Origin of the sequence: Rickettsia endosymbiont of Thecocarcelia acutangulata, assembly GCF_964263195.1 — a bacterium.
GTDB classification, from domain to species: Bacteria; Pseudomonadota; Alphaproteobacteria; order Rickettsiales; family Rickettsiaceae; genus Rickettsia; species Rickettsia felis.
The window spans coordinates 288,123-345,793 of the sequence record NZ_OZ181652.1 but is presented as its reverse complement, the minus strand read 5'-3'; the positions used below and the strand labels follow the sequence as shown (position 1 = coordinate 345,793).

The window sequence follows — 57,671 nt, the reverse complement described above, 5'->3', positions numbered from 1 at the left end:
CTTTTTTATTTGTATTATTATTTAGATATTCTTCCGCTCTTTCTTCAAGCAGCTTGTTTTGAGGCCAATCCGGGTTATTGCGTAAAAATCTTATTACATGTTCAAAACTATTATCTGAATATTTATTATCTAAATATTTCTGAGAAAGTACAATTTTTGTTAAAGCTTTACTATTTATCTCTAGAGCTAAATCTTCAGCTTGTGACCAATTTTTTTGATCGATATAGGTAAAAACTTGCTTAACATTATCTACAGAATCAGAATTTACCTCAGTTGTCATCCCGTAGCTTGACCACGGATTCCAGTTCAAAGCTAATAAAAATATAGAAGTTAATAATTTTATTGTGATTTTCATAAGTTTTATGATCTGTTGCATGGATACCAAAACCGTCATTGCGAGGAGATGCATAGCATCGACGTGGCAATCTCAAGAATTTTATATTACCTCTTGAGATTGCCACGCTCCCTACGGTCGCTCGCAATGACGATTAGGGCAATACCCACTCGCAATGACGTTTTTAGAACTCTTAAACACCCGTAGAGCCGAAGCCGCCGCTACCACGCATCGTTTCCGTAAGGCTACTACTTTCTTCCCATAATATGCGTTCGTACTTAGAAATTATCATCTGAGCAATTCGCATCCCTTTTTCTATAACGAAATCTTCTTTACCGAGATTAATAAGAATCACCTTTATTTCGCCTCGATAATCTGCATCAATAGTACCGGGTGAATTAGCAACCTTAATACCGTGTTTAACGGCAAGACCCGAACGAGGTCTTATCTGTGCTTCAAATGAGTCAGGTAATGCTATAGCGATACCTGTTGGAATTAGCTGTATTTCACCTGCTTTTATTGTTATAGGTTGCTCATTTGCGGCTATTAAATCCATCCCCGCACTATGCTCTGTAGCATATTCCGGCAAACTACCTGAAAAATTTTCTAATTTCTTAATTTTAACTTGCGTTATAGTCATACTACCTTATATCAAATTTATCGTTAACAATTTTATTTTCTACTGCATCAATTAAAGAATTAGCAAGATTATCGGTTAATATCTTACTTCCCATGCCAAGTTTCTTTTTAAGCCAAGGCTGTTTAGCACACAGATATTGAAACTTAATATTATCGCCGAATTTTTCTTTCATTACGCTATACATATCACCTATGCCATCAATTAAGCCGTAATCAAGAGCCGTTTGCCCTGCCCAAAATTCGCCGTTAAATAAAATCTCGTCTTGTTGTGTTAGCTTCCCTGCCCTTCTTGTTTTTACATAATCAACGAAGTGCTCATAAACTTGCTGTTGCAAATTTTTAATAATTTTAAGGTCCTCTTTATTAATAGGTTTAAAAGGATCTAAAATTGCTTTATTTTTTCCTTCCGTATAAACTCTACGCTCTATTCCAAGTTTATTAATCGCTTCATGGAAACCGAATCCGCTTGACACTACTCCAATACTACCTATAACCGAACTATAAGAAGCATATATCCAGTCACCGCTGCAAGCAAGCCAATATCCGCCTGAAGCCGCCGTATCTTCAATAAAACTATAAATTTTTATTTTATTTTCTTTAGCAAGGTCACGAATACGTTTCGCAATAAGTTCAGATTGTACCGGAGAACCGCCGGGAGAGTTAATAATTAAACATAATGCTTTTAATTTCTTTATTTTAAAAGCTTTTTCTATTAGTTCATTTAATGATTCTAACGTAAGACCCGATTGCATAGTACTTACTTTACCGATAATACCGCTAAGGCGTAAAACGGCAATCACTTCTTTAGAATCACCAAAAACCGAAGCAAATAACTGTTCTATTTTACTTATCTGACGTTTGGTTATTATCTGATCAAATTTTGCATTCGCCATAGTCGATTTATTTACTTCATTCATTATTTTTCTCATTCTTAATTATATCCTTTTTTACAGGCGGCAAAGGCTTAGCCGGTTTATTCAGAGATTGCTCGTTATAACTATTTTTAGGTTCAGGATAATTTCCGGGAATGGCAGATAAAATAGTATCTCTAACTTTTTCGTCATACCAATTTGTATTGCCGACAAAGCTAGTTATTATTTTGCCGTTTGGGTCTATTAATATACTAGTCGGTAAACTAATAACCCCTAAGGCTTTAAATAATTCATTTCTATAATCATGATAAATCGGCAAATATCTTATTTGATAGCTCTTAAAATATTCTTTAACAACTTTTATGTCTTGATAATCTTCTGAAATCGGAATTACTGAAAAAGGTAATTTCCTAAAATCTTTTTGCAACACATCAAGGTCAGGCATTTCTTTGACACAAGGAGCACTCCAAGTAGCCCAAAACACTAACAATATAGTCTGTCCTTCAAACTGATCAAGAGAATATTGATTTTTTTCTTCATCAAAAAAAATTATATTATCAGGAACGCTTAAACCTCTTGAAAATTCTAATTTATCCTTAGGCTTCTCATAGAGCTTAGCATGAATTTTAGGAATAAAAATTATTATAGATAATAAAAACACTATAATATATATAAGATATTTATTATAATTTCTTAAGGTCATATAATAATTTATAGTAATGAAAACATTTTATTTATTCGTATTAGCACTTACATTATGTAGTTGTGGTATAAAAAAACCTTTAGAAGCACCGTCATCTAATATCATTTCTACATGAAGCAGGAATGACATCAATAGACACCTTGCCTAACGTAGCTAATAAGAAGAAATTTGAAGGAAACACGGAACGCAGAACCGCAGCGTACACGCAAGTAACGTGAGGATTCGAGTACCGGATTGACGTACAAATTACCCTTAGAAGCAAGTTAGGCAAGGTGTCTATTACCTCTTCAGTGTCGTACCTTGTAATACTAAATCAAAACAATAAGACGGCATATTTTCTTGCGGTTCGATTAATATAGGATTTACTTCACCGCACTCATTATCACACATATTTTTATCAGATAAGTCTAAGCGTGTTTCAAGAGTAGTAAGACTGGGATGCTCTATTCTTATGTTTGCACTTCTCAAATAACGAGAAGATTTATAAGGCAACATGCTAATAAAGTAATATTCTCCTTTATTATTAGTAGTAGCAATACCGGAACCGGTAAAGCTTGAATCGCTTTTACTTGTAAATCTTCTTTTATCAACTCTAGTTTTTAAAGGTTCATAAGGGTATTTACCTCCGCTTCCTACTTGCCATAAATAAACTTTAGCATCTGCAACCGGCACACAATTTTGATCTAATATTTTTCCTTTAATTAATATCCTTTCACCGTAAAATTTTGATAATCTTCCTGTTTTACGTAATAAATTATTAGTAGTCTCAAAAACTTTCGGTTCATAATCATTAAATATATTTCTAGTAATTTTACAACGATTAAGCTTATTAGGGTAAGTTTTAGAAGCAGCAAATATGTTTAATGTCCATAAACATAAAAAACAAAATATAAATTTTTTCACTTTTCACCACTATATTTATAAAATTCTGCATCTAAATTTAAATCAATTATTTTTATTAATCAAATTATTTTTATTCTCATTTGATTATTAAGTAATTGATTGTTATAGTAAACTTTGTTGTACTAAAACATATACTCCTGATAAATGACAAAGTGGATAGACGAAGTTTAATTTGGAAAAGAGCAAGGAGTATATAAGGCAAGGAGCGGAACGTAGATAAACTACGTGAGCACCGCAGACTTATAATACGACATAAAGCTTATTTCAGAAAGTTCTAGATAAGATGAATTTCAAGGCGAGCCTGCGGAGCGTATAATAATACGTGAGCAAAGGCGAATCCTGCAAAATTTGCTTGTATTGAGCTTTCTGAAATAGCTGTAGCGAATTTTTCAAATTAAACGAGTATATATGCAAAAATTTTTATCTTTAATAATTGTAATCCTAATACTTTACAATATAGTAAAGTTAAAAATATCTCCCGACAACAATAATCCTACAACTATAGAGCAAACGGCTTCAAATAATTCATCTACCGATGAAAACCAAACTAGTATAAATAATGAACCTCCTATTTCATTAAACGGTAATTTATTTGAACGTACGGTTTCAAAAATAGTAATAAATGCTCTTAAAACCGAAGAAGGGAAAGCATTTTTTGAAAATATTTTACAACCGTTAAATGGACCTATCAATCCTAATGATTACACTATTGAAGTACGTAAGGATTTAGTAAAAACACTGTTCAAAATTAATACGCTCGGTAGTGGTAATATCGGTCCCGCTTCTTGCGGACATGTAGTTACCGTATTTTATCAAATATCAGATATGAACAATACTTTAATATCTGAAGATACTAAAACTTTTACTTTAGGCTCTGCTCCTGTAATGCTTGGCTTAGATAATGTAATAATCGGTATGATGGTAGGAGAAGCACGAGAAGCTATTATTCCGGCAAAATATGCCGTTAATAATAGTAAAAATATTATCTTCGATGATGCTTATAATTATAAAGTTAATGTAATTTTAAAATCCATATTACCGCAAAATTTTGTCAAAAATAATGAAGTAAAAATTTATGATGATGAGATAGCTTATCGTGTTCCTTTATTATGTGGTGAAAAAGTAAGCTTTAATGCTAAAATTACTCGTTTATCAAACGGTAAAATATTATATGATTCTAAAGCAAAAGGACAACAAATAGATATGAAAATCGGCGATATTACATATCCTTTAATTTTTTCTTACGCCTTGCAAGGTAAAGTAACGGTTGGAACACGCAGTGTTATTGCTGAAGGCAAAACTTTTAAAGCTTTAGGTTCTAATATAAATAAAATTATTTCTCATGAATCATTACCGATAAATGAATATCTTTTGCTTGAACTTAATGATTTTAAACAAAATTAAATAAATATGAAACAAACTAAAATATCGGATAATAAAAAACAAAAAAATTATATTTTATTATCTATCCTTGTCATAATGATAATAATTGTATATCTTATAGCATTAATAAAAATTGCAGGATAAATTTTGTAATTATTAAAAATTTAAAACTCAAATTAAATGAGTATATAAGAATCTTACTTTAAACTTTAATTAAGCTAGGAGTTTAGTATGGAAATTATTAAAAAAAACAAAAATATTATTGTACTAGTAGGTTTGATATTTTTAGCAGTAATTATTTATATCTCTACAAATAAGAGTTCCGATAATAAAACAAATGATGATATATTAGAAGTAAAGATAACTATAAAAGATCATAAATTTGTTCCGAATATAGTTGAAGTACCGAAATCTACTAAGATAAGGTTAATTGTTCATAATGAAGATGATACAGTAGAAGAGTTTGAAAGTCATGATTTACATCGTGAAAAAATAGTTATGCCGAATGAGTCAATAAATATTATACTTGCACCGCTTAAACTCGGAAAATATGAAATTTTTGGGGATTTTCATCAAGATACGGCTCAGGGTATTATAATCGTTAATGATTAGATAAAAAATATGTTTAAAATTGCTTTAGTAGTGTTTCGTGAATGTTTAGAAATATCCTTATTACTTGGTGTAATACTCGCCGTAACAAAACAAATAGAAAAATCTCGTCTTTATATTATTGCCGGAGTAATGCTTGGAGTAGTATTTGCTTCAATTTTTGCATTTTTTACCCGTAAATTATCTTTATCTTTTGGCGGAATAGGCGACGAGCTATTCGATTCCGGAATTATGATACTAATAACAATTCTGATTAGCTGGACAATAATATGGATGCAAGGTTACGGTATAAAAGTAAAGCAACATATAAACGACTTATCAGTAAAAATTCATGAAGGTAACGCCAGTTATTTCATGTTGGTTTTTTTAGTTGCCACTACCATATTACGAGAAGGTGCAGAAATTATTATTTTAGTATATAGCATATCTTCAGTTGAAACAATATCAAGCCGTATTTACTTGCAAGGAGTGATAATAGGTGCTACAAGTGGCTTCTTACTTGGTTTAGTAATATATTTCGGTTTAATTAAGATTGCTAATCAAAAATATATTTTTAAAATCTCTACTGTATTATTAATGCTAATAGCAGGAGGATTTGCAGCAAGTGCTGCAGGTATTTTAACCTCTTTCGGTCTAGTTATGTTTTTATCCGATCAACTTTGGGATAGTTCATGGTTAGTGGCAGATAGAAGTATGATAGGTAAAATCTTACATATTGTTACCGGTTATATTGCAAGACCTAACGGGCTACAAGTACTTGCCTATTTTACTACTATATTACTGATAAATATTTTCATACAAATAAAATTAAGATATTCCAAAAATAACTTAATATCAGTACAAAAAAATGAATCAAATTAATTTTATCAAAGAGAACAATTAAATTAAATATGTTAAAACTTTTATCAGAAATTGGTCCGGTACTAGCACTAATTATAGGTTATTTTTATGGCGGCGGTCTACAAAACGCTACGCTTTATATGATTATTACTGCTATTATTTGTACAACTCTTTGTTATTTTATAGAAGGTAAAGTATCTAAACTTTCTATTATTTCTACGCTCGTATTACTTGTTTCCGGTAGCATCACTTTAATTAGCGGAGATTCAACCTATATAAAAATGAAGCCGACTATCTTATATATTATTTTTGGAATAATATTTCTCATGAGCGGTATAAGAAAAAATCCTTTTATCAAATATGCTTTAGAGAGTATAGTACGTCTTAAAGAAGAAAGCTGGATAACTTTAAGCTATAGAACAGCGGCTTTTTTCTTTTTTATGGCTGTAGTTAATGAAATAGTTTGGCGTAATTTCTCAGATGAAACATGGGTAACATTTAAAGTATTCGGAGCAATACCTATTACTTTTATATTTATTTTACTGCAATTACCTCTTTTATTAAAGAATAAATTACCGGATAGTAAGATATAATACCTTACTATTTTTACTCTAATCATTACCGCGTGGCATTATTGCATAGACCGGTAAAATCTACTGTGTCACCTAGTTCGCTTGCTAACTAGGTCCATAAAAACAATAAAAAATACTAATAATTTTAGTATTTTTAACTGGATCCTGTGGAAGGGCCACGGGGGATGACAGAGGTGAAATTGATCCACGCGGGCAATGACGACTCGGTATGTACGCAACAAGGTCTGGTACTATAGGGAATGACATAAACAAACAGTTAATTCTTAAACAAATATAATCTTTTTAAAAATCGTAGGGTACTATATTATGATGTTACGAGTTCTAATTTTTATAGCTCTTTCTTTTAGTCTATCTGCTTGTTTACCTGCTATTTTTACCGCAGCAACCACTACCGGTATTGTTGCTTCAAAAGATCAACCAATGTCTGAAACATTAAATGATTCAAGGATTTCTGCCGGTATTAAAGCTGATTTAGTAAAAAATAATTTTAGAGATTTAGGAGCTAAAATAAAGGTTGAAGTATCACAAGGAAGAGTATTATTAACAGGAAATATTCAAAAAGAATCTGATGCGTTAAAAGCCGTAGAAATTGCTTGGAATCAAAAAGGCGTAAAAGAAGTTATTAATGAGTTAAAAGTAAATAAAAATAGTAATCATTTTGACTTAGCCCAATATACTAAAGATAGTATGATAACCACGCAAATTAAAGCTAAAAACTTAGTCAGAAAAGATATTAAATTTGCTAATTATACTATTCTAACTATAGATAATATTGTTTATTTATTTGGAGTTGCAAGATCAGAAGAAGAGCTAGAAAAGCTTGCTTCTATTGCATCAAAAATAAAAGGTGTTGAAAAAGTTGTGTGTTACGCTAAAATAATGGATAATTTTAATAAGCATGATGATGATACAACGCCATAAACTTATTGTATTAATTTTTTTATTGATTTTTTGTCTAAGCGGTTGTAATACCTCAAAAAGATTACCTTATTCCCATAAATATTCTTACAAAGAATTATCAAAGGATGATCCTCATAATCTAACTTATAAAGGACATTATAAAGTTGGAAAAAATTATAAAATAAAAGGAAAGACGTACAAACCTCACAGTCCTAAATCTTTTACTGAAACAGGTTATGCTTCATGGTACGGGGGACGTAAAGACGGTTTTCACGGTAAAAAAACAGCTAACGGTGATAGATTTAATAGAAATTTACTAACTGCCGCACATAAAACTCTTCCGCTTCCTTGCTTAGTTAAAGTTACCAACAAAGCCAATAATAAATCAGTAATTTTAATGGTTAATGATAGAGGTCCTTTTAAGAAAAATCGTATAATAGATGTTTCTCAAAAAGCAGCCGAAATTTTAGCATTTAAAAATCAAGGTATAACTAAAGTAAAAATAGAATATTTACCTAATGAAACTGAGAAATTTCTAAAAAATATTAATCTAAAAAAACCACAAAGTAAAACTTTAGCTAAAAACTCTAAAAAATCTTCATCTACTAAATGTAGTGTTAATTGTCATATAAAACTTGTAAATTTAAAGTACAAACTGGCAGTAAATCCTTAAATAACTAGTCATTGCGAGCGACTGAAAGTGTTGTTGCATGGATACCCGAATCGTCATTGCAAGGAGCGAAGGACCTTGTTGCATGGCTCGCTTATGTCATTCCCGCGTAGCATTGTTGTGTGGATACTGAAGGTTGTCATTGCGAGGAAAAACTGTAAGTTTTGACGAAGCAATCCAGTTAAAAATTCTGATTTACAGAATTTTTTTAATTATTTTCTAGATTGCCACGTCGCTCCGCACCTCGCAAGGCATTGTTGCGTAGATCGGTAAAACCTACTGTGTCCACCCCGTGGCTTGTGACCTATAGTACCGGACATTTTTCGTTCCATATCATTCTCACGTAGGCGGGAATCCAGTAAAGTAAAGCTTTTAAAAAAAACTATGTAATAAAAAATCTTTAATTTTAAAGATTTTTTAATATAGATCCCCACTTTCGCGGGGATAACATCGAGATTTTTTAAAAACATGTCCGGTACTATAGGCTTGACCACGGGAACCATAAAAACAATAAAAAATACTAATATTTTAGTATTTTTAACTGGATTCCGTGGTCAAGCCACGGGATGACAGAGGTGAAATTGATCCACGCAACAAGGCCTCCTCGCAATGACGACTTGGGTATCTACCAACAATATCGTCTTGCTAAGCGATACATATCAACTACGTATATTCTTTTTCTTTATTATTTTTGATTTAGCTTTTGTAGTAGATTTATTATTAGAGGCAAGTTTGATTGAAGGTTTAGGGACTATAGGCTTAATATTAAAATGCTGATCTAGTAGCCCCATCATTTTTTGATCACGAGATGCAGCACTTTTGCCTCCTGTAACAACGGCAATCAATGATTTACCATTCCTAGAAGCAGTAGTTACTAAATTATAACCTGCCGGTGTATGAAAACCTGTTTTCATACCTTCTGCACCTTGATAATTTTTAGTAACCCTATTATGTCCGTTTACTATGTTTCCACGAAATACAAAACTGGTTTTAGCAAATAACGGATAATATTTAGGATAATCTCTCTTCAAGGCCATAGCAAGTTTAGCCATATCTCTTGCGGTAGTTTGCTGCAATGGATCATGCCAGCCTGAAGCGTTTTTAAAATAGGTATTCTTCATACCGAGCTGTTTAGCTTTAACATTCATTAAATGAGCAAAAGCTTTTTCTGAACCTTTCATGCCCTCAGCAACCGTTACAGCAACATCATTAGCAGATTTTATAATTAATCCATTAATTGCCTCTCGAACGGTTATAGTTTCCCCTGCTCTTAAACCAAGTTTACAAGGCGGCATTTTTGAAGCTTTTGCTGATACAAGTAATTTTTTATCTAAAGGCAACTTACCGGCTTCGATTGCTTCAAACATTAAATATAGAGTCATTAACTTAGTTAAAGAAGCGGGATAAATCCGAATTTGTGAATTATGGGCCTGCAATACTTTACCGCTTTTTGCATCAATTACTAAACTAGTTTGAACAGGAGGTTTAGGGATATTTTTTATAGCTTTCTTCGCTTCGCTTATGGGAGCAAAGAAAAATGTTGCAATAAAAATATAAGGTAATAAAAATTTACTAAACATTTTAAATAAATAAAATATTATTCAAATTAAATCAAGTGGGATTTTTCATCATTGCTCAATAAGTATAGATTTCGTCATTGCGAGGAGCGAAGCGACGTGGCAATCTTATGAAATAATAACAAACTCCTGAGATTGCTTCGTCAATTTACTATTGTAAATTTCCTCACAATGACGTTAAAAACAAAACTTACTACACATTAACCTTCTTATTAAGATACATTAATATAAACAAAGCAGGCAAGGCTAAAATTATAGTAAAGATGAAAAAACCGTCCCAACCCATCATATTTACAAATTTTCCGGCATAAATAGTGACAGTATTGTTACATAAACTACTGCTACTGCTAAGTAAAGCATATTGTGTTGCCGAATATTTTTTATTACATAAATTACCTATATAGCCGACTAAAGCAGTAGCTCCCATAGCAGCAGCAAAATTCTCTATAGTAATAGCAATTAATAAAGCTTCAAAAGAAGGAGGTTGATGATTAAGCCAAATAAATGCAAAATGCGTTAAACTTTGGGCAATACCGGTAATAATCAAACCTTTAAAATTCCCTACCCTATACATTACAATACCACCGGCAAAGCCTCCGACTAAGGTCGCAATCAACCCGTAAAGCTTAGCGATTATTGCTATTTCACCTTTTGTATAACCAAGCTCTATATAAAAAGGTGAGGCAACCGCTCCAAGCATAGCATCGCCTAATTTAAAAAATATTATCGCAAGTAAAATAGTTACGGCAAATTCTCTTTTGAAAAAATCCTTGAAAGGATTAATTACTGTAGAAATCCATGAAGTAATAGAAGTAATATTAATTTTTTCTCTTACTAATTCTTTTTCTTTTACGGTTATTATAAATATCGTTGCAACAGCAAATATTATAGCTATAACAAAGAAAGTTAGTTGCCAATTATTTCCGGTTATTTCTGCGAGGTACAAAGCACCTGCCCCTGTAATAAGCATACCGATTCGATAACCGAATACGGCAGTTGCACTAGCAATAGTTTGAGTTTCCTGATCAAACTTATCTATACGCAACGCATCAACGGCAATATCGAACGTGCTGGATAAAAAGCCTAATACTATAGTCAAAAAATATAAAGAAGTTAAAGAAACTTCAGGATTTTCCTTGCTCATAGCAATTAGCACTAAAACCATTAAAGAGCTACATAATATAAGCCAGCTTTTTCGATGTCCCCACCTACTTAAAAAAGGTATTTTAAAATTATCGACTAACGGCGACCAAAATACTTTTAACGAATATGATAATCTTGCAACCGCAAAAGTAGTAATAACAGCGATATCTATTCCGGATTCTTTTAGCCATACTGAAAGAGTAGAAAAGATTATAACTAGCGGCATACCGCTAACTATTCCTAAAATAAATATTTCAAATAATCGATAGTCTTTAAAAATCTTGGTAATGAGCATTGTGGTGTTCCATTAAATCGTCATTGCGAGAAGAATTACGAAGTAATCAAGGCGAAGCAATCTCAGGATACTTGACGAGATTGCCACGTCGCTTTGCTCCTCGCAATGACGAAAATATTAGTATTACAATAATAGTGAATAAAAATTTAAGAAATATAAACTATTTATTTTATAAGTCAACCGTTCTCCCTTAACTCCTTATTATACAACCTATAATATTCATCCTTATTCTTAAGCAATTGAGTGTGAGTACCTTGCTCACAAATCTCACCGTTTTTCATGACGATAATGTTATCAAGGTCGGTAATACTACTTAAACGATGCGTAATGATTAAAGTGGTTTTTCCTTGGCGTAATTTCTTTAAAGATTCTAGAATTTTCTGTTCGGAAGCTTGGTCTAAGCTACTTGTTGCTTCATCCCAAATTAAAATAGGTACGTCTTTTAAGAAAGCTCTAGCAATAGATAAACGCTGACGCTGACCGCCTGAAAGAGTTGTCCCCTGCACTCCTATTTGTGTGTCGTAACCGTTCGGCAGATGTATAATAAACTCATGAGCATCTGCATATTTCGCTGCTTCAATTATTTCTTCTCTTGTAGCGTTTTCCTGACCGTATGCTATATTTTCGGCAACGCTTGTATCAAATAAATGAGTATCTTGAGTAACTAAGGAAATCTGACCTCTAAGCATCGTCAGCTTAATATCTTTAATATCATGATTATTAATTAAAATTCTTCCTTCATTTGGATCATAAAAACGTACTAATAAATTACTAAGGGACGTCTTACCGCTACCTGAACGTCCAACAAACGCAATCATTTTATGAGGCTCTAGCTTTAAATCTATATATTTTATAGCTATTTTACTCTCAAAACTTAAAGCCAGTTTTTCAAAAGTAATTTGTGGATTATATAAATCTACTTCTTTAGCATCTTCATGATCTTTAATAATAGGTTCGGTATCCAAAATATTAAATACCCTCTTAGCTGCGGCTATTCCTTCCTGCAAATTAATATTTAACGATACCAAACTTTTAAACGGTCTATAAGCTGCAGCAAAAGCAGCTAAAAAAGCAAATAATGCACCGGGTGTTGTTTTACCCTCAAGAACTAAATTACCGCCGTACCAAACCATCCCTCCGACTGCAAGACCGCTTAAACCCTCCATAATCGGTGAAACCATCGCATCTAGCTTAGATGTTTTTTTGTAAAACTCTAAAATATTATTAATAATCAACGATGCTCTATTACTTTCTATTTTTTCGCCTACAAAAGATTTAATAATCTTAATTGACTGAAATGTTTCATCAAGCCTAGAAGTATAATGTCCAAGCTCCTCTTGGGATTGTGAAAATATTTTTCTTATCTTTCTACCCATCCTTTGCACCGGATAAACAGCCAAAGGAAAAACAAGGAAAACTACGCAAGATAATAGTGGTTCTAAATGAAACATCGTTATTATTAAACATACTACAGTTAGAAAATGTTTAGCACATCCGACAAGTAAATTAGAAACAGCCCCACGCATCAAAGAAATATCATTAGTAAAACGAGATATTAAACGTCCTGAAGATTGGTTTTGAATAAAAGAAATATCAGCAAGTAACAAATGCTCATACATTTTTATCTGCAAATCATTTAGTACCCTCTGCCCAACAAATTTTATTAGATAATTCTGATAATACTCTGAAATTCCTTTTATAAAAAAAGTTACAGTAAGCACTATAGGCATTATTATAAGCATTTTCTTATCATGCGTTAAAAAAATCTTATCAATAATAGGTCTAACCGCATGTACAATCACTGCCGTACAAAGTGCTGCAATAACCATGCAAAATATCGAAAAATATATTTTATTTGCGTAAGGTTTAACATGATCTTTTATCAGCCTTTTTATAACATCTGCGGCTGTATAACTATCATTTAAATTATTATTACTCATTCTCGTTAAAAATATTAAATTGATGATGTGATTGATTAGGTATAGGCATTTTCAAATGCTCAAAAGCGGCAATCGTGATTACCCTACCTCTAGGAGTTCTTTGTAGTAAACCTATCTGTATAAGATAAGGCTCTATGGTTTCTTCAAGTGCGTCACGCTGTTCGGATAAGGCAGCAGCAATCGTTTCAATTCCGACAGGACCGCCGTTATAATTATCCGCTATGAATTTCAAATAACGATAATCATTACTATCAAGTCCTATGCGATCAACTTCCAAACGATTTAACCCAAAATCAGAAATTTCTTTATCTACTCTTGATTTACCGTCAACTGCTGCAAAATCTCTTATACGACGAAGCAATCTTAATGCAATTCTTGGCGTTCCTCTACTTCTTTTTGCTATCTCTTCCGAACCTGAATCGGTCAAATCAATATCAAATAATTTACTCGCTCTATTTAGAACTTTCTTCAATTCTTCAGTATTATAAAAATTAAGCCGCATAGGAATACCGAACCTATCACGCAAAGGATTACTAAGCAGCCCAAGGCGTGTAGTAGCCCCGATTAAGGTAAATTTCGGCAAGGTTATTTTCACTGACCTTGCGGCAGGACCTTCACCGATAATTATATCAAGCTCAAAATCCTCCATAGCAGGATATAAAACCTCTTCAACCGCAGTATTTAATCGGTGAATTTCATCAATAAATAATACGTCGTTTTTTTCAAGATTAGTTAGGATAGCAGCAAGGTCAGCTGCTTTAAGTATAGCAGGACCGGAGGTGGATTTGAAATTACCGCCGATTTCATTAGAGATAATCTTAGCAAGCGTAGTCTTACCAAGACCGGGCGGACCGTAAAATAAAGTATGATCAAGATGCTCATTCCGAGATTTTGCAGCCTTAATAAATACCGAAAGATTTTCTTTAATCTGCTGTTGACCGACAAATTCTTGCAAATATGACGGTCTTATCGGCAATTCTTGATCATTTTCAATTTTTTCAGGCGATAATATATTAGTCATTAATTTAAATCGAATATAATGACTAATAATAGCTAAAAAATAGTTTTATGCTATAAATTATTTTAAGATTCTATATCACTTGATTTATTTATTATATTAGATAAATCCCCAATACAAGATGCGATGTAACTAGTTATATCAGTAGGCACAAATAAACCATCAGCATATACCTCTTTTGCAATTCCCACCATCTCAAAAAAATGCTCGTTAATATATTTATCTGCGTTTTCTAGAATAAAGTTTGCATCAGTCACTTTTAACTTTTCTAACTCTTCTATAATACTATCTTTATTTAACTTTTGATATAATTTTAAGTAACTATGAATTGTACCCTTATGCAAATCGTTAGGCGTTTCAGACCAATCTTTGTCCATGCTTTTTTTCTTGTTTCTCTTGTGGTGACATATCATTTGGACCCGTAACCAAACAACTAAGGAGAGCTTTATTATTTTCTATAGAAGTTAATAATTTTGCTTTTGATTCATTACTTATTCCTCTACCTAAAGAAAATGCAAGTGCATTAATTTTGCTATGTTTGATTACTTCACAAAAAATATCTATATCGCTATGGTTTAGATTAAAACCTGCTAAATCTAAAGTATTTAGATTCATTTTTGGTATCGCTTTAAATAATTCTATTTTACTTTCTTGTGTTATATCGGTGCGTGATAGACTAAAGTTTTTAATATTACTTTTTGTAAGAAAATTAATAAAATCATTTCTTACTTTTTCTGACTCTAATTTTATTTTTGTTTTTAAAAAACTTAGAGTTTCTATATTTTCTTTAGATAAATTTTCTAATATTGCAGATAGTGCTATATCTTCCAAATTAGAATTACTAAATGTAATTTCTTTTATAGTATTATTTTTGGAAAATGCTAGTGTAAATAAATTTACACTAGCATTATCACTTAAAATATATTCCCCCTAAATACAATATCAGTGATAAGACATTCCGGATCCGTAAAAAACTCAACAAAATATTTTAATGATTCTGAATTCTCTAAAAAATCCTCCATCTTTAGCGTTTTTACAGTATCACCTCCTTTTAAAGTTTTTAGTAAATTCTTCCAAATGATTTGGTAATACCTCATCGTTGATATTTAATGTAGCTGGATCTTTTTCTAGTTCCGCAATTAATTCATTAGCATTTATACTTGCTAAAAATATTTTTAATTTTGACATAATTTTACCTATTAATTTTAATGATATTTTTTTTGAATATATATTATATATCAAAATTAAAGAAGGTATTAAAAAATCAATATTTGATTTAAAGATCGGCATTTCGATTTTTTAGAACTGTTTTGATTAACTCATCAATAGAGATTTCGGGGTTTTGGATAATGATGCCTTGAACGGCGTTTTGTGCTTCAAATCTAGAAAAGCCTAGATTTACTAGAGCTTTTATTACTTCATTACTTGCAACGGGCGTGATATTCTTGATATTCAAGCTATCTTTAATAATAGCTGAACCACTGGATATTTTCGCTACTTTACCTTTCAGCTCTAACACTATACGCTCAGCAAGTTTAGCCCCTACCCCCGATATTGCTTTAAATATATTTTTATCTTCATTATTTATAGCAATTTGAATATCTGAAGGTGTAAGGCTTGATAAGATAGATAAAGCCATTCTTGTACCGATACCGTTTACTGATTGTAACAAATTAAAAAAATTTTTCTCTTCTAGAGTCAGAAAACCGTAAAGATGAATATGCTCCTCTCTAACATGGGTTTCGATAAATAGTTTATAAAACTCACCTTCAGCAAGTTTACCTAAAGTTTTACCTGAAGCATAAACAAGATACCCTACCCCATTTACGTCAATTATAATGTAATCATCGCCTTGGGAATCAATCTTACCGCTTAATTTACCGATCATATATACCTCTCATAAATAAAGAGTCGGTAGACGAAGCTCAATTTGGAAAAGAGCATGGAGTCTGTAGTACCTCGGAACGGAGCGTATAATTAATATAGTTCGTACCGAAGGGCTACAAAGACGACATAGCCAATTTTTCAAATTTAGCGAGTATACCTACTTTTTCTTTCTACTATATATTAAAATTAGTGCCGGTAAAGCGGTAATAATTGCTGCTAAAATGTAATGAATAACAAGCGGTCTATCCATCATATGACACTGCCCATCATTAGGAATAGTTTGAGCCAAAACCATATAAGCAACTATTATCGTTACTACTATATATAGACCGGTAAAAAACAAATATTTTATAAAATTTTTCATGTTAATTTCCTGTGAATCAACTGTGTCATACACTCATTTCTCTTACAGTATATTTTGTTAGAAAATATTTTTTAATAATTTATACACTTCAGAATCGTTACGTTTTCCAACTAATATTACGTAAATTGTAGTTTCATTAAAACGATAAATTATTCTATATTCTCCAATATCGCACCTATAGAAATCATGGTAGCCTACTAATATTTACTATCATTGGGTACCGGATTATTTATTAAAGAGAGAATCTTGTTTTTAATTTGACGCTAATGCTTTTCGGGATAACGTTCTAATATTTTTATTACCCTTTTTTCTAAAATTATTTCTTTCATTAGCCTTTAAGAAATTTTTCTGATTCTTTTGCTGATAACCATTCCGGCTGTTTTGTAATATTTGTTGCTGCTTTCCCCCAATAATCATCTTCAAGCTTAGTAAAATATTCATAATCTACTAAAACAACGGTAGGTCTACCTTGCTTATTAATTACTATCGGCTCTCGTAGTGCTTGATCAATGATTTTTCCGGGATTTTTATTTAACTCAGTTGCAGATATATTCATATATTTTACGTATTATATTTAATATACCTATAATACTATCTCAAAGGAGTTTATAAGTCAATGAGCGGAGCGTATATTAAACGTTCAGCATCATTGATGCTTATAAAACGACATAACCAATTTTTAAAGTTCTATGTTAGTATACCTATAATAACTCTGATTCTTGTTGCCTTTACTCTCTAGTATCCCCTGCTCTAAACCATATAACAAATCTCTACTAGCTGTTGCCGTAGAAATATTTTTATGTATATTAGTATAATCTTTTCTAGAAAACCATTTATCTATTAAATTAACCTTAGCAAATTCAATTCTATATAATGGAGTACTTGCCTCATATGTTATATTATTACTATATAATCTTAATGCTACAACTATTTTATCAAGCATAAACTCGATAAATAACGTCGATTCACCAAGCTCATCACACTTACTTAAAACACTATAATATTCACTTTGATTTTGATTATTTCTTATCAAACTTTCAACGGAAATATATTCAAAAATTTTATTAGTTTGCATTAGTAATAATTGTTGCCATAATCTACCGATTCGCCCGTTACCATCAGAAAAAGGATGGATAAATTCAAACTCATAATGAAATATACAAGCTTTAATTATTCCAGAAGCACCGTCATTTTGATTTATAAACTCAAATAAATCCTGCATTAATAAAGATATACGACTTGCCGGAGGTGCAAAATGTATAATCTCTGTGCCTTTAAATATAGCGGCATTACCTTTACGCCACTCCCCATTATCTTCCACTAATCCTTGCATTAATATCTCATGTGCTTTTAGCAATGATTCAACTTTAAAAGGATTAAATATAGTCAGATCATTATATAATTTTATAGCATTTTTTACTTCTAAAATATCCTTTTCCGATGCCAGTACCCTTTTTCCATCTATTAAATCTGTTATCTGTTTTATGCTTAAATTATTTCCTTCAATTGCTAAAGAAGAGTGGATAGTTTTAATTTGATTATTTTTGCGAAGTTTTATAGGCTGAGAATAAAGCTTGCTACCGGCTAAAACACCAAGCTCATAAGAAATATCTTGTAGTAATACCAAAATTGTATTAGTTATCTGAAAAGGCGGTCTGTTACTCATTATATGATAGTATCATATGATACTATCATTGTCTACGAAGAAAATTTTTTAATTATTCTAAGCTAAAGTACGATGAGCTGCTAATTTTGCTCACCCTGCAAAAATTAATAACATAGTTTAGAGGTTCGAATCCCATATGGCTAGCCACATAGGACATCTAGTCAAATATTAGGTGAGAAATCCTTATTTTAATCAACTATTCAGAGGTTCAACAAAATTTGACAATTTTAGAGATATTTTCAAAATTTTTTATAAAATACTATATTAGTCCTTGATTTATTAAAGATTTCTATCGCTTATGGTTCGCATTATGTACCATACTCATGCCCTCGAGGACAACCTGAACATAACAAATTATATGAATAAAACTTTGCTTTGTTTAGATAAATCATCTACCTCAATATCCTCAATCACCCCACTTTTACGGTTTTTTAGTTCAACAATATCATCTGCTGCTTTTTTAGGACCGATTATAATTTGATGGGGTGAGCCGATAAGGTCATGCTTTGCGAATTTACTGCCCGGCCGTGCATCATTATCGTCATATAGTACCTCGATGTTTTGAGCAGATAGCTCTTTATAAACTTTTGCCGCCAGCTCTACGCATTTACTATCATGAATATTTAAATTAATTAAAGAAACTTTAAAAGGAGCAACGTTAGAAGGCCATATGATACCTTTCTCATCGCAATTTGCTTCTATGATAGCTGCAACTAGCCTTGAAATACCTATGCCGTAAGAACTCATTTCTACGGGAGTTAGTTTACCGTGTTCGTCATTAATAAGAGCATTCATATTAACCGAATATTTTGAGCCTATATAAAAAATATGCCCGACTTCTATTCCTTTACTGCTAGTTATTTCTTGGGAAGAGGAAGGAAATTTATTCAAATCATGCTTTTCTTCGGCTGCTGCATACCAGCTTTTAATTTCCTCTACATCAATATTAGGATTATCTTTTAAAGTCTTAAATCTTTTATCGTAATAAATAGTGCTTTCACCGGTTTCGGCGATAATATGAAACTCATGGCTTAAATTACCACCGATTGGACCGTTATCGGCAATAACAGGAATAGCAAAAACACCTAAATCCCTGAAAGTATTAATATAAGCCTTATACATTTGATTATAGGTCTTAACGGCATTTTCTTCGTTTATATCAAAAGAATAAGCATCTTTCATAAGAAACTCCCGACCTCTCATAACACCGAAACGGGGTCTAATCTCATCACGAAACTTCCATTGGATATGATAAAGATTTTTCGGCAAATCCTTATATGACTTAATATTATGACGGAAAATATCCGTAATCATATCTTCATTAGTAGGACCGAATAGTAAAGTATTATCGTGACGATCTTGAAATTTCAGCATTTCCTTACCGTAATTATCAAAACGTCCCGATTCCATCCATAAATGTGCGGGTTGAATGCAAGGCATTAGAACTTCCAAAGCTCCCGCTTTATTCATGTTTGAGCGTACTATATTCTCGATATTCTTAAGTACCTTTAAGCCGAGCGGAAGCCATGTATAAATGCCTGCTGCTTGCTGCCTAATCATTCCACTTCTAAGCATTAATTTATGCGAAGTTACCTGAGCTTCACTCGGCTCTTCTTTTAAAACAGGTAAAAAATATTTTGATAATAACATAGAATTTTTTTAGTTTAATATATAAGCTACTCCTATGTCATCCCGTGGTCAAGCCACGGGATGACACCGAATGCGTTTTTTGATCTTCGCAATGACGCTACGGTTATCTTTTAGCAGTAAGGTTTAAAAACTCATGGCGATATTTCTGCTGCTCGGCAAATATACCCGTATAATGCATAGTGTTCATTACGCTATTATCTTGCATCACTCCACGCATCGACATACAACTATGTAAAGCAGAAACCTTAACGGCAACGCCAAGCGGCTTTAAATTCTCCTGTACGCTTTCTGCTATTTGTACCGTCATTTTTTCTTGAATTTGTAGCCTTCTAGCAAAAATATTTACTATTCGTGCTAGCTTACTTATACCGACAATACAATTATCGGGAATATAAGCTATATGTACCGTACCGTTAAAAGGTAACATATGGTGTTCGCAAAAAGAGGTAAATTTTATGCCTTCCAACGAGATAAAGTCTTGAAAATTACAAGTATCGTAAAATTTAGTACTTAATATTTCAGCTATATCTTTTTCATAACCGGAAAATATCTCTTCATAGCTATTAATCACTCTCTCAGGAGTTTTAAGTAACCCTTCTCTATTTGGATCTTCACCAATGAATTTTAGTAATGTTCTTACCGCTTCTTTAGCTTCTTCTCTAGTTGGTTTACTCATGTTCTAGTTTTATACTTTTTAAAAACATTGTTTTACCACAAATATAAACAAACATCAAGCCGCCTACTATAGCAATAAGCCCTCCCCCGCCCATCATACCCATTAATAACTTAGCTGACATTGGCATTACGCTATTTGGGTCTTTACGCATAACCCCGTAACCGCCGGCGAATGCTAGCCCGAGTATGTGCAGAATCTGCCCGAATGTTAGTAGGTAGATGGCAAATGTCATGCCGTCTTTTATGTCATACCGCGGCTTGACCGCGGTATCCATTTTATTATTTTTGGATCCCGTGGTCAAGCCACGGGATAACACTATGCTATACCCCATACAAGCAATACTAATCCCTACTATAGACCCGTGATAATGAGCAGGAATTACTACATTTATACCTGTGATATTCATTGCTATAAGCCCACCAAGTAGAAATAAAGTAATGGAGCAACGGAGGGTGGTTTTGATGATATTGCCATCCGCCCTCAATGTCATTCCTGCGGAAGCAGGAATCCATTCTTTTTTTTCTAGATCCCCGCTTTCGCGGGAATGACATAAAGGCACGTAGAAATAACCCAAAAACTCAAACCCCATACCGATCAAACATAAAACAGGAGCAATACCGCCTAGATATTTCATATGGTTTGTATAAAACTCTTTAAAACTACCGTCAATAATATAATAAGATATATGACCGCAAACTATAAGAATGCCGAAAACAAAATTCAAATAAAGTAAAAAAAGATAGAATTTTTGGAATTTTAATTCTCGACCTATTAGCTCTCTAAATAAAGTAACCCAGATAAATATTAATATTTGAGTGTATATAAATTGTAGTAAATGACCTCCGCTCCAAAAAAGTAATTCATAATAGAATTCTATCTCGATAGGAATAATTTGAATGATATTTTGCAGGGCCTTATAAGACAATCCAAAGCAAACGAAGCTTAAAATAAACATTATAATAGTCGATAATATTGTAAAATTAACTAGACTATTTAAGTTCACCCAATCAAAGAAACATAAAACACTTATAGCGTATAATAAGAGCGTAACGCCAAATAAGCTTAACCCCAAAATAAAGACGATATTTTCAAGCATCGGTATATAATTATTCATCACCGGATTATGCCCCGCTATTGGAGAAATAGCGATTAGAAGAGTAGCTAGAAAAGCGAGTTTATGGTAAAAGCGAAGCACGTCATTGCGAGCGACTAAAAGGAGCGTGGCAATCTCATGAAGCAGTGCAAAATTCCTGAGATTGCCGCGTCGAGGCTTTGCCTCTCCTCGCAATGACGTTTCACACCCCCAAACACTAGCCGTGATAGACAACAACCAAATTAATACCGATAAATTAACATGAATAATTAAAGCAGATTTGAAAATATGCGGGTTTGGAAAAAAGCTCGATAATTGAGGAGTACGTAACACTACCAAAATAACCGAATATAAACCTGCAAACCCTAAGGATAAAATACCGAGTTTGAGCCACGAGATAGTTAAGCTATTATTTTGTGAGTGATTAGTAGAATTCATAACTACAGGTAAATATTAAATATAATCTACAAATAGCTTACGGCATCTAAATAAGCAATATTTTTTACAAAATCACTTTTCTAAAAGTTAAAGATATACGTCTATTACGTATTATTTTATTATCACTCTTTCTAGCTGCAATTCCGTGTTGCCACTTATATCTTGCTTCATTTTTAAAAACTAATAAACTTCTAGGCTTAAGTAAAATAGCGTGTTTTGTTTTATCATTTGTTAATTCCATAATACAGCTCCCCCTAAGCTTAGTGAACATATGGTATCTGAAAAGCAAGGTATACAATCTATATGAGAGGCGATGCCTTGTCCCGGCATATATTCATTTATAATTACTTGATTTGGGATTTCATTAAAAATATTCTTTTTATAAAATTCATCAGCTACAATCTGTAACCATTTAGGTAAAAGCCCTAAATAATATGATTGTTCTATAGAACGGCTTTTATAATCATACTTATAGCCGTAATGCTGAACTCTAAGTTTTAAATCAGTAATCCACGGGTTACTATCTATTAATTTTATGAGCTTATCCTCTTGTTCTGCTGTTATATATTCCTCAATATATTTTAGTCCCGGAATAATTATTTTGTTATCAAAAAGACTAAGCTGATTCATAATTTAAATTCCATTTAAATTCCCAAGTAGCAAATTTAGAATAGCCCTCAATTGCACTTTCATCTTGATTAGTCATAGTGTGTACATATTCCGGGTAATCTTTTGGATCAAATTTATATTTAATAGGGGTAGATATCTTTAATTCTTGTGACAATTTTTCAAATTGAAATATGCTATTATAGAAATAGCTATCCACTATGGTAATTAGAATCAATCCATGTTTCTTTAATACATAAGATGCAGAAATTATAAAATTACGGACAAGTATATAATTTGGATTTAAACTATTTATTTCTTCTCTACTACCGGAATGTGGAAATTGAAAAATTATTGTATCAAAAGAATTATGATTAAAAGTTTTATGTAATTTTATTATACTTTTCAGAAGTGTTAAAAGTTTAGAATCTAAAACTTTTAATGTTGTATTGCGTCGGTAATAGCCTAGTTTTATTTGTTGTAACTTTAGATTTAATATATTTGTTTGTAGTTCTAGTATTTTAAATGCACAGTCAAAATCTTCTTTATTTATCATAATAACCTATATTAGCAATATTACAGGTATAATATCACTATAAATACTTCATACTAAATACATCAATGGAATTCATATAGCTCACGGTATTTAAATAAGCAATATTTTTTATTTGATTTGGAAACTAACATAAGCTATTAATAAGTCAATCATGAGTTAATAGTTAGATATGACTAACCACCCCCGAATTGGAATCGGTATTTTAATCTTTAATAATAGGAATGAAATTTTATTAGGTAAACGTATTAGTTCCCATGGTGAGTCTAGTTATGCTCCTGCCGGTGGACATTTAGAATTTGGAGAAACATTTTAAGAATGTGCTATCCGTGAAGTTTTAGAAGAAACAAATCTGATCATTGAAAATCCACAATTTATAGCAGTGACTAATGATGTCTTTGAAATAGAACAAAAGCATTACGTATCAATTTTCCTTAAAGCTCATTGTTTAAATGAGCATGAATTACAGAATCTTGAGCCTCATAAGGTAGAGAACTGGCAGTGGTTTGCTCTTGATAATCTACCTTCTAACCTCTTCCTACCCTTAAAAAGACTCATTGAAAAAAAATGTTATTTATATAAAGAGATTACTGATTAACCTAATATTTCTTATTCTACTTTAAATATGTAATATAGATTTTAGTGGATTGAATGGTGGGTTTGAGAAGACTTGAACTTCCGACCTCACGCTTATCAGGCGTGTGCTCTAACCAGCTGAGCTACAAACCCACAGTGTAGAAGTATGGTGAGCTCGCCGGGATTCGAACCCGGGACCCTTTGATTAAAAGTCAAATGCTCTACCGACTGAGCTACGAGCTCTTAAATATATTGTAATTAGCAACATGAAGATCAATTTCAAAAAGAGCAAGAAGTCTATAAATCAAGGAACGCAGCGTATACTTAATACGTGAGTACCGCAGACTTTATAAGACGACGTAGCCAATTTTTGAAATTCATCGAATATTGAATATATTCAAAAATTATGTTTTACTTTATCGCCGAAAAAGGCTAATCTGTCAACAATTATTTTTAATTTAATATATAGGAAGTTTATGCAGAATAAGGATGTGGCTATAATTATCCCCTCAAGGCTAAGTTCAACTAGGCTTAAACAAAAACCGCTGCAGCTTATCGGCTCTATAACTTTAATCGAGCGGGTATTCAAACAAGTAAATCAGGCTAACCTTGAGCATACATATGTTGCGACCGACTCGGAAGAGATAGCAAATATTATTAAAAAAGTCGGAGGAAAAGTAATATTCACGGATAGTGCTATCCCAACCGGTACTGATCGTACTTATGAAGCTTTTAAATTAATTCCAAATAATCAAAACATTAATTACATAGTTAATGTACAGGGAGATATGCCTTTCATTGAACCTAGCTCTATTTTGAAAATTATAGAATATTTAAAAAACAGCGAGTACGATATTGTTACACCGGTAGTAAAGGTAGATAGAGAATCAGTAAAAGCTAGTAGTAATGTTACCGTAGCGGTTGACTCGGCGGGGAAAGCATTGTATTTTTCGCGTAGTCTTATTCCAAACGGTGCAGAAGAATTTTTATATCATGTAGGCATGTATGGTTTTCGCAAAAACGCTTTAGAAAAATTTGTATCTCTTAAGCCGATTTTTTTAGAAAAAACAGAACGTTTAGAACAATTACGTGTCCTTGAAAACGGTATGACTATAGGTACATGTTTAGTTGAGAATGTTCCTATTTCCGTAGATACGGAAGACGACTTAAAAAAAGCAGTAAAATTTTACGAAAATATTAGTAAACTAGGTTTATAATAAATAATGGTACGTTTCATTTTTGTTACCGGCGGCGTTGTTTCATCACTCGGTAAAGGTCTAACGGCAGCATCTCTTGCTATGCTATTACAAGCGAAAGGATTTAAAGTTTGCGTACGAAAACTAGACCCTTATCTTAACGTCGACCCTGGGACTATGAATCCTCACGAACATGGGGAAGTATATGTAACGGATGACGGAGCAGAAACTGATCTAGATCTTGGACATTATGAACGTTTTACCGGAGTTTCCTCATGCAAGTTTGATAGCATCACAACAGGAGCGATATACTCAAAATTACTTAAAGAGGAACGTTTAGGAAATTACACCGGCGTTACCGTTCAAATCATCCCGCATGTTACAAATATAATAAAAGATTTTATACTTTCAAACACCAAGGGCTTTGATTTTATTATTTGTGAAATAGGCGGTACAGTCGGCGATATTGAAGGTCTACCGTTTTTTGAAGCTATAAGGCAAATCGGTAACAAATTAAAAAGCGAAAATTGCTTATTTATTCATTTAACATTATTACCTTATGTTAAAACTGCCCGTGAATTGAAAACAAAACCTACCCAACACTCAGTTAAAGAATTACGTGCTATAGGTATTACACCTAATATACTAGTCTGTCGTGCAGAACGTAACATTTCAAAAAGCGAAATAGATAAAATAGCTTTATTTTGTAATATAGAATCTGAGTATGTTATTCCGGCAATAGATCAAAAAAATATATATTTAGTACCGATTGCGTATCATAATTCAGGTCTTGACAATAAAGTACTAAAATTTTTTAATATTAATGTTGTACCGTCCAAATTAGATAAATGGTATGATATAATTGGTAGGCTAAAAGATTCTAATTCAAAAGTAAGAATTGCTATAATAGCTAAATATCATAAATTAAAAGAGGCTTATAAATCAGTAATCGAGGCACTTGATCATGCAGGTATTTATTACAAATACAAAATTGATTTAGTATGGATAAATGCTGAAAATCTAACTGAAGAGAATATTAATAAAAAATTATTAAATATAGACGGGATTTTAGTACCGGGCGGATTTGGAGAACTGGCAACTAAAGGAAAAATTACAGCAATAACATATGCTCGCACTAATAACATACCTTTTTTTGGAATATGTTTCGGTATGCAACTTGCAACGATCGAAATAGCTCAGAACTTAATCGGTATTAAAGATGCAGTAACGGAAGAATTTAAAGTAGAAGGTACAAAAATTATTGAGAAAATAAATAAAAACTGTGAAGACTCAAAAATAACAATTGAAAATGTAAAAAAGACTATGAGACTCGGCTCTTATCCTTGTAGTTTGGTTGCAAGTACCATTGCAGCTAATGCTTATAAAAGCCTTGAAATAAACGAGAGACATCGTCATAGATATAAATTTAATAATGAATTTCAAAATATTTTTAAAAAAAACGGAGTAGTATTTAGCGGTTTTTCAAAGGATGAAGAGATTGTAGAAATAATTGAACTACCGAAACTTCGTTGGTTCGTAGGAGTACAATTTCATCCGGAATTTAAATCTAAACCTTTTGAAGCTCATCCGTTATTTATTCAGTTTATTAAAGCAGCGATTGAGTATACTCCGCGTAAATGAATAGTTGGTATACGAAGATCAACTTGGAAAAGAGCAAGGAGTTCACAAGTCGAGGAGCGGAGCGTATACTTAATACGTGAGCACCACAGATCTTGTAGAACGACGTAGCCAATTTTTCAAGTTCATCGAGTATATAACAAATGTAATTAACAACAATATATGAGACTATTTTAAAAAATCTTGACATAGTTTTTATTATAGTCTAGGTTGCATAAAAAATAATATAGCCGGACAGTTTTTGAAAAACTCTGTGGGTCATCCCTGCAAAAGTCTTGTTGCGTAGAACGGTTTTTCCGTCATTGCGAGCAGCCATAGGCTGCGTGGCAATCTCATGAAATAATAACAAACTCCTGAGATTGCTTCGTCGAATTACTGCGTAATTCTTCTCGCAATGATGACTCTAGTATCCACTCCGGTACTAAAAAAATAAGCTCATAGTAAATCAATGGATGCCGTGGATTCTAACTTCACAATTTGGAATAAAGCCAGAAACAGTAAATTTAGGCATATAGTATGGCCGATTAGATCGTATGAATTAACCAAATTCATCCCGATGGCCTTACTAATGTTTTTTATTCTACTTAATCAAAACTTAGTTCGTAGTATTAAAGATAGTTTTGTTGTTACCTTAATTAGCTCGGAAGTATTGAGTTTTATCAAACTTTGGGGCGAAATGCCTATGGGAATTTTATTTGTTATTCTTTATTCTAAACTCTGTAATATTATGACAACAGAGCAAGTTTTTAGGATAATTACCGGCACTTTTTTATTTTTCTTTGCAATTTTTGGTTTTATTTTATTTCCGTACAGAGAGTTTTTTCATCCCGATCCCGAATTAATTAAGCACTATATCACTGTTCTTCCTCACTTAAAATGGTTTTTAATAATTTGGGGACAGTGGAGTTTAGTATTATTTTATATTATAGGAGAATTATGGCCGGTTATAGTATTTACTCTTTTATATTGGCAGCTTGCAAATAAAATTACTAAAGTCGAAGAAGCACCGAGATTTTACTCATTTTTTACTTTATTTGGACAAACTAATTTACTCATCTCAGGAACCGTAATTATTTATTTTGCTAAGAGTGAGCATTTCTTATTACCTTTATTTTCTCATCTAAACGATACAAATGAAATCCTTTTAAAATCATTTATTACGGTTATTTTAATATCCGGATTAATTTGTCTAGCTCTTCATAAACTTATTGATAAATCAGTCGTAGAAGCAGACAAAAATATTAAATTTAAAAACCAAAGAACGGATATATTAAAATTAAGCTTAGTCGAAAGTGCAAAAGTAATATTAACTTCTAGATATCTCGGTTTTATTTGTCTTCTTGTAATGTCTTATTCTATGAGTATTAGCCTAATAGAAGGATTATGGATGTCAAAAGTAAAACAACTCTATCCTGCTACAAAGGATTTTATATCCTATCACGGTGAAGTGTTTTTTTGGACGGGAGTACTCACGTTAGTTAGTGCGTTTTTAGGAAGTAGTTTAATTAGAATATGCGGCTGGTTTTGGGGAGCTATTATAACACCGATTATGATGTTTGGAGCAGGCGTTATGTTCTTTTCATTCACGGTTTTTGAAAATCACCTAGGAAATATCGTAAATACTCTCGGCTATAGTTCGCCGCTTGTCGTTATAGTTTTTATCGGCGGACTTTGGCATGTACTTTCTAAATCCGTAAAATATTCACTTTTTGATGCTACTAAAGAAATGGTATATATTCCGCTCGATAGTGAAATGAAGACCAAAGGTAAAGCTGCCGTTGATGTTATGGGTACTAAAATCGGTAAATCAATAGGTGCTATTATTCAATTCATATCCTTTAGTATTTTCCCGAATGCCGTACATAACGACATAGCCGGTTTATTGATGTTTAGCTTTGTAATCGTATGTCTATTATGGCTATACGGCGTAAAAGTTTTATCGGAACAATATAATAAGATGATAAAACGTTGATAGTTTTGTGTATCATCCTGCAAGACATTGCCAGCGTGAATACCAAGTCGTCATTGCGAGCGGTCTTGTTGCGTGGATGTTAAATCGTCATTGCGAGGAGCGAAGCGACAATCTAGGAAAATAATAAAAAAAATTCTGATTTACAGAATTTTTTACTGGATTGCTTCGTCAATTGCTATGCAATTTCCTCGCAATGACGGATAAACAGGTCTACGCAACAATGCCTACTCGCAATGACGACTTTATGCCCATGTGGATAACACTAAGCTAGGAAGGACATAAAGGACCTTTCAAAAATTACTTGATACTATGAATTAAACCACTATATTTGAGCATCCTCTCCTATTAATCCTTGATCAAGTAAATCAAAAGCCTCATCCAAGCACTTATATAATGCATTTTCTTGAGCTACTTCCGAATAATCTTCGATTAACCCCAGATTTTGACAAGTAGTAACAAGCTTAGCTTTTAAACTATCGCTCTCTTGATTTTCAATATAATCTAATATTATTTTTGAAACATCTTGGTTTGCTTCTTCATATTTATTTTTTAAGTTCTGCAATCTATCAACATATACTCTTAACGTCTCTACTTCTTTACTTTGATATATTAAGCCCTTTATTTTTTCAATTCGTTTTATTAACCGCTCTGCCTCTTCATGTGCTTCTTTACATTGTCTTACTAAATTTGCTTTTGTAAAGTTGGTATTAGCATTATTATACATTAATAGTGAAAGAATAATTTTGTTTTCTACTGAGTTACGACCACAGTAATATAATACTTCACCCATCTGTTTATAGTCATTCACCTTAGCACCATATTCAAGTAACATTTTGGCTTTTTCAAAATTACCTGTAACCTCTAAAGCAGTATAACCATTCTCATCTTGTATATTAGGATCAATATTTTTCTGAAGCAACTCTTTAAGTTCTACTAAGTCAGTTACATGATGTAGGGTACTTTTGTTTTCTGGGCTATCTACCGTATCAAAGCTTACATCTTTACTATTAAGATTATTGTTAATACTAATGCGTAAATCATGAAACACATCTGGAACGGTTTTACATTCTTTTGAATTATTCCCCTTTCCTATACAAGATTTAAAAATATTTATTAACTTAGAAATTTTTTAGGCGTAGTTATCTTCTTTTTTTTAGTTATTTTATTAAAATTCCATGTTTCATGGTATTTTCGACTCGGCATTATATTAATCTATTTTAATAAAGTCAATGTGAATGGTTAATTTTTATGAATTAACCAATTAATAATATAATTTAAAAATTCTTTTTTCTTGAATCTATTTGTAATATAGTAATAGGCATATTTAATATTTGTAGAGGGAGTAATGAAAAAAAATCCAAAAATCTCATTAATAGGTAGCGGTAACATAGGTGGTACGCTTGCTCACTTAATTAGCCTTAGAGAACTCGGTGATATCGTGTTATTTGATGTGGCTGAAGGAGTACCGCAAGGAAAAGCATTGGATCTCATGCAAGCCGGTACAATAGCCGGATCTGATATCAAAATAAAAGGCACAAACGACTATAAAGATATTGAAAGGTCTGATGCAATAATTATTACTGCCGGTTTACCAAGAAAACCAGGAATGAGTAGAGATGATTTAATTAGCATTAATACCGGTATTATGAAAAATGTTGCAGAGAATGTTAAAAAATACGCTCCTGATGCCTTTGTAATAGTAATTACCAACCCGCTTGACGTTATGGTATATGTCATGCTTAAAGAAAGCGGACTACCTCATAATAAAGTAATAGGGATGGCAGGCGTACTTGACTCATCAAGATTTAATCTTTTTCTTGCTGAAGAATTTAAAGTATCGGTTAGCAATGTTAATAGCACAGTTCTCGGCGGTCATGGTGATGCTATGGTACCTCTTGCAAGATATTCTACAATATCAGGAGTGCCGATACCTGACTTGATAAAAATGGGCTTATCAAGTAATGAGAATATTGAAAAAATAATCGATCGTACTAGAAACGGCGGCGGTGAGATTGTTGCATTACTTAAAACAGGTTCTGCTTATTATGCCCCTGCAGCCTCAGCAATAGAAATGCTTGAAACATATTTAAAAGATAAACATCAAATTCTAACTTGTGCCGCTTATCTACAAGGTGAATATGGGGTTAATGATTTATATGTCGGAGTACCTATTATTATAGGTAAAGAAGGTGTCATAAAAGTAATAGAACTACAGTTAACTCCAGAGGAAAAAGCACTATTTGATAAATCAGTTGAGGGAGTTAAAAAACTTATTGAGACGATAAAATAAATGATAAAATTATATTATTGAAGCACAAATACAACAAGATTTAAAATATTGAATTAATACTAATTATTAGTATTGTTAATTTAACATAAATGGTATTACATTTTGGTTTATTTTTATTAATAGAGGGAAATTATGAAACATAAGAATGAATTAGACCGGCTAATAAGAAATCTTTATTTAATAAAAAATACTAATTTAAATAATATTTTAGAAGCAGATAAACTAGCTATAACACGTACAACTAATTTTATAGAAGCTCTAATAAACAAAATAGACCCTAGAAAGCCTGGACTGTATGTTTCTCAGCAACAAGCTAACTTCAAAGTAGCAAACAAAGTGGCAACTGATAAAAATATACAAGGCACTAGTAAAGAAATTTATTTAAAAAATCTACCTATTAGTATTGGTAAAGTTGAAGGCTTTAAGGAAGACGGAAAAGGTAGAAAAACGAAAGCTCAACTTGATGTCCTAATATCCCCTTCAGATTTTTCAGAATTATTAAGACTAAGTAATTCATTACCGATCACTAATGAGTAAGGAGTAGAAATAAAGGGCAATATTAATCTATTGCAATTGATGGAAGAAGTTGTTCAGAAAGTAGGGAAAAAGAACTTAAATATACAGCAAGATAAAAAAATACTTGCCTCACAAAAAAACGAACAAGCTATAACACACGGTCAACAAAAAGTAGAGCTTAGCCTTAAAGAAGAAATAATAAAGTTAAGGGAAACAGTTCAAGAAACAATCAAAAATCCAACTAATAATGAAGAATTTAATAAGACATCAAAAGAAATTTTAGATTTGATTAATAATATCAACTCTCATCAATCATCTAGATTACAGGCAGCTAGAAATAAAATCCTGAGTAGCGGAGGAAGCCCTAATGCTAAAAATACAAAAATAGAAGAATTTTTTCTTGAACAACATGAATGGGATAAATTTCAAGAATTAATAGAAAGATTACAAAAAATAAAAGAACCTAGAGAAAAACTAGATGAAATGAAAAATTTTTATGATGTGATTAATTCATTAGATAAGAATATCATTCTAAGAGCAATGCAAGAGAAACAAAAAGTTCAACAAGCTTCCAATCAAAAAGCACAAGAGATTATAAGAAGTAAATTTTTATACCTTGATAATGCCGGAGATTTTTCAGACGGTTTACAAAATTTATTTGAAGCGTTAAAAAATAAAGAAGAGAAAGGGCAAAAAGAACTTATAGAAGCTTCTAAAAATATACTCAGCAAAAGTATATCAGTAAATAAAAATTACTTCCGTAATACTAATAATTCAAGCGAATTAGATTTACAATATAAGATGTTATTAATAGATCATGCAGATAATATCTAGCAAAATATAAAGGAGACTCTAGTCTTATATGCCGGAAGTAATAACAATAACCAGATTGATATATTATCTGAAGAATTAGCAAATAAATTTAAAAATATATCAAATTTAATAAGGCAAAATGAATCAGTACTACAGAAAGAAACAAGTAAATATTCTCCTTCTTTAGAAACTATACCTGAAGATTCTATACCTAAGTTATCACCGGCAATAGTACATTCCTCAACAGAACTTTTTGCAAAACTAGAAAACTCATTCAATGAACTAGAACAATTCACTGATAAAATATTAATAGATGCCGGCAAATCTTATGTACAACAAGCAAATATTAATCCTAAATCTAATAATGTTTCTAGATCTTCTTCTATTGATTCAGGAATCGGTTCAAGTCAAGAAGAATTATCTACCACATTTGGAAAAAGCGGGTCTACTAATTTAATTGAAGCTCTTGATTTAGCACAAGCGAAAATTTTATCAAATTCAAATACAACAAAAGATAAGTTAACGGCAACAAAAGAACTACAAAAATCTATCCAACAAAAAGAAGTAAGCAATGAAAGACTTACTCAAGAAGAAATAGATAATATTTATAAGACACTAGGTATATTTGAAGAAATTAAGGAATATGAAAAGAGCGAAAATTCACGTGATCCTCGTTTGTTAAATAAAAACTACTATAAGCTAACTGATCCTCGTGAGGAGCGTAGAAGCGATAATATCGCTTTAGAGTGGGATTACACCGGAATGCTGCCTCCTTCCCAAAATAGTGCCGTTTTAGATAAATTAAAAGAAGCAGTAGATGATTATATATCTGAACTACAAAATGAAAAACTATCTATAGATAATCACCAAAGCAAGTTAATATTGATAATATATTACCTAAAATACGCAATTTGTTTAATGATGAATTAGCTAAAGATACATCACCAATGCAGGAAGCAATACCGGCCCCTCCTCCTCTTTCCTGGAATACTCATCCTATATTCGGTGATACAATAAAGTTCTTAAAGAGATTTAAAGAAGAGATAGATAAATTTTCACAAGATTACACTAAAGCCTCTACCATACCTCTATATTTAAGTAATGTTAATAGAAATTTAGGAAGAAGCGAATTTTTAGCAAGTATGGTGTCGACTTCTCAAAAAGATGAGAGAATTAACGATATATTAGATAAGCTCCAAAAAATTTCTACTAATTGTAGTAAGATAAGTAATAGTGATGATAAGTTTAATAAAGAGATTAAAGAATCTTTTGTAGAAATTAATACTACATTAAAAAATATAATAGAATATAAAGGACCCGAAATAAAATATTTAAATTCCAATATAGAAAAAGTTCAAAAGAACTTATCTCGTTTAGAATCTTTTACTTATGAATTATCTAAAATACATCTACGAAACATACTAAGCAATCAACCCAAGAACAACCTAAAATATCTACAGGAGCAGTTACCGGTATAAAAGATAGAATAGCAAAATTTGAAGCAGACTCTGACAGCAAAATCGAAAAATACTGGACAGAAGAAAAGAAACAGACTGTAGAAAAACAACATGAAAATACTCAATCTGACTATATAACTCCTAAGAAAAATTTTGAGTTTGAAAATCGAGGTAAAGAAATTAAAGAGAATAGCACCAAAAATTTAATAAACAAATTTGAAAAAGGCTTTGATAGTAAAATAACAAGATACTGGACATCACCTGAGGAATGGGATAAATGGGAGGAAGAAAAGCAGAAAGGTAAAGGGAAAGAGAATGAACTAATAAGACCTCGTACAAAATTTTTAATAGAACATTCTAAGCATGCTCAATCTAAAGATAATGCACCTAAAAGGCAAACTAAGAGTTATATAGAAGCTAGTGAAGATACATATATAAAAGAAGGCAATACAAAAAGCTTAAAAGACAAATTTGAAAACTTAGCAAAAGAAGCGAAGCAAATTGGAACACAGGCACAGCAAAGCTCCAAATCTTCAAGTAGCCCTAGCATAAAACCTACAGGTCGCAGTAAAGACGGAAGAGTTATCTAAGACAATTGATATTATTCTTGTTTTTGAGTCTGTTGCATGGCTCATTTATGTCATTCCCGCAAAAACAATAAAAAATACTAATAATTTTAGTATTTTTAACTGAATCCCGTGGTCAAGCTCACGGGATGACAGAGGTGAAATTGAGCCATGCAACAAAGCCTTTAGTCACTTGCAATGACGATTTAGTATCCATGTAAGGATAACATCCTACGTAAAACCAACACTGTACTCATTAATATTATAAGCAAAAATATAAAAAAGCTTAAAGTTAGAGATAGTGACTTAAAATTTTGCCACAACAACATACTAAAGAAAGGAGTAGTTGAGGATAGAATAATACCTCCAAAAGAATGAGATAGACTATAAAGCCTCATTTTAACATTAGTCTTAAACAAAGATTGAACAATAATTTGTAGCGGTACTGCATAAAATGCTGCAAGTCCTATTAATATAACAGGACAGAGAATATTAAATATTTGTTTGTATAACATTATTTGCATTCCTAAAACAGCAATAATGCTAACAAATAAAGCCCATGTAATCTGTCTTAAAGGGTTTATTTTATCGGCAAGCAGCCCTGCAAAAACGGCTGATATTCCATAGGTAGTAGTAAGAGCTATATTCATAAATCTTATTTCAGGATGATTTACAAAAGCTATTTTTGTTAAAAAAACTCCTAAGAAAATTACTAAAAAATGATACACTCCTCCAATAGCACCGTTTATTAGTAATGCTATTATAAAGGATGATTTATTATTCCGTATAATTTCTATTTGCTGTATACAGCTAAATTTAAAAAGCTTCAGACAAGATGAATTTAAGGAGGAGGCTGCGGAGCATACATTAGTACGTGAGTACAGACGAATTCCGTAAAATTCGCTTGTATCAAGCTTTTTAAATGACGCTGTATTTTTATAATATAAAAATTCACTACTTTCTTTAAAAAAATTTCTCATCAAAATAGCAAATAAACCAAATATTGCACCGATAAAGAAATTAAACCGCCATAGATACAGGATACCGGAATTGCTAGCATAATAATAAGCTATAGCCGCAAGTAATGCACCTATTTGGCTACAGCATGAAACTATTCCTATATTTAAATTTTTCCAATTATCTCCTGTTTTTTCAGCTACATAAATTTTTATTCCGTCAACTTCTCCGGCAAGACTTGCTAAAAAAACCATTCGACATAATGTTAGTATTACCGTAGCAAAAATACCTATCATCTCAAAGGAAGGAGCAATAGCAATTAATCCGGTAGAAATGCTACTCATAAACATTGATATCTTAATAGATTTAGTACGCCCGTATTTATCTCCGATAAATCCAAAAATTAAAGACCCTAAAGGTCGTACTATAACGGCTGCACTAAGAATGGCAAAAAAGCCGAGTAGTTGTTTATCCTGTTCTATATTAGGTAAGAAATTTTGTGCAAGAATATTAGCCGATAAACCGAATAGAGCATAATCATAATAACGGATAATTGTTGTAAAAAATGCAACTAAAAAAGCTGAATTAGACATATAGTAATAATTAATTTAATTCTTACTATACACTAAATGTTAGTTTAGAATAAGATTTTTAAAAAAATCTTATTCTAGGCTCTGTGATTGGCATTGCTAAGTAAAGGTTGATAGCTTAAAAATTCAACGTCATTGCAAGAAAAAACTGTAAGTTTTGACGAAGTAATCTCGTACTAAAGTCCTGAAATTGCCACGCTCCTTTTAGTCGCGGCGTTGTTGCATTGCTCGTTTTATGTCATTCCCGCGTAGGCGGGAATCCAGTAAAACCTATAAAAAACTTGTTTTTTAGGTTTATTTTATCAAATGTATAACTTTTATATCGATATTTGAAGTTATTTTTCTGGATTCCCGCCTACGCGGGAATGACATCGAGTAGGTTTTTCGAGCCATGCAACAATGCCTTTAGTCGCTCGCAATGACAACATCTATTTCAAGCACTAGTAAAATCTAGAAATAAAGATAATATATCATTGGTTGATTCCTTAATTGAATCAAGAAGAAAGGAATTTAATAATGAATATTGCCTAAACATGGTCGCTTTGTAAGACACCTTAACCATTCTTAAGTTATTCTTGTAAAGGTGCTGTTTCAATTTCACTCTTGTCATCCCGTGACTTGACCTATAGTACTGGACAATTTTCAAAAAGCTCTCGATGTCATCCCTGCGAAAGCAGGGATCCATGATAAAAAAATCTTGATTTCAAAGATTTTTTTATTAGATAATTTTTTTCAAATAAAGCTTTTAAAAGCTTTATTTGACTGGATTCCCGCTTTTGCGGGAATGACATAAGAGCCATGCAACAACGCCGGCTTGACCGAACTTATTTTTCGATTCATGCAGCAAGTTACGTTCCTCTTCCTGAGTTTTGCTTTTCTATTTTTTTTCTTTGTGCTTCCATAGCTTTTGCCAGTCCTTCTTTATTCTTATCTCTTTCCTGAGGTATTTGTTTACCAATATCTTTAGCCTCTTCTTTTACAATATTTGGAATTGACGGAGGAGGTGGTGGCGGTGGCGGAGGTGGTGGTGGAACAGAAAGACCACTCCCAGGCATTGGAGGCGGCACCAGTATAGCATAGTTGAAGTATTTTTTGAAAGTTGATTAGTAGCTTCTGTTTGCTGCTGCTTTATCTTCTCTTCTTTCATACGTTTTATAGCTGCTAATGCTCCTTGTTGCTGTAAATCTGCAGCTGTCGGTTCTCCTTTCATAGGCGATGAGGGGTTATTTTTATTATCAAACTTTTTTTCTCTATCTGAAGCACTATTAATATTACTACGTTCTTTTTCTATAGCTTTAAATTGATTATTAATAGATTCCAATTCTGCAACAATTTTCCATCTTTCTTCTCTAGTAATATTATAATTAGCTTTTTTTTCTTCAAGCCCCTTTTTCTTATCTTCTAATTCTTTCTGTTTTTGCTTTAATTCTTCTAAAATTTTTGCATGATTATCTGTTTGGATTTTAGATTCTTTATTTTGACTTATTGGAGTATCAACACTTTGCTTTCTTTGTGCATTCTTCCATGCTAACTCTTCTATAAAAGAATTAAATTTTGGCTTTTCTACTGGTTGAGATGAACTCTTTATTAGTATTTCTACCGGCTTTATTCCTATCTCTGCTTGTGTGAGATCTTCAAAACTCTCTTTAGAAGCCAAAGGTTTTTCAGGTATTTGTTGATTTGTTTGCTGTACAATTTCTGTAATTTCTTTAATATTTTTATGTAGTTCTGCAATAGAACTAGCTCTTTCTAATTCTTTTTTAGGATTTCTAATATTCTCATACCGACTCTTTAAATCTTCCTTTAAATAATCATAAGTTGCTTTAATAGATGTTACTTTAGTTTCAAAGCTTGCGGTAATTTGTGCTGCTAATTTTAATGATTGTTCTGAAGGCTGCTTTCCTTCTTCACTTAAAGGCTGAATTATGATTTTAGACTTTTTTCCTAAAAACCATCTTGAAAATACACTTGGTTTATAGACTTGAATTTCTGCTTTACCGCCTTTCTCATCTTTAACTATTACACTCCATTCATAACCGGTAAACTTATTAAGCAATGTTTTAGGATTTTTAAATTCTGCCGTTAAATTATTATTTTGTAATTTAGGAAAGACGTCTTGAATATTTCTTTTTTCTTCTAAGAATTTACTTAATTTTTTAAAAGTTTGATCATTTTGCGAACTTATATTATCTATCTCATAACCAGGACTACTATCTACAAAATTTAGTACGAAAGGTTTGGCTTTTATTCCGTCATATATCTTTTTCAAAAAATTATCATTAAAATTTTGACTTTCATTAGTACCTTTTAAATTATTCTTTAATTGCTCAAAAGTCATTTTTTTCGGTTCGGCAATACTAGGATTATGCAAGTCGGTATTAAGCATAATTGTTTGGTAAGCTAGTATATATGCGGCATCCTTACTTTTTATTTCACCGTTTAAATTTTGTTCATAATAGTTTATCCCAAAACTTTCGACTAACCTATCTATTTTTTTGAGCTTCGCCCGGTAATTTAAATGATTGTAAAAACCCACGTAAACTTTCTAAATAATCTTTTTCTTTAAAATCAAATTGCTTAGTAAAACTCTCTAATACTTTTTTATTATCGCCTCCATCTGTTCCAAGATAATCTCCTACAAACTCTAAATTTAGATTACTTTTTTCCTCATAAAAAAATTTAGCAGTTTCTTCTACAAAATCTTTATTATTATCAGCACACCATTTTTTAATTCTTACAATTCCGCTTTTTGGCTTATCATTAAAAAGTTTAATTACTTCGTTTTTTACTAATGAGTCCATTTTATCTCTCACAAATTAATTAAATATCTAGTAATTAAAGACCTTTTATAGATTCAACACAAGTAAAAGCCGCAATTTTTAATATTTTACTATGTTACTGTGGCTTGTAAGATTTTTGCAAGAATAGTTATTCATATTTCAAAAAAATCTTATAATTCGCAGAAAAAAAAATTAAATTATCGGTTAAAATTTATTTATAGATAGCCTCTTAAACCTCTTTTATAGCCTCAACGCAAGCAAAAGTTGCTATTTTTAGTATTTCATTAGCTGTTGCTGTAGCTTGAAGTATTTGAACGGGGTTTTCAAAACCGTTTGTTATAGGACCTATGAAGCTATTGGATGAAAATTCTTGTAATAATTCAGTAGAAATAGCCGCTGAATTTAAACCAGGCATAATTAATACATTTGCAGATCCTGATAATCTACAAAATTTATATAATTTACGTAAATCACCGTCTAAAGCTACCTTAACCGACATCTCTCCATCATATTCAAAATCTACTTTCATGCCGCTCAGCTCTTCTTTGTCTTTACTAAAATTATCTAGTATATTTACTGCTTCACGAATACGAGCTGTTTTTTCCTTAGAAGCATTACCGAAGCTGGAAAAAGAAAGAAGAGCAACTCTTGGGGTAATCCCCATATTTTTAGCAATTTCTGCCGTTTGTGTTGCTATTTGAGCAAGCTCTAAGCTGTTTGGATATTCAGTAATACAATTATCAGAAATAATAATATTATTGTCTTTAGCAATCATAATTGAATAGCCAAGGATTCTATGATTAGGTTTTGGCGAAATTACTTTCATGATATCTTCTAAACTATCGATATAGCTTTTAGTAACACCGGTTAAAAGAGCATCACCGTCACCGCAAGCTACCATACAAGCAGCAAAAATATTCTTATCTGTCTTAACAAGTTTAGCACAATCACGATATAAATAGCCTTTTCTCTGAAGTCTTTTATATAAATAATCAATATATTTCTCTAAACTATCAGTTAAAGCTGCATTCATTATTTGAATTCCGTCTAAGCTAATATCTTGACCTATCTCTTTTAACGTAGCCTCAATTCTCTCAACACAACCGATTATAATCGGATGACCGTATTTCTCGTCTCGCATCATAAGAGCAGCAGAAATTACTTCTTCTTCTTCACCTTCAGCAAAAACAATCCGCTTAAGCGGTGCATTATGAATTTTTTCAGCTAAGAAATTCATATAGTTAGCAGTAGGGTTTAATCTACTACCCAATTCTTTCCTATATTTACCTATACTAAAATCTTTAACCCTAGCAACGCCGCTTTCTATTGCAGCAACGGCAACCGCCGCTGCTACTACGGTAATTAAACGAGGATCAAACGGTACGGGAATGATGTATTCCTTACCGAAAACCATCTTACGCCCTGAGTAAGCTTTATATACCTCTTCCGGTACAGGTCTACGGGCTAAATCTGCAATAGCCTTTGCTGCTGCTATTTTCATTTCTGTATTAATGGTCCTCGCTCTTACGTCTAATGCTCCTCTAAAAATATAAGGAAATCCCATAACATTATTAATCTGATTATAATAATCAGATCGCCCTGTTGCTATAATTGCATCATCCCGCACAAACTTTATATCTTCAGGAGTAATTTCCGGATCAGGGTTAGCCATAGCAAAAATAATCGGATTATTTGCCATCCCTTTCACCATCTCTTTAGTTACCGCCCCTTTTACTGATAACCCTATAAATACATCTGCATTATTTAAGCTTTCCGCTAAGGTTCTAACCTTAGTATCGCTTGCATATAGCTCTTTCCATTTATTTATACCTTCTAGGCGTCCTTTGTACACAACACCTTTTGTATCACATAAAATAATCTTTGATTTATCGACTCCAAGAGCAATTAATAAATCAATACACGCAATAGCGGCAGCCCCTGCTCCGTTAACTACGATTTTTAAATCTTCAAGCTTGCGATTAGTAAGATATGCTGCATTTATTAGCCCTGCGGCGGTAATAATCGCCGTTCCATGCTGATCATCATGAAAGACCGGTATATCCATTAAAGATTTTAATTTTTCTTCTATAATAAAACATTCAGGAGCTTTAATATCTTCAAGATTAATCCCCCCAAAACTATAACTGAGATACTTCACGGCATTAATAAATTCTTCAGGGTCTTCCGTATTCACTTCCAAATCAATTGCATCAATATCGGCAAATTTTTTGAACAATACGGCTTTTCCTTCCATTACCGGTTTTGAAGCAGCCGCTCCTAAATTACCAAGCCCAAGTACGGCAGTACCGTTAGAGATTACGGCAACTAAATTACCGCGAGCGGTATATTTATATACATCCTCTAAATTTTTAGCAATTTCAAGGCAAGGAGCAGCTACACCCGGTGAATACGCAAGCGATAAATCTTGCTGAGTAACTAAAGACTTTGTTGCAGAAATAGCGATTTTACCCGGTTTATCTTTTTCATGATATTCAAGGGCTTCAGCATAATTTATTTTATTCATTTCATCCATTTTAGAAATTCCTGTTTTGTTTATTTATTTACTTCTGGTATACAAAGATCAACTTGGAAAAGAGCAAGGAGTTCACAAGACGAGGAGCGGAACGTATACTTAATACGTGAGTACCGCAGTACTTGTAGAACGACGTAGCCAATTTTTCAAGTTCATCTAGTATTACCCCATTACATACATAATAATTGATATAGTAACCACTGAGAAAAAAGTAGTAAATGTTATAATCGACGCCATAGAATCAGGATCACCGTCAAGCTGACGAGATAGAACATAAGCCGTACTTGCACATGGAAGACAGCTATATAATATTCCTACCGATCTATCTATCCCCTCAATTGACATTAACCATAATACTATTACGCTAACTAGAGGAAATGCAACTAATTTAATAAAGCTTGTAAATATTACATTGTGTAAAACCTCTCGCCTAATAGTAAAATTAAGCCCTGCTCCAACATTTAACATACCAATAGCTAAAGCAGCATTAGAAAGACTATCTAGCGTTTTCTTAAGCCCTAAATGTAATTCAAGATTTGAGTAATTAAAAACGAACCCTACTAAACTTGCGATAATTAACGGGTTACGCACAATTAATTTCATCATTAAAACAAAACTAGTTCTAATAGTATTAGTAACGGATTTATTAGGGATATAATAAGCGAAAATCATTACCGATAAAATATTGGTAAAAATAATCATATAAGAAGAAATAACGGCGACAATAGAAAGCCCACTAGGACCAAGCAGCGGGCTACTTACTCCAAAAAAAATGTAGCTATTATAACGAATTGATCCTTGAAAAATGGAAGTAAATTGGATTTTATCTATGTTGTATTTTTTTTGGTAAATTATAAGACCAATTGATACAAGGATAGTGGAAATAATAAGAGCCACTACTAATTTAATTATCGATACAACGCTTAAGTCGGCAGTAGATACGTAATTAAACAGCATGGCAGGAAATAGTACAAAATACGATAATTTCTCAATACCACGCCAAAATTCTTCTGAAGTTAACCATTTATTTTTGATAATACTACCAAGAAGCGTAATTAAAAAAATAGGTAACGTACTACAAAAAATTTCATTCATTTGTTAATAGTTTTTATTTTAACGTCATTGCGAGAAAAGGCGAAGCCTTGACGTGGCAATCTCATGAAACAATACAAAATTCTTGAGATTGCCGCACTCACTTCGTTCGTTCGCAATGACGCTTAGATGCCCACGCAGGAATAACATTAATACAACGTGAAAGTATACGAAGATCAACTTCAAAAAGAGCAAGAAGTCCACAAGACGAGGAGCGGAGCGTATACTTAATACGTGAACACCGCAGTACTTATAAGACGACGTAGCCAATTTTTGAAGTTCATCGAGTATACAACTTTCCTTCAACCAGCTTCATCGTTTCTTTTATACCGTAAAGCTTTATGAAAGTCCCAAGTCTTGGACCTTCGCTTTGCCCAAGCAATATCTGATATAGATCCTTGAAGTAATCACGCAGATTTTCATATCCTGCTTTCATTCCTATATCATATATTGCTTTCTGAATCGCTTCAGCTTCGGTTTGATCAGATATGCTAGATAACATATCTAATATATCTTGTAAAATAACCTTATGCTTTTCAGAAGGAGCTAAATATGATTTATGTGCTTTAATAAAGTCATTATAATATCTTATAGCAAATTCTGCTAAGTGGTCAAGATAAGGACTAGTATTCGGAGTTGCTTTTGGCTCATATTTACTAATAAATCCCCAAAGTACCGATTTATCAGAAGGATTACACACGGAAGTAAGATTTAAAAGCAACGCATAGGTAATGCCAAAAGTCTCAATTTTCGGTACATTTCCGTGATGTATGTGATAAACTGGATTTGCAAAACGCTTTGCCCTATCCTCTTCTAAATGATATTTCTGATTAAAAGTAATATATTCATCAACATTTTTAGGAATTACATCAAAAAACAAACGCTTAGCTCTAGTCGGATTTTGGTACATAAATAATGCCATACTTTCAACGGGAGCATATTTAAGCCAATCATCAACGCTAATACTATTACCTTTTGATTTTGATATTTTCTCACCGTTTTCATCTAAAAATAGCTCATAACATAGCTGCACCGGCGGCTTGCCTCCTAGGATTCGGCAAATTTCCGAATAAAGCCGAGCATTTGCTAGATGGTCTTTGCCGTACATTTCATAATCGACTTTAAGAGCAGCCCAACGCATACCAAAATCCGGCTTCCACTGTAATTTGCAATGCCCTCCCGTTACCGGCACTTCTAAATAATTACCGTCCTCGTCTTTATATGTAACAGTACCTGCTTTAGCATCCCATTTCTCTATAGGTACTTGCAGTACCTTACCTGTTTTCGGGCATATAGGCATGAAAGGTGAATAGGTAGCCTTTCGCTCTTCTCTAAAAGTCGGTAGCATCAGCTCCATTATTTCGTCATATTTCTCTAGCACTCTTATCAGCATTTCATCAAACATACCGGCTTTATAACAGTTAGTACTGCTATAAAATTCATACTCAAAGCCAAATTTATCAAGAAATGAGCGAAGCTTTGCATTCATATAATGCCCATAACTTTCACATTCACCGAATGGATCAGGGATAGAAGTAAGCGGCATATCCATATACCCAGCTACCATTTCAGGATTTGGGATGTTACTCGGTACTTTACGAAGTCCGTCCATATCATCGGAAAAGCAGATTAGCTTAGTCGGAATATCGGATAATTGCTCAAACGCTTTCTGCACCATCACCATACGAGCATTCTCACCAAAAGTACCTATATGAGGCAAACCTGAAGGACCGTAACCCGTTTCAAATAATACATAGTTTTTTTCAGGAACTTTACCGTTTAAGCTATCTAATATCTTCTTAGCCTCGACAAAAGGCCAAGCGTTTGACTTAATAGCATCTTCCCAAATTTCTGACATTTATTTTTCTTGCACTTTAATTAATAATCAGTGACAATATACTAAATTTATTTATTTGTAAAATATCACTTGAATTTTTTACGATTTTAAAGAATAAACTAACGTCATTGCGAGGAGCGAAGCGACGTGGCAATCTTGTAAAACATCCTGAGATTGCCACGCTCCCTTTGGTCGCTCGCAATGACGTTCCTTAAAAAAATAAAACCCATGCCATTTACTACTATTATAAATTACATCAGAAAAGATAGCTATAAAGTTCTACATTTAGGACTAATTGCAATTTCTATAATAGCACTTGCTACCGCTTATATTGCTGAATATATATTCCATTATACACCCTGCCCTTTATGCGTTTACGAAAGATTTCCCTATTTAACGCTAATCAAAATTTGCTTAACTGCTTTAATCATCAGACAATTAAGCAAATATACTTTAATATTCATTCTCCTAACTATCCTTAGCTCTTGCATATTATCAACATATCATAGCTTCGTAGAAAGAGGGATAGTACAACCAAGTGCTCTTTGCTCATCGATGATCCGTATCCCGAAAGGCTTGTCTATACAACATATCAAGCAAATGTTCTACTCTCAGCCAATCACCTCCTGCACGAAACCCGCAATCAAAATCTTCTGTATTTCTATGACGGAGTATAATCTACTCTTAAATATCGGTCTTCTAATCTGTTTACTCCTCGTTTGGTTTTATCCAAAAAAATCTTAGTTTTAAAGCAACAGCAATCAATTTCATTCTCACTTTCGTAGAGAGGTATTGCCTACGTGGCACTAGGCAACCCATTCGGTGTCATCCCGTGGCCCCGCCACGGGATCCAAAAGACAACTAAAAATACTAACAACGCTAATATTTTTAACTGGATTCCGTGAATAAATCACGGGATAACACCGATTTAAAAATCATGCTACCTCAAATATTAAATTTTATTAATTAATAATTAAGAAGTTAACTATTAGCTTGCGGAAATTAAAAACATTGTGTATAATACCCGCACGACAAAATAATATTTAAATTCAAAAAAGGATATTTATATGCCAAAAAAAACAGAAAATAATATTAATAATGAAAGACTTCCGGATGGAAGCACCCCTTTACACAACGAAGTATGTGCAGGAAATGTAAAGACTATTAAGCTTTTAATTACCCAAGGTACAGATTTCAATGTTACAGATGATCAAGGAAAAACTCCTTTAGATTATGCACCTACAGAAGAAATTAAACAAATCTTAATTGCAGCGATGCGGGTAAACCAAACATTGACTTACTCTAAAGCAGATAAATATTTTAATGACTTAAAAAATACTTATATTAAAACGGAAGCAGATAAGGGAAAAGCTATTGATATATTATTTAGTGATGATACTATTGAATTGGAGGTGCAAGAAGTAGTGATACAAAGAATTTTGAATTATGATGTTACCGGTAATAATGAAGTAGCAGCTCCAGCGATAATAGCTTTAGTAGCGGTCACATCTGCACCGGTATCGGTGACTACACAAGTACCAACTCGTGGCACACAAGAAGCAGAAGACAGATTATCTACCGATGTAAAAAAGCGTCTTTTTAACGGTGAAGATGCAATGCAAGTTATAAGTTCATTAGAATACTATTCTGATATCTCAAGAACAAAAATAGACGAATTAACAAATTATATTTGTGACTACGCTTTTGGTACTAAGTTAGCCGGCGATATTGATCTTGGATTATAACATTTCTTTCAACTCTTTTAAAGAAAAACTCGGTGGTTTTAGGTAGTTTAGTACTACCTTACCACTATCTAAGACTATAAGCCTTTTGCCGTAATTTACTGCATCCTCCAAATTATGCGTTATCATAACGGAAGTTATCTTATGCTTCTCAATAATCTCTGCTGTTTTTTTCATCACTGCATGCGAAGCTTTTGGGTCTAAATTTGCTGTATGCTCGTCTAGAAATAATATTTTAGGCGGATGAGCTATGCTAAGTGCCAGCAGTATAATTTGCTTTTCGCCGCCGGAAAATTTACTGAGCGACTGTGAAAGTAAAGGCAAAAAGCGTTTAGGCGAGCCTGTAAGCTCTAGCACATCGCTAGAAGTTAACCGTTCATTATTAGGGAATCTACTTTCCCACAGAGTAATATTTTCCTCAAGCGTTAGCTCGGTAAATAGCCTCTCTTCAGCTTTTTGTGTTAGTGTAACCAGCGTACGAGCTTTCTGAGCTTTAGGTATTTTATCGATTCTGATTTGATCTAAAAATACTTTCCCACTAGTAGGCTTCAAATAACCGGCAAGTATTTTAGCTAAGGTAGATTTCCCACTACCGTTAGCCCCGAGTACTACAACAAACTCCTCTTTAGCAATATTTAAAGTAGTTTCAGCAATTATAGACTCACTTCTTTCTTTAACTTTGAATTGTATTTTTTCTGCATATAAATAAGGTTTCATAATTTTGTCTTTTTAATCGAAAAACATGCTAGGTGTCATACCGTGGCTTGACCACAGTATCCATAAAAATAATAAAAAATACTAAATTTAGTATTTTTAACTGGACCCCGTGGTCAAGCCACGGGGTGACAATCATTTTCTGGATTCCCGCCGTTGCTGGAATGACATCGGTATCCACGCGGGAAATGCCATACGGGAATGACATTACAAGTATTATTTCTTACCCACCGTACTCAATGAAATAAATAACACTATTCCTAAAATAAGCTTAAGATTTATGGGTTCGATACCAATTCGGAGTAAAACGCTCAGAGCAATAAAGTAAAATAATATGCCTATAAAACAAGAAAATATCTCTTTAAACGCATTAAAATTATTAGAATGGATTAAAATATGCCGCCCTATGACAATCGCACCGATACCGACTAATGCCACTCCAAAACCCATATTAATATCGGCAAAACCGTTTATTTGTGCCGATAAAGTGCCGGTTAAGGCAGCTAGGCAGTTGCTTATGCTAAGCCCAAGCGTGCGATAAAGCTCGGCAGGTTTTCCTAAATTAATCAATAAATCTTTATTAAAACCAAAAGCTCGAAGGAATAAACCAAGCTTACCTTTCAATAAAATTATAACAGCAAATATAATAAGACAATTAATTATTATTAAAGGCACTAACCAATTTTCGAGATCTAATATAGATAGTAGAGTCGGCATACCAAGAACCGATATATTAGGACACTGCATAATTTGCAAGTTAACGGAATAAAGCATAAAACTTGCAAGTATTCCGGCTATAAGCCCGTTAATACGGTTATTTTTCTGCATAAAACTAACTATGCTGCCGATAATTCCGCCTGATATTACGGCAAATATTAATGCAGGAAATAACCCCAATGAAATAGTGCGGGCAAACACCGCCGCACCAAATACATAAGTACCGTCTACGGTAAGATCGGTAATTTTCAAGATTCGATAACTTATATATATCCCTAAAATAAGCGGCAACATTATTAAGGATTGCTCAAGAGCAGTAACTAAAATGTTCATGTTACTACTCTGTAAGTTCTTTTTTAGTAAAAGGAAGTACGGATAAATTTTCTTTAGTTAGAATAACTTGCTTTGATAGAGATTGAAGATTAATAAACAAAGTTAAGTCTTGCATATCCCCAAATGGAATATCTTTCGGCTCTGTTCCTTGTAAGATTTTTTTTGCCATTAAACCCGCTTCTACGCCTATTTGCTTTTCTTGCACTCCTACGGCAATAGTTGCCCCACTAATTACCGAACCTTCATCGGAAGCAATGATAGGAATACGGCGTTTAAATGCTTCTTGCTTTAAAATATTAATTCCGCTAACTACCAAATGATCTTTCAGAATTACAAAACTCTGCGTATTTTCAGGAGCATTTTTTACAGCGACCGGCATATCATTTAAATTTTGTATCATTACCGTGTGCAGAGAAATATTGTTTTTTCCAGTATATAATTTTAACATTTCTACTTCAGGTATAACTTTCTCGCTACTGCTATAAATTAAAGTGATATTCTGTAAAAAAGGTAATTTACTAATGGTGTCGGTGATTTTTATCTCATCGTTAACACCGGTAACTAAAGGTAGGTTTTTACTGTTAATCATAGCAGCAGCACAAACAATCGGTTTATTTGTTATATAAGAAATAACAGTTTGGCTGGTTGTCGTGCCGATTGGAATTATTACATCAATATCCTGATCTTTTATTTGCTTTACAATGGCAAGCAAAATATTAGAATCAGCATGAGCATTTTTAACTATAATTTCTGTATCTATGTCTTTTAGCGACTCTTTAATTCCCAATATAATCTCGGTCATTGCAGCATGTTCAAGCGGAACAATAATTGCTACTTTTTTTTGATCCGCATAAATTGCAGCGGTGATAAATAAAACAAAAAGAAAAGAAAAAAATTTTTGAAAAATATTAGAGATAAACATTTTAATATCCTGTCATAAGTTATAATTTAATAATCAAAATCTAAATTTGCATATAGCAAACATATAAACGCAAAAAATTATCTACACCAACGCCAATTTTGTATTAAACTATTAACCTTTAAAGATATCATAAATATTATTTTTAACTGTAGAAATATAAAGTAAAAGAACCTATCTTTCTTTAACTAGAAGCTAAATAGTCAAGAAAGCCCTACCTTAGAGGCTATCTGTAAATAAACTTTAAGGCTAATTAAATTATTTTTTGCTGCAAATAGTAAGATTTTTTTGAAATACAAATAATATTCTTTCAAAAATCTTATCAATTTTTGCTAAAAAAGCTCTTTAACTACTAATTAAACTTATTTATAGATAGTCTCTTAATTTTTAATGTTTAGCACTATTTTAAGATTATGTCAATAACCAATAAATAGTATTACCTGAGATAGCCATACTTCAATGCCATTCCCGATTTTGTGAAAAGTTATTATTGCATAAAGTTGCTACGTGGATCGATTGTACCTCTGTCATCCCGTGGCTTGACCTTATAGTACCGAGACGTTTTTGTTCTATGTCATTCCCGCGTGGACCGGTAAAACCCACTGTGTCACCTAGTTCGCTTGACCACGGGGGCCATAAAAATAATAAACAAATACTAATAATTTTAGTATTTTTAACTGGATACTGTGGTCAAGCCACGGTATGACACCGAACGGATTTTCTGCTCCTCGCAAGGCATTGTTGCATGGACCGGTTTTCCCGTCATTGCGAGGAAATTATGAAGTAATTGACGAAGCAATCCAGTTAAAAATTCTGATTTACAGAATTTTTTTATTATTTTTTCTGGATTGCAGCAAAGCTTCGCTCCTTGCAATGACGGTTCAAATATCCACGCAGGCAATGCCCGCTCGCAATAACGATTCAGTACTTATGCAGCAAGGCTTGCAAAATGAAAAAGAAATTCATTCCTTAAACTATGTATTTTCTGTTTGTTCTAATACCGTTTGCCCTATTAATTGCGATAGAACATCTTGACCTGCAGTCCAGCTTATAGGCGGCTCTTCACCTGTTAAACCGGTATCATAATGATCATTAATTTTAAAAAAAATTAATGTTTTTGTAATGCTAAGTCAATGAAAATTTAAATATTATTCACAAGATATAGATACTGATCTGACAAGTTCAATTATTATTTTTCTAATATTTGGATTTTGTACTCTAGTAAATGCTCTAGTTAAAGATAAAAGTTCTCTTTCCATAGTCCTTGATAATTCTTTATAATCAAAAGAGACGTCATTTTCATATTGCCCTTCTTCTTCAGCAATATTATTTAAGAAATCACTTTCTATTTCTTTGAATAGATATTCAATTTTATTATTAGAAGTATTTTCATCGTCAGTTTTTAGCTTTTCTTCTTCAGAACTAATTAAAGAAATACTTTAAAGGCGTATTTAAAACTTTTGCAAAAACATATAACCTACTTATAGGTATATTACTTAAACCTTCTTCATATTTTTTAACTTGGAGAGCACTAATATCTAAAGCTTGCCCTAATTCTTTTTGGCTAATACCTACAGCAAGACGTCGTTCTTTTAAACGTTCACTTGCGAGTTTGTCCGGATGTTTTATTGAATCATTCATTTTAACAATAAGCTTTAATTATTAATAAAGTCTATTCAACTTTAAATGTAGTAAATATATTACTTTATATTTAATCAAGCAACTTTATTAAAAATTAAATATAATAATGCTAAAACCTTTTAGTTATCAAGGATTAAGGCTAATAAATAATTAATTAAAAATATAAAAACGATGAGTAATAGAATAGTAAAATTACCAAATTGCGAGAATATAGTAGGAGAGGTTAGTTTTTTAGGAATTAAACCTTGAGTATAATTTATTTCATTTAGATTTAGTTTTTCTATTGTTCTACCAAAAGGATCTACTATAGCTGAAATACCGTTATTTGCTACTCTAATCATAGGTAAACCGTTCTCTATGGCTCTACTTCTACTAATATGAAAATGCTGATATGGACCGCTTGATTTACCATACCACGCATCATTTGTAATATTAATTATTACATCGGCTATTTCATTATTCGTCCGTACAAAATCAGAAAAAATAGATTCATAACAAATTAAAGGTTTAATTTTAAGATTATATTTTTCAAGATAAACAAGCCCTCCGTCTCCTTCTTTATAATCAATTAAACCGTAAGTTAATTTTTTAAACGGTAGTATCTTTTTAAGAGGCATATACTCACCGAAAGGTACTAAATGTGATTTATGATATTCAAATAATTTATGATCATTTTTATCAAGAGCATACATAGCTGAGTAAAGGCTAAATTCATCACCTTGTTTTTTATTATTCGAGATACCTCCTGTTATCAAAATAGCATTTGTAGAATTTAGCATTTTTAGTAATTCTGATTTAACTTGCGGTATATCATCAGGTACTACTAATGCTGCTTCAGACCAAATAATTAAATCGGTGGGTTCGGAATTTTCCGATAAATTAATATGTAGCATTAAATTATGCCAAAATTCTTCTTCATTCCATTTTTCAGTTTGAGGTATTGAAGGCTGCACTAATCGTACTTTTATATCAGTGAAATTTGTAGGGTTATTACTTAGCCTTACTGCTCCGTAAATGACAATTACGCTTAATATTAGGACTGAACTAGCTAGTAATATTTTTAACTGAGTAAATTGCTTCCTAAATAAAGGATAAGCTGATGTAGAAATATATATAACTATAAAACTAAGTCCATATATCCCTATTATACTTAAAGGCTGTATTAAAATATCTGAAAACGAGAAAGCATAGCCGATCAAATTCCAAGGAAGACCGGTAAAAATCCACGAACGTACCCACTCGAATAATACCCAACATATGCAAAATATAAATTGATAATATTTATTATTCTTAGTAAAAAAGCTAAGCGTGCAGCTTGCCGATATAAAGAAAGCTAAAACTATAGGTAGCCCAAATAACGCAAAAGGAATTGCCCACCAAAAATCTGCAATATAAACGCTAACACCAATACTTATCCAATATATTCCACTTAAAAAATGCCCAAAACCGAATAAATAACCAAATTTTGCGGCTTCTTGCCAATTTTCGGATTTTTGAACTATATAACATAAGTAAGATAACGTTAATAATGCCGGTATAAAAAAAGTCGGAGCAAAAGCTAAACCGCTTAACATCCCTAGCAGTAAACATATGATTTTAGGTTTATACATTTTTATCGATTATTTGTTTACAAAATAATACATCATGCTATCATTTCAGCAAGTTTTAATATAATGAGTAAATAAATGACTACAGGATTACTACAAGGAAAAAAAGGCTTAATTACAGGCATTGCAAATAATATGTCAATATCGTGGGCGATTGCACAGCTTGCTAAAAAACACGGAGCAGAGCTATGGTTTACTTATCAATCGGAAGTACTAGAAAAACGAGTTAAACCACTCGCTGAGGAAATAGGTTGTAATTTTGTTAGCGAACTTGATGTTACGAATCCAAAATCAATTAGTAATTTATTTGATGATATAAAAGAGAAATGGGGTAGCTTCGATTTCTTACTTCACGGTATGGCTTTTGCCGATAAAAATGAATTAAAAGGACGTTATGTTGATACTAGCTTAGAAAATTTTCATAATTCTTTACATATATCATGTTATTCTCTTTTAGAACTCTCAAGGTCCGCAGAAGCCTTAATGCATGACGGCGGAAGCATTGTGACGTTAACTTACTACGGTGCTGAAAAAGTTATACCTAATTATAATGTAATGGGGATTTCTAAAGCTGCACTTGAGGCTAGTGTAAAATATCTAGCAAACGATTTGGGAGAAAATAATATTAGAGTAAACGCTATTTCGGCAGGACCTATCAAAACTCTAGCATCTAGTGCAATAGGTGATTTTAGTACTATGCTTAAATCTCACGCTGCAACCGCACCGTTAAAACGTAATACTACCCAAGAAGATGTAGGAGGAGCAGCAGTATATTTATTTAGTAATTTATCTAAAGGTGTTACCGGTGAAATTCATTATGTAGATTGCGGCTACAATATTATGGGAAGTAATAAATTATAAATTATTATTGCATAGATCATTAAACGTGTTCGATGTCATTCCCGTGCGGCGTTGTTGCATGGACCGGTAAAATCCAATGTGTCATCCCGTGGCTTGCTAACTAGGTCCATAAAAACAATAAAAAATACTAATAATTTTAGTATTTTTAACTGGATCCCGTGGTCAAGCCACGGTATGACATCCCAAAGCCTTGGATTCCCGCTTTTAGCGAAGAATGACATTATAATCCATGATTTCTTTTTTTGAGATGTTCAGGTTTTGGAGGAACAGGCGGTTTTTTGGATTTTGCCTGAACCTTTTTAGCTTCTGACGGCAATGCCGGATTATTTAATCTATTTAACTCTTTTGAGATTTGTTTTAACTGTTCTTGTACTTCTACCTTTAAAGGAGTATGAGAATTTTTAATTTCACTATTTATTATTTTTCCTATTTTCTCAAGATTTTCTTTAGAAATAGAATATGATTTTATACTTATATAATTAACAATCTTTGACCACCAAGTTTGTCTTTTATCTAATTCTTGATGTATTATATCTACTAAATCATTTTTTTTGAATGTTAATATATAATCAGAAGCTCCTTCTAAGGATTTAGATAAATGCCTTTTTATTTCTTCTCGTCTCTTATCTTCAATACTTACCTTTTTGTCTTTCTCAAGTGTTGTTATTGCTTTTTCAATTATTGAAGATATCTTAATCTCTTTTCCTTCATTTGCTTTATTTTCTAAATTTTCTTTGGTATTAAAATGTATATTGGTTCCTATTTTAGCATCTACTAATTGTTTAACATACTTACCGTTAGGAGCAGATATTCCTCCTTCTATTTTCAATGCTTCTTCCGGTGATTTTTTATATATTTTCTCATATATTTCTGATTCTCGAAAAAGTGGAGCATATAATAAAAAATTAACACTTTGAGCTATTCTACTATCTACTAAATCTTTAGAATTTCTTTTAGGATAAAATTTTTCTTGTAAAATACGATAGTGATCTAATATTTCCTGGGTTATATCTTTTACATCAAGAGATTGTAATTCTCCTTTATCATTAAATTTTGCTTTCATACCTGAGCGTTTTGCTTCCAACAATAATATTCTTTGAAAAACTTTATTATTAGGAGTACGACAAACAAAATTAGGATCATTATCCGGCATTAATTCATTTGCATTTTCCATTATTGCTTGATTGAGCTTATGTAACTGCTCCTTATTAAGCTTTTTATCTAAAAAACTTATAAAAGCTTCCCTTTGTTTTTGCTTACTTGCAGTACTAAAAGCCTGCTGCATCTTTTGCAAAACATCAAAATCAAAATTTTCGTTACCTATTTCTTTGATAACTAAATTTGCTAAATTTTTTGTTCCAGTATTCACTGTTTCTTTTTTATTTTTTGTAGCCATATATTAATCTAACTTGTAATTATTTAAATATTAATGATAGATTAAATTAATTTCTAGAGATTTTTACTATATTTATAATCAAAACTTTAAGACAGTATCTAGAAAGTCATACTGGACTTTCGCTATTTCCTAGAATTTCTATTGATACTATCCCACCATCTGGTTGACTATGATTTACTAGCTCTAATATATTTGAAGATGCTAAATTGCTAATATAAACACCTTTTACATCATTTAATATAGAATTAAATACATAACTATCTACTTCATCGCCCTTATTAATATCATAGTATGGTTTAAATTTTTCTAATTCACTTACTTTTTTAAACCTCTCTGACTTAAATAATTCTTTTGCTACATCATGTTCTTCAATATATTTACTTACAAGTAAAAACATTATGCTTTGTGCTAAGCTATTTTTAATATAAAATTCTTTTAAGCATTCAATAAAATTTTCAAAAAAACTTACTTCTTCAATTAATTCTTCAAAAGGAATTTGACAATCATGGAACAATTCTTGATATAATTTTTTCTGCAATTCCTCTTTTTCAATTAGTTCTTCAAAAGGAATTTGACAATCATGGAACAATTCCTGATATAATTTTTTCTGCAATTCCTCTTTTTCAAAGTTTTTCAAATAAAAATTATCTACTAATAACTTGTAAAGTTCAAGTATCTTGCTAGGAAAGTTAATTTTTAAAGTTCCTTTTTTATCAACTTCTACAGCAAAATTGTTTCTTTCTGCTTGCAATAATAATATTTCTTGGAAAACTTTATTATTAGGAGTACGACAAACGAAATTAGGATCATCATCCGGCATTAATTCATCTGCATTTTCCATTATTGCTTGACTGAGTTTATGTAATTGCTCTTTATTAAGCTCTTTATCTAAAAAACTTATAAAAGCTTTTCTTTGTTTTTGCTTACTTGCAATGCTAAAAGCCTGCTGCATCTTTTGTAAAATCCCAAAATCAAAATTTTCGTTATCTATTTCTTGGATAACTAAATTTGCTAAATTATGTGATGCTTCATCACACAATTCTTCTCTTTCTAAGTTTCTTTGACCTAACCCGGAATAAACATTGAATCCTGATTCTTTCTTTTGAGCTAATCTAGGATATTTTTCTTCAATTTCTCTAAGTTTACTAATACAAGAGAGCATAATTTCTTTTAGCTTCATATAATTTATTCCTTAAATTAAAAAGGCGATTATATTTAGTTAAAAAATATTAACAAGCATTTTATAAAAGATTAAGATAAATTAATCTTTGTTAAGGGGGTGATGCAATAATGCTTTTTTTAAATGATTAGTTTGAAGATGAGTATATATTTGGGTAGTTGATATATCAGCATGACCGAGTAACTCTTGAATTACTCTTAAGTCTGCTCCGCCTTCAAGTAAATGACTTGCAAAGCTGTGGCGTAATATATGAGGAGAAATATGTTCAGGGTTAAGATTGGCATAAAGAGCGACAGATTTTAACAGAATTGCAAAATTTTGCCTAGTCATATAACCTGCTAAAGCTGATGAGGGAAATAAATAAATGAGATTTTTTGGTTTAGCTTTATTCACAAAAATATCTCTAATTGCAAGATATTTAGCAATAGAGATAACTGCCTGTTCATTTATTACTATGACTCTTTCTTTATTGCCTTTACCAAGTACCGAAAATATTTTTCTTACTTCTCCTTTAGATGTTTTATTAGTCAGAATATCAGTAAGCTTAAGGCTAACAAGCTCCGAGACTCTAAGGCCGCTAGCATAAAGCAAATGAATCATAGCATTAAGCCGTATACCTTCAGGAGAATTATCTTGCGAGCAATATTCAAGTAACGATTTAATTTGATCTATAGACAATATTTCGGGAAGTTTATTTTGATATTTCGGTAAATCTACGTTAAGAACCGGATTAAAGGCAGTATGATTTTCGCTAATTAAAAATTCATAATAGCTTTTTATAGTCGATATTTTTCGGTTAATTGAGCGTGCTTGTAAATCATTACTTGCTAGATATTCAATCCAATCTCTAACATTCTCTGTGGTAATATTTAATTCGGATAATCTTTGTTTAGCAAGATAATTTTGAAAATCGAATAGGTCACGCTTATAGCTAAGTATGGAGTTTTTTGATAATGCTCGCTCCGCTAAGAGCATTTCTAGGAATTGCGAAATAAATTCCATAAGATTTTATGATTTTTATATGGAGGCCAGGGTCGGAATCGAACCGACGAATAGAGGATTTGCAGTCCACGGCATTACCACTTTGCTACCCAGCCTAGGTATTGTCATTGCGAGGAGGCATTGCCTGCGTGGATACCGCCCCGTCATTGCGAGCAGCCGTAGGCTGCGTGGCAATCTCATGAAATAATAAACTCCTGAGATTGCTTCGTCAATTACTTCGTAATTTCCTCGCAATGACGTTTTCAAAACACGGTAATACTACCAACATCCATACAAAAAAGCAACTATTTTTATATTAAACTCCTAATCCTTGCGGGTTGCTTTAGCGATTTATCTTTCATAAAATTCAGGAACTGGCTAACGGAATCCACTATATCGTCATTTTTAATATGAGGAAAATTCAGTAATTCCTTTAAAATTATGCTTGATTGTTTGGGTATTAAAACACTAGCTGATTGAAATAAAGGGACTACCGAGGCGAATCTCGTAACTTTATCAAATCTTGGCTTAATCCCGATCACTCTAATATTATCGCCTAAAAACCCTATATCTTGAATCAATTGTTGACCGCTTGCTTTATCCTCGATTAATATAAATTTTGGCTGATATTCTCTAGCTAATTTTTCCGTTATATTTTTAAGCTCAGGATAATTAATTTTTTTCCGTACTAATGATACTAGATAATATTTCTGCTCAAGAATCCCCCTATAGTACAAACACTATAATCGGAATCTTCAGAAATTTTAATTGCCGTATCCCAGCTTTGCACAAAATAATCAAACTTCTCAGGTAGAGTTTCATAAAAGCTAATATCCTCCATATTAAGCAAAGATGACCCCCTAGCTATAGGTTCTTGTAGATATTGAGCATTATAATTATAGCTACCTATTTCCTGCTCTAATTTCATTAAACAGTCAGAAGGTTCTTTGTAGCTATCTAAAATCTCACCGCTAAGATATTGATATTCTTTATTCATTAATTTAAAGGAGTAATCTTGAATGCTAATAGCTGGAATTTTTAAATGATGCCATGAATTGCTACTATTAAGTAGATAACCAGATAAATCATCACTATGAAGACGCTGCATAACTAGAACTATCGCTCCCTTATTACGATTATTTAGTCTGCTAACAAAAGTTTGCTCAAACCAATCTATAACTTTCTTACGTATTTTATAAGAATGAATTTGCGTAGGGTTATGAGGATCATCGATAATTAAGATATCACCGCCCTCACCTGTTGCCGTTCCTCCAACCGATGTTGCAAATCTAAAGCCGTTAGCTGTCGTTAAAAACTTACTTTTTTGATTATGGGTTTTACTAAGGATAGTATTCGGAAAAAGTTCCTTATACCAATCGGAATTTAAAATAAACCGACAATCTAGTGAGTGTTTA

General features: G+C 32.2%; 59 protein-coding genes, 3 tRNA genes and 6 pseudogenes (2 of these 68 cut by a window edge). 20 read left to right on the top strand and 48 right to left on the bottom strand.

The window, feature by feature from the left end; translation table 11 throughout:
• From ACE38Q_RS01915 to ACE38Q_RS01895, 5 genes are all read right to left on the bottom strand, one after another.
• Positions 1-355, bottom strand: the beginning of a protein-coding gene (locus ACE38Q_RS01915; RefSeq protein ID WP_500191203.1) for a lytic transglycosylase domain-containing protein. Its footprint begins 1,634 nt before the window's first position; the window shows 355 of its 1,989 coding nt (coding positions 1-355); its start codon is at positions 353-355; its stop codon lies off the left edge, out of view.
• A gap of 172 nt (positions 356-527) precedes the next feature.
• Complete coding sequence (gene dut / locus ACE38Q_RS01910; protein WP_500189888.1) at positions 528-974, bottom strand: dUTP diphosphatase; 447 nt, start codon at positions 972-974, stop codon at positions 528-530.
• Between the two features lies 1 nt (position 975).
• On the bottom strand, positions 976-1,890 hold the full coding sequence (locus ACE38Q_RS01905) for a S49 family peptidase (protein ID WP_500191200.1): 915 nt from the start codon (positions 1,888-1,890) through the stop codon (positions 976-978).
• A complete protein-coding gene (locus tag ACE38Q_RS01900; protein ID WP_500189887.1) occupies positions 1,883-2,548 on the bottom strand; it encodes a TlpA disulfide reductase family protein in 666 nt (221 codons plus the stop codon). The genes ACE38Q_RS01905 and ACE38Q_RS01900 overlap by 8 nt, the downstream gene beginning before the upstream one ends.
• Positions 2,549-2,827: 279 nt before the next feature.
• A complete protein-coding gene (locus ACE38Q_RS01895) occupies positions 2,828-3,451 on the bottom strand; it encodes a dioxygenase family protein (RefSeq protein WP_500189886.1) in 624 nt (207 codons plus the stop codon).
• 408 nt (positions 3,452-3,859) lie between these two features.
• Here ACE38Q_RS01895 and ACE38Q_RS01890 point away from each other — a divergent pair, with 408 nt between their 5' ends.
• The 6 genes and pseudogenes from ACE38Q_RS01890 to ACE38Q_RS01865 form a co-directional block, all read left to right on the top strand.
• On the top strand, positions 3,860-4,855 hold the full coding sequence (locus ACE38Q_RS01890) for an FKBP-type peptidyl-prolyl cis-trans isomerase (protein WP_500189885.1): 996 nt from the start codon (positions 3,860-3,862) through the stop codon (positions 4,853-4,855).
• Positions 4,856-5,065: 210 nt separating this feature from the next.
• Complete coding sequence (locus ACE38Q_RS01885) at positions 5,066-5,446, top strand: cupredoxin domain-containing protein (RefSeq protein ID WP_500189884.1); 381 nt, start codon at positions 5,066-5,068, stop codon at positions 5,444-5,446.
• A gap of 9 nt (positions 5,447-5,455) precedes the next feature.
• Positions 5,456-6,304 carry an FTR1 family protein gene (locus ACE38Q_RS01880; protein ID WP_500189883.1) on the top strand — a complete coding sequence of 283 codons (849 nt, stop codon included), beginning with the start codon at positions 5,456-5,458 and terminating at the stop codon, positions 6,302-6,304.
• Positions 6,305-6,333: 29 nt separating this feature from the next.
• Positions 6,334-6,876, top strand: a complete 543-nt coding sequence (locus ACE38Q_RS01875; RefSeq protein WP_500189882.1) for a septation protein A — start codon at positions 6,334-6,336, stop codon at positions 6,874-6,876.
• 306 nt (positions 6,877-7,182) lie between these two features.
• Entirely contained in the window at positions 7,183-7,797 is a 615-nt protein-coding gene (locus ACE38Q_RS01870; RefSeq protein WP_202069949.1) for a BON domain-containing protein, read from the top strand.
• A gap of 10 nt (positions 7,798-7,807) precedes the next feature.
• Positions 7,808-8,449 (top strand): annotated as a pseudogene (locus ACE38Q_RS01865) (septal ring lytic transglycosylase RlpA family protein); the annotation flags it as partial.
• A gap of 656 nt (positions 8,450-9,105) precedes the next feature.
• On the opposite strand, the gene ACE38Q_RS01860 reads toward ACE38Q_RS01865, so the two are convergent.
• From ACE38Q_RS01860 to ACE38Q_RS01775, 18 genes are all read right to left on the bottom strand, one after another.
• Complete coding sequence (locus ACE38Q_RS01860) at positions 9,106-10,026, bottom strand: D-alanyl-D-alanine carboxypeptidase family protein (protein ID WP_500189881.1); 921 nt, start codon at positions 10,024-10,026, stop codon at positions 9,106-9,108.
• Between the two features lie 190 nt (positions 10,027-10,216).
• Positions 10,217-11,461 (bottom strand): AmpG family muropeptide MFS transporter, encoded by a 1,245-nt coding sequence (locus ACE38Q_RS01855; RefSeq protein ID WP_500189880.1) that lies wholly within the window; start codon positions 11,459-11,461, stop codon positions 10,217-10,219.
• 176 nt (positions 11,462-11,637) lie between these two features.
• On the bottom strand, positions 11,638-13,401 hold the full coding sequence (locus tag ACE38Q_RS01850) for an ABC transporter ATP-binding protein (protein WP_500189879.1): 1,764 nt from the start codon (positions 13,399-13,401) through the stop codon (positions 11,638-11,640).
• The gene (gene ruvB / locus ACE38Q_RS01845) at positions 13,394-14,422 is read right to left on the bottom strand and encodes a Holliday junction branch migration DNA helicase RuvB (RefSeq protein ID WP_500189878.1); all 1,029 of its coding nucleotides are present in this window, start codon (positions 14,420-14,422) and stop codon (positions 13,394-13,396) included. Before ruvB ends, ACE38Q_RS01850 begins: the two co-directional genes overlap by 8 nt.
• Before the next feature lie 62 nt (positions 14,423-14,484).
• Positions 14,485-14,796 carry a hypothetical protein gene (locus ACE38Q_RS01840; protein ID WP_500189877.1) on the bottom strand — a complete coding sequence of 104 codons (312 nt, stop codon included), beginning with the start codon at positions 14,794-14,796 and terminating at the stop codon, positions 14,485-14,487.
• Positions 14,777-15,250, bottom strand: a complete 474-nt coding sequence (locus ACE38Q_RS01835) for a hypothetical protein (protein WP_500189876.1) — start codon at positions 15,248-15,250, stop codon at positions 14,777-14,779. The genes ACE38Q_RS01840 and ACE38Q_RS01835 overlap by 20 nt, the downstream gene beginning before the upstream one ends.
• Positions 15,251-15,460: 210 nt before the next feature.
• On the bottom strand, positions 15,461-15,607 hold the full coding sequence (locus tag ACE38Q_RS01830; RefSeq protein ID WP_500189875.1) for a hypothetical protein: 147 nt from the start codon (positions 15,605-15,607) through the stop codon (positions 15,461-15,463).
• A gap of 88 nt (positions 15,608-15,695) precedes the next feature.
• A complete protein-coding gene (ruvA, locus tag ACE38Q_RS01825; RefSeq protein WP_500189874.1) occupies positions 15,696-16,307 on the bottom strand; it encodes a Holliday junction branch migration protein RuvA in 612 nt (203 codons plus the stop codon).
• Between the two features lie 156 nt (positions 16,308-16,463).
• A complete protein-coding gene (locus tag ACE38Q_RS01820; RefSeq protein ID WP_500189873.1) occupies positions 16,464-16,670 on the bottom strand; it encodes a Holliday junction ATP-dependent DNA helicase RuvA in 207 nt (68 codons plus the stop codon).
• A gap of 57 nt (positions 16,671-16,727) precedes the next feature.
• A complete protein-coding gene (locus ACE38Q_RS01815; protein ID WP_500191198.1) occupies positions 16,728-16,820 on the bottom strand; it encodes a hypothetical protein in 93 nt (30 codons plus the stop codon).
• A gap of 178 nt (positions 16,821-16,998) precedes the next feature.
• Positions 16,999-17,226 (bottom strand): type II toxin-antitoxin system Phd/YefM family antitoxin, encoded by a 228-nt coding sequence (locus ACE38Q_RS01810; protein WP_011270931.1) that lies wholly within the window; start codon positions 17,224-17,226, stop codon positions 16,999-17,001.
• 123 nt (positions 17,227-17,349) lie between these two features.
• On the bottom strand, positions 17,350-18,336 hold the full coding sequence (locus ACE38Q_RS01805; protein WP_500189872.1) for a Fic family protein: 987 nt from the start codon (positions 18,334-18,336) through the stop codon (positions 17,350-17,352).
• A 354-nt stretch (positions 18,337-18,690) separates the two neighbouring features.
• The gene (proS, locus tag ACE38Q_RS01800; protein ID WP_500189871.1) at positions 18,691-19,986 is read right to left on the bottom strand and encodes a proline--tRNA ligase; all 1,296 of its coding nucleotides are present in this window, start codon (positions 19,984-19,986) and stop codon (positions 18,691-18,693) included.
• A gap of 103 nt (positions 19,987-20,089) precedes the next feature.
• Complete coding sequence (folE, locus tag ACE38Q_RS01795) at positions 20,090-20,662, bottom strand: GTP cyclohydrolase I FolE (protein ID WP_500189870.1); 573 nt, start codon at positions 20,660-20,662, stop codon at positions 20,090-20,092.
• The gene (locus ACE38Q_RS01790; protein ID WP_500189869.1) at positions 20,655-22,193 is read right to left on the bottom strand and encodes a palindromic element RPE4 domain-containing protein; all 1,539 of its coding nucleotides are present in this window, start codon (positions 22,191-22,193) and stop codon (positions 20,655-20,657) included. Before ACE38Q_RS01790 ends, folE begins: the two co-directional genes overlap by 8 nt.
• Before the next feature lie 64 nt (positions 22,194-22,257).
• The gene (locus ACE38Q_RS01785; protein ID WP_500189868.1) at positions 22,258-22,434 is read right to left on the bottom strand and encodes an alpha-ketoglutarate-dependent dioxygenase AlkB; all 177 of its coding nucleotides are present in this window, start codon (positions 22,432-22,434) and stop codon (positions 22,258-22,260) included.
• Positions 22,425-22,823 carry a 2OG-Fe(II) oxygenase family protein gene (locus ACE38Q_RS01780; protein WP_500189867.1) on the bottom strand — a complete coding sequence of 133 codons (399 nt, stop codon included), beginning with the start codon at positions 22,821-22,823 and terminating at the stop codon, positions 22,425-22,427. The genes ACE38Q_RS01785 and ACE38Q_RS01780 overlap by 10 nt, the downstream gene beginning before the upstream one ends.
• The gene (locus tag ACE38Q_RS01775; RefSeq protein ID WP_500189866.1) at positions 22,810-23,355 is read right to left on the bottom strand and encodes a Rossmann-like fold-containing protein; all 546 of its coding nucleotides are present in this window, start codon (positions 23,353-23,355) and stop codon (positions 22,810-22,812) included. Before ACE38Q_RS01775 ends, ACE38Q_RS01780 begins: the two co-directional genes overlap by 14 nt.
• Positions 23,356-23,524: 169 nt before the next feature.
• Here ACE38Q_RS01775 and ACE38Q_RS01770 point away from each other — a divergent pair.
• Positions 23,525-23,950 (top strand): annotated as a pseudogene (locus tag ACE38Q_RS01770) (nucleotide triphosphate diphosphatase NUDT15).
• Positions 23,951-24,004: 54 nt separating this feature from the next.
• On the opposite strand, the gene ACE38Q_RS01765 reads toward ACE38Q_RS01770, so the two are convergent.
• A tRNA-Ile gene (locus tag ACE38Q_RS01765) sits at positions 24,005-24,081 on the bottom strand.
• Positions 24,082-24,095: 14 nt separating this feature from the next.
• Positions 24,096-24,171: transfer RNA gene (locus ACE38Q_RS01760), tRNA-Lys, on the bottom strand.
• Between the two features lie 233 nt (positions 24,172-24,404).
• Between ACE38Q_RS01760 and ACE38Q_RS01755 the strand changes: the two genes are divergently transcribed.
• From ACE38Q_RS01755 to tlc2, 3 genes are all read left to right on the top strand, one after another.
• Positions 24,405-25,145 carry a 3-deoxy-manno-octulosonate cytidylyltransferase gene (locus ACE38Q_RS01755; protein WP_500189865.1) on the top strand — a complete coding sequence of 247 codons (741 nt, stop codon included), beginning with the start codon at positions 24,405-24,407 and terminating at the stop codon, positions 25,143-25,145.
• A gap of 6 nt (positions 25,146-25,151) precedes the next feature.
• Entirely contained in the window at positions 25,152-26,765 is a 1,614-nt protein-coding gene (gene pyrG, locus ACE38Q_RS01750) for a CTP synthase (protein ID WP_500189864.1), read from the top strand.
• Between the two features lie 445 nt (positions 26,766-27,210).
• Entirely contained in the window at positions 27,211-28,734 is a 1,524-nt protein-coding gene (gene tlc2 / locus ACE38Q_RS01745) for a nucleotide exchange transporter Tlc2 (protein WP_500189863.1), read from the top strand.
• Between the two features lie 322 nt (positions 28,735-29,056).
• Here tlc2 and ACE38Q_RS01740 read toward each other — a convergent pair whose 3' ends face one another.
• On the bottom strand, positions 29,057-29,782 hold the full coding sequence (locus tag ACE38Q_RS01740) for a hypothetical protein (RefSeq protein ID WP_500189862.1): 726 nt from the start codon (positions 29,780-29,782) through the stop codon (positions 29,057-29,059).
• 297 nt (positions 29,783-30,079) lie between these two features.
• On the opposite strand from ACE38Q_RS01740, the gene mdh reads away from it, so the two are divergent.
• The 3 genes from mdh (at position 30,080) to ACE38Q_RS01725 (ending at position 32,374) form a co-directional block, all read left to right on the top strand.
• The gene (gene mdh, locus ACE38Q_RS01735; protein WP_500189861.1) at positions 30,080-31,024 is read left to right on the top strand and encodes a malate dehydrogenase; all 945 of its coding nucleotides are present in this window, start codon (positions 30,080-30,082) and stop codon (positions 31,022-31,024) included.
• 132 nt (positions 31,025-31,156) lie between these two features.
• Positions 31,157-31,561 carry a hypothetical protein gene (locus tag ACE38Q_RS01730; RefSeq protein WP_500189860.1) on the top strand — a complete coding sequence of 135 codons (405 nt, stop codon included), beginning with the start codon at positions 31,157-31,159 and terminating at the stop codon, positions 31,559-31,561.
• A 39-nt stretch (positions 31,562-31,600) separates the two neighbouring features.
• A complete protein-coding gene (locus ACE38Q_RS01725; protein ID WP_500189859.1) occupies positions 31,601-32,374 on the top strand; it encodes a hypothetical protein in 774 nt (257 codons plus the stop codon).
• On the opposite strand, the gene ACE38Q_RS01720 is transcribed toward ACE38Q_RS01725, so the two are convergent.
• Both ACE38Q_RS01720 and ACE38Q_RS01715 read right to left on the bottom strand, forming a co-directional pair.
• Positions 32,371-32,649, bottom strand: a complete 279-nt coding sequence (locus tag ACE38Q_RS01720; protein WP_500189858.1) for a hypothetical protein — start codon at positions 32,647-32,649, stop codon at positions 32,371-32,373. The two genes, ACE38Q_RS01725 and ACE38Q_RS01720, sit on opposite strands and share 4 nt — an antisense overlap.
• A 111-nt stretch (positions 32,650-32,760) precedes the next feature.
• Positions 32,761-32,925, bottom strand: a complete 165-nt coding sequence (locus ACE38Q_RS01715; RefSeq protein WP_500189857.1) for a hypothetical protein — start codon at positions 32,923-32,925, stop codon at positions 32,761-32,763.
• Between the two features lie 103 nt (positions 32,926-33,028).
• Here ACE38Q_RS01715 and ACE38Q_RS01710 point away from each other — a divergent pair, with 103 nt between their 5' ends.
• The 4 genes and pseudogenes from ACE38Q_RS01710 (at position 33,029) to ACE38Q_RS01695 (ending at position 34,400) form a co-directional block, all read left to right on the top strand.
• A complete protein-coding gene (locus tag ACE38Q_RS01710) occupies positions 33,029-33,283 on the top strand; it encodes a hypothetical protein (protein ID WP_500189856.1) in 255 nt (84 codons plus the stop codon).
• 212 nt (positions 33,284-33,495) lie between these two features.
• Positions 33,496-33,708 (top strand): annotated as a pseudogene (locus ACE38Q_RS01705) (hypothetical protein); the annotation flags it as partial.
• Positions 33,697-34,079: pseudogene (locus ACE38Q_RS01700) on the top strand (hypothetical protein); the annotation flags it as partial. The pseudogenes ACE38Q_RS01705 and ACE38Q_RS01700, both read left to right, overlap by 12 nt.
• A gap of 141 nt (positions 34,080-34,220) precedes the next feature.
• Positions 34,221-34,400 carry a hypothetical protein gene (locus ACE38Q_RS01695; RefSeq protein WP_500191195.1) on the top strand — a complete coding sequence of 60 codons (180 nt, stop codon included), beginning with the start codon at positions 34,221-34,223 and terminating at the stop codon, positions 34,398-34,400.
• A 182-nt stretch (positions 34,401-34,582) separates the two neighbouring features.
• On the opposite strand, the gene ACE38Q_RS01690 is transcribed toward ACE38Q_RS01695, so the two are convergent.
• From ACE38Q_RS01690 to ACE38Q_RS01665, 6 genes are all read right to left on the bottom strand, one after another.
• Entirely contained in the window at positions 34,583-35,926 is a 1,344-nt protein-coding gene (locus ACE38Q_RS01690; RefSeq protein WP_500189855.1) for an MFS transporter, read from the bottom strand.
• 973 nt (positions 35,927-36,899) lie between these two features.
• On the bottom strand, positions 36,900-38,459 hold the full coding sequence (locus ACE38Q_RS01685; RefSeq protein WP_500189854.1) for a Sec7 domain-containing protein: 1,560 nt from the start codon (positions 38,457-38,459) through the stop codon (positions 36,900-36,902).
• The gene (locus ACE38Q_RS01680; RefSeq protein WP_500189853.1) at positions 38,407-38,736 is read right to left on the bottom strand and encodes a Sec7 domain-containing protein; all 330 of its coding nucleotides are present in this window, start codon (positions 38,734-38,736) and stop codon (positions 38,407-38,409) included. The genes ACE38Q_RS01685 and ACE38Q_RS01680 overlap by 53 nt, the downstream gene beginning before the upstream one ends.
• Positions 38,737-38,932: 196 nt before the next feature.
• Positions 38,933-41,236: an NADP-dependent malic enzyme gene (locus ACE38Q_RS01675; protein ID WP_500189852.1), complete on the bottom strand. Its 2,304-nt coding sequence runs from the start codon at positions 41,234-41,236 to the stop codon at positions 38,933-38,935.
• Between the two features lie 162 nt (positions 41,237-41,398).
• Positions 41,399-42,331, bottom strand: coding sequence for an AEC family transporter (locus tag ACE38Q_RS01670; protein WP_500189851.1), 933 nt, complete (start codon positions 42,329-42,331; stop codon positions 41,399-41,401).
• Between the two features lie 277 nt (positions 42,332-42,608).
• Positions 42,609-44,186 (bottom strand): lysine--tRNA ligase, encoded by a 1,578-nt coding sequence (locus ACE38Q_RS01665; RefSeq protein ID WP_500189850.1) that lies wholly within the window; start codon positions 44,184-44,186, stop codon positions 42,609-42,611.
• A 207-nt stretch (positions 44,187-44,393) separates the two neighbouring features.
• Here ACE38Q_RS01665 and ACE38Q_RS01660 point away from each other — a divergent pair, with 207 nt between their 5' ends.
• Positions 44,394-44,909, top strand: a complete 516-nt coding sequence (locus ACE38Q_RS01660) for a disulfide bond formation protein B (RefSeq protein ID WP_500189849.1) — start codon at positions 44,394-44,396, stop codon at positions 44,907-44,909.
• Between the two features lie 323 nt (positions 44,910-45,232).
• Positions 45,233-45,910 (top strand): ankyrin repeat domain-containing protein, encoded by a 678-nt coding sequence (locus tag ACE38Q_RS01655; protein ID WP_500189848.1) that lies wholly within the window; start codon positions 45,233-45,235, stop codon positions 45,908-45,910.
• Here ACE38Q_RS01655 and ACE38Q_RS01650 read toward each other — a convergent pair.
• The 7 genes and pseudogenes from ACE38Q_RS01650 to lnt form a co-directional block, all read right to left on the bottom strand.
• The gene (locus tag ACE38Q_RS01650) at positions 45,905-46,624 is read right to left on the bottom strand and encodes an ATP-binding cassette domain-containing protein (RefSeq protein ID WP_500189847.1); all 720 of its coding nucleotides are present in this window, start codon (positions 46,622-46,624) and stop codon (positions 45,905-45,907) included. The genes ACE38Q_RS01655 and ACE38Q_RS01650 overlap by 6 nt on opposite strands.
• A 213-nt stretch (positions 46,625-46,837) precedes the next feature.
• Complete coding sequence (locus ACE38Q_RS01645; RefSeq protein WP_500189846.1) at positions 46,838-47,671, bottom strand: ABC transporter permease; 834 nt, start codon at positions 47,669-47,671, stop codon at positions 46,838-46,840.
• A gap of 4 nt (positions 47,672-47,675) precedes the next feature.
• Complete coding sequence (locus tag ACE38Q_RS01640; protein WP_500189845.1) at positions 47,676-48,593, bottom strand: ABC transporter substrate binding protein; 918 nt, start codon at positions 48,591-48,593, stop codon at positions 47,676-47,678.
• Positions 48,594-49,342: 749 nt separating this feature from the next.
• A pseudogene (locus ACE38Q_RS01635) lies at positions 49,343-49,515 on the bottom strand (zinc ABC transporter substrate-binding protein); the annotation flags it as partial.
• Between the two features lie 49 nt (positions 49,516-49,564).
• Positions 49,565-49,684 (bottom strand): annotated as a pseudogene (locus tag ACE38Q_RS01630) (negative regulator of beta-lactamase); the annotation flags it as partial.
• A 328-nt stretch (positions 49,685-50,012) separates the two neighbouring features.
• Positions 50,013-50,231, bottom strand: coding sequence for a helix-turn-helix domain-containing protein (locus ACE38Q_RS01625; protein WP_500189844.1), 219 nt, complete (start codon positions 50,229-50,231; stop codon positions 50,013-50,015).
• A gap of 119 nt (positions 50,232-50,350) precedes the next feature.
• The gene (gene lnt, locus ACE38Q_RS01620; RefSeq protein WP_500189843.1) at positions 50,351-51,841 is read right to left on the bottom strand and encodes an apolipoprotein N-acyltransferase; all 1,491 of its coding nucleotides are present in this window, start codon (positions 51,839-51,841) and stop codon (positions 50,351-50,353) included.
• 75 nt (positions 51,842-51,916) lie between these two features.
• Between lnt and fabI the strand changes: the two genes are divergently transcribed.
• Entirely contained in the window at positions 51,917-52,699 is a 783-nt protein-coding gene (gene fabI / locus ACE38Q_RS01615) for an enoyl-ACP reductase FabI (RefSeq protein ID WP_045812494.1), read from the top strand.
• 35 nt (positions 52,700-52,734) lie between these two features.
• Here the strand turns inward: fabI and ACE38Q_RS01610 are convergent, their stop codons facing one another.
• The 7 genes from ACE38Q_RS01610 to ACE38Q_RS01580 form a co-directional block, all read right to left on the bottom strand.
• A complete protein-coding gene (locus ACE38Q_RS01610; RefSeq protein WP_500189842.1) occupies positions 52,735-52,920 on the bottom strand; it encodes a hypothetical protein in 186 nt (61 codons plus the stop codon).
• Positions 52,920-54,095 carry a DUF5410 family protein gene (locus ACE38Q_RS01605; protein WP_500189841.1) on the bottom strand — a complete coding sequence of 392 codons (1,176 nt, stop codon included), beginning with the start codon at positions 54,093-54,095 and terminating at the stop codon, positions 52,920-52,922. The genes ACE38Q_RS01610 and ACE38Q_RS01605 overlap by 1 nt, the downstream gene beginning before the upstream one ends.
• A 106-nt stretch (positions 54,096-54,201) precedes the next feature.
• Positions 54,202-55,275 carry a DUF5410 family protein gene (locus ACE38Q_RS01600; RefSeq protein WP_500189840.1) on the bottom strand — a complete coding sequence of 358 codons (1,074 nt, stop codon included), beginning with the start codon at positions 55,273-55,275 and terminating at the stop codon, positions 54,202-54,204.
• An 81-nt stretch (positions 55,276-55,356) separates the two neighbouring features.
• Complete coding sequence (gene xerD / locus ACE38Q_RS01595) at positions 55,357-56,277, bottom strand: site-specific tyrosine recombinase XerD (RefSeq protein WP_500189839.1); 921 nt, start codon at positions 56,275-56,277, stop codon at positions 55,357-55,359.
• Positions 56,278-56,297: 20 nt separating this feature from the next.
• A tRNA-Cys gene (locus ACE38Q_RS01590) sits at positions 56,298-56,372 on the bottom strand.
• A 195-nt stretch (positions 56,373-56,567) separates the two neighbouring features.
• Entirely contained in the window at positions 56,568-56,993 is a 426-nt protein-coding gene (terL, locus tag ACE38Q_RS01585; protein WP_500189838.1) for a phage terminase large subunit, read from the bottom strand.
• Positions 56,954-57,671, bottom strand: the 3' portion of a protein-coding gene (locus ACE38Q_RS01580; protein WP_500189837.1) for a hypothetical protein. 158 nt of this gene lie beyond the right edge of the window; the window shows 718 of its 876 coding nt (coding positions 159-876); its start codon lies beyond the right edge, outside the window; it ends in the stop codon at positions 56,954-56,956. The genes terL and ACE38Q_RS01580 overlap by 40 nt, the downstream gene beginning before the upstream one ends.

Coding starts and splice junctions, on each gene's coding strand:
- dut (WP_500189888.1), bottom strand. CDS start 974: ATGACTATAACGCAAGTTAAAATTAAGAAATTAGAAAATTTTTCAGGT.
- ACE38Q_RS01905 (WP_500191200.1), bottom strand. CDS start 1,890: ATGAATGAAGTAAATAAATCGACTATGGCGAATGCAAAATTTGATCAG.
- ACE38Q_RS01900 (WP_500189887.1), bottom strand. CDS start 2,548: ATGACCTTAAGAAATTATAATAAATATCTTATATATATTATAGTGTTT.
- ACE38Q_RS01890 (WP_500189885.1), top strand. CDS start 3,860: ATGCAAAAATTTTTATCTTTAATAATTGTAATCCTAATACTTTACAAT.
- ACE38Q_RS01885 (WP_500189884.1), top strand. CDS start 5,066: ATGGAAATTATTAAAAAAAACAAAAATATTATTGTACTAGTAGGTTTG.
- ACE38Q_RS01880 (WP_500189883.1), top strand. CDS start 5,456: ATGTTTAAAATTGCTTTAGTAGTGTTTCGTGAATGTTTAGAAATATCC.
- ACE38Q_RS01875 (WP_500189882.1), top strand. CDS start 6,334: ATGTTAAAACTTTTATCAGAAATTGGTCCGGTACTAGCACTAATTATA.
- ACE38Q_RS01870 (WP_202069949.1), top strand. CDS start 7,183: ATGATGTTACGAGTTCTAATTTTTATAGCTCTTTCTTTTAGTCTATCT.
- ACE38Q_RS01860 (WP_500189881.1), bottom strand. CDS start 10,026: ATGTTTAGTAAATTTTTATTACCTTATATTTTTATTGCAACATTTTTC.
- ACE38Q_RS01855 (WP_500189880.1), bottom strand. CDS start 11,461: ATGCTCATTACCAAGATTTTTAAAGACTATCGATTATTTGAAATATTT.
- ACE38Q_RS01850 (WP_500189879.1), bottom strand. CDS start 13,401: ATGAGTAATAATAATTTAAATGATAGTTATACAGCCGCAGATGTTATA.
- ruvB (WP_500189878.1), bottom strand. CDS start 14,422: ATGACTAATATATTATCGCCTGAAAAAATTGAAAATGATCAAGAATTG.
- ACE38Q_RS01840 (WP_500189877.1), bottom strand. CDS start 14,796: ATGGACAAAGATTGGTCTGAAACGCCTAACGATTTGCATAAGGGTACA.
- ACE38Q_RS01830 (WP_500189875.1), bottom strand. CDS start 15,607: ATGTCAAAATTAAAAATATTTTTAGCAAGTATAAATGCTAATGAATTA.
- ruvA (WP_500189874.1), bottom strand. CDS start 16,307: ATGATCGGTAAATTAAGCGGTAAGATTGATTCCCAAGGCGATGATTAC.
- ACE38Q_RS01820 (WP_500189873.1), bottom strand. CDS start 16,670: ATGAAAAATTTTATAAAATATTTGTTTTTTACCGGTCTATATATAGTA.
- ACE38Q_RS01810 (WP_011270931.1), bottom strand. CDS start 17,226: ATGAATATATCTGCAACTGAGTTAAATAAAAATCCCGGAAAAATCATT.
- ACE38Q_RS01805 (WP_500189872.1), bottom strand. CDS start 18,336: ATGAGTAACAGACCGCCTTTTCAGATAACTAATACAATTTTGGTATTA.
- proS (WP_500189871.1), bottom strand. CDS start 19,986: ATGTTATTATCAAAATATTTTTTACCTGTTTTAAAAGAAGAGCCGAGT.
- folE (WP_500189870.1), bottom strand. CDS start 20,662: ATGAGTAAACCAACTAGAGAAGAAGCTAAAGAAGCGGTAAGAACATTA.
- ACE38Q_RS01790 (WP_500189869.1), bottom strand. CDS start 22,193: ATGAATTCTACTAATCACTCACAAAATAATAGCTTAACTATCTCGTGG.
- ACE38Q_RS01785 (WP_500189868.1), bottom strand. CDS start 22,434: ATGGAATTAACAAATGATAAAACAAAACACGCTATTTTACTTAAGCCT.
- ACE38Q_RS01780 (WP_500189867.1), bottom strand. CDS start 22,823: ATGAATCAGCTTAGTCTTTTTGATAACAAAATAATTATTCCGGGACTA.
- ACE38Q_RS01775 (WP_500189866.1), bottom strand. CDS start 23,355: ATGATAAATAAAGAAGATTTTGACTGTGCATTTAAAATACTAGAACTA.
- ACE38Q_RS01755 (WP_500189865.1), top strand. CDS start 24,405: ATGCAGAATAAGGATGTGGCTATAATTATCCCCTCAAGGCTAAGTTCA.
- pyrG (WP_500189864.1), top strand. CDS start 25,152: ATGGTACGTTTCATTTTTGTTACCGGCGGCGTTGTTTCATCACTCGGT.
- tlc2 (WP_500189863.1), top strand. CDS start 27,211: ATGGATGCCGTGGATTCTAACTTCACAATTTGGAATAAAGCCAGAAAC.
- mdh (WP_500189861.1), top strand. CDS start 30,080: ATGAAAAAAAATCCAAAAATCTCATTAATAGGTAGCGGTAACATAGGT.
- ACE38Q_RS01730 (WP_500189860.1), top strand. CDS start 31,157: ATGAAACATAAGAATGAATTAGACCGGCTAATAAGAAATCTTTATTTA.
- ACE38Q_RS01725 (WP_500189859.1), top strand. CDS start 31,601: ATGGAAGAAGTTGTTCAGAAAGTAGGGAAAAAGAACTTAAATATACAG.
- ACE38Q_RS01690 (WP_500189855.1), bottom strand. CDS start 35,926: ATGTCTAATTCAGCTTTTTTAGTTGCATTTTTTACAACAATTATCCGT.
- ACE38Q_RS01675 (WP_500189852.1), bottom strand. CDS start 41,236: ATGGATGAAATGAATAAAATAAATTATGCTGAAGCCCTTGAATATCAT.
- ACE38Q_RS01670 (WP_500189851.1), bottom strand. CDS start 42,331: ATGAATGAAATTTTTTGTAGTACGTTACCTATTTTTTTAATTACGCTT.
- ACE38Q_RS01665 (WP_500189850.1), bottom strand. CDS start 44,186: ATGTCAGAAATTTGGGAAGATGCTATTAAGTCAAACGCTTGGCCTTTT.
- ACE38Q_RS01660 (WP_500189849.1), top strand. CDS start 44,394: ATGCCATTTACTACTATTATAAATTACATCAGAAAAGATAGCTATAAA.
- ACE38Q_RS01655 (WP_500189848.1), top strand. CDS start 45,233: ATGCCAAAAAAAACAGAAAATAATATTAATAATGAAAGACTTCCGGAT.
- ACE38Q_RS01650 (WP_500189847.1), bottom strand. CDS start 46,624: ATGAAACCTTATTTATATGCAGAAAAAATACAATTCAAAGTTAAAGAA.
- ACE38Q_RS01645 (WP_500189846.1), bottom strand. CDS start 47,671: ATGAACATTTTAGTTACTGCTCTTGAGCAATCCTTAATAATGTTGCCG.
- ACE38Q_RS01640 (WP_500189845.1), bottom strand. CDS start 48,593: ATGTTTATCTCTAATATTTTTCAAAAATTTTTTTCTTTTCTTTTTGTT.
- ACE38Q_RS01625 (WP_500189844.1), bottom strand. CDS start 50,231: ATGAATGATTCAATAAAACATCCGGACAAACTCGCAAGTGAACGTTTA.
- lnt (WP_500189843.1), bottom strand. CDS start 51,841: ATGTATAAACCTAAAATCATATGTTTACTGCTAGGGATGTTAAGCGGT.
- fabI (WP_045812494.1), top strand. CDS start 51,917: ATGACTACAGGATTACTACAAGGAAAAAAAGGCTTAATTACAGGCATT.
- ACE38Q_RS01610 (WP_500189842.1), bottom strand. CDS start 52,920: ATGTCATTCTTCGCTAAAAGCGGGAATCCAAGGCTTTGGGATGTCATA.
- ACE38Q_RS01605 (WP_500189841.1), bottom strand. CDS start 54,095: ATGGCTACAAAAAATAAAAAAGAAACAGTGAATACTGGAACAAAAAAT.
- ACE38Q_RS01600 (WP_500189840.1), bottom strand. CDS start 55,275: ATGAAGCTAAAAGAAATTATGCTCTCTTGTATTAGTAAACTTAGAGAA.
- xerD (WP_500189839.1), bottom strand. CDS start 56,277: ATGGAATTTATTTCGCAATTCCTAGAAATGCTCTTAGCGGAGCGAGCA.